General features: G+C 65.8%; 48 protein-coding genes (2 of these 48 only partly in view). 22 read left to right on the top strand and 26 right to left on the bottom strand.

Annotated elements, in window-relative coordinates; genetic code table 11:
* Nucleotides 1–261, bottom strand: partial view of an ABC transporter ATP-binding protein gene (locus GMOLON4_RS09645; RefSeq protein WP_026936469.1) — the 5' portion only. 804 nt of this gene lie to the left of the window's left edge; only the first 261 of its 1,065 coding nucleotides appear in the window; the start codon lies at nt 259–261; its stop codon lies off the left edge, out of view.
* Nucleotides 262–398: 137 nt separating this feature from the next.
* Complete coding sequence (locus GMOLON4_RS09650) at nt 399–1,502, bottom strand: LLM class flavin-dependent oxidoreductase (protein ID WP_084147409.1); 1,104 nt, start codon at nt 1,500–1,502, stop codon at nt 399–401.
* Nucleotides 1,503–1,849: 347 nt separating this feature from the next.
* On the opposite strand from GMOLON4_RS09650, the gene GMOLON4_RS09655 reads away from it, so the two are divergent.
* From GMOLON4_RS09655 to GMOLON4_RS09675, 5 genes are all read left to right on the top strand, one after another.
* Nucleotides 1,850–3,313 (top strand): fumarylacetoacetate hydrolase family protein, encoded by a 1,464-nt coding sequence (locus tag GMOLON4_RS09655; RefSeq protein WP_026936471.1) that lies wholly within the window; start codon nt 1,850–1,852, stop codon nt 3,311–3,313.
* Complete coding sequence (locus GMOLON4_RS09660) at nt 3,310–4,029, top strand: GntR family transcriptional regulator (protein ID WP_026936472.1); 720 nt, start codon at nt 3,310–3,312, stop codon at nt 4,027–4,029. The genes GMOLON4_RS09655 and GMOLON4_RS09660 overlap by 4 nt, the downstream gene beginning before the upstream one ends.
* 10 nt (nt 4,030–4,039) lie before the next feature.
* Entirely contained in the window at nt 4,040–5,533 is a 1,494-nt protein-coding gene (gene hpaE, locus GMOLON4_RS09665) for a 5-carboxymethyl-2-hydroxymuconate semialdehyde dehydrogenase (RefSeq protein ID WP_026936473.1), read from the top strand.
* Between the two features lie 40 nt (nt 5,534–5,573).
* Complete coding sequence (hpaD, locus tag GMOLON4_RS09670; RefSeq protein ID WP_026936474.1) at nt 5,574–6,716, top strand: 3,4-dihydroxyphenylacetate 2,3-dioxygenase; 1,143 nt, start codon at nt 5,574–5,576, stop codon at nt 6,714–6,716.
* A gap of 311 nt (nt 6,717–7,027) precedes the next feature.
* Complete coding sequence (locus tag GMOLON4_RS09675; RefSeq protein WP_026936475.1) at nt 7,028–7,756, top strand: thioester domain-containing protein; 729 nt, start codon at nt 7,028–7,030, stop codon at nt 7,754–7,756.
* Nucleotides 7,757–7,765: 9 nt separating this feature from the next.
* On the opposite strand, the gene GMOLON4_RS16320 is transcribed toward GMOLON4_RS09675, so the two are convergent.
* The 7 genes from GMOLON4_RS16320 to GMOLON4_RS09710 all read right to left on the bottom strand — a co-directional run bounded on the left by GMOLON4_RS16320 (nt 7,766) and on the right by GMOLON4_RS09710 (nt 19,316).
* A complete protein-coding gene (locus GMOLON4_RS16320) occupies nt 7,766–10,573 on the bottom strand; it encodes a LuxR C-terminal-related transcriptional regulator (protein ID WP_026936476.1) in 2,808 nt (935 codons plus the stop codon).
* A gap of 64 nt (nt 10,574–10,637) precedes the next feature.
* A complete protein-coding gene (locus GMOLON4_RS09685; RefSeq protein WP_051266558.1) occupies nt 10,638–11,744 on the bottom strand; it encodes an enoyl-CoA hydratase/isomerase family protein in 1,107 nt (368 codons plus the stop codon).
* A 74-nt stretch (nt 11,745–11,818) separates the two neighbouring features.
* Entirely contained in the window at nt 11,819–13,570 is a 1,752-nt protein-coding gene (locus tag GMOLON4_RS09690) for an amino acid ABC transporter ATP-binding/permease protein (protein ID WP_026936477.1), read from the bottom strand.
* Nucleotides 13,567–15,390: an ABC transporter ATP-binding protein/permease gene (locus GMOLON4_RS09695; RefSeq protein WP_051266561.1), complete on the bottom strand. Its 1,824-nt coding sequence runs from the start codon at nt 15,388–15,390 to the stop codon at nt 13,567–13,569. Before GMOLON4_RS09695 ends, GMOLON4_RS09690 begins: the two co-directional genes overlap by 4 nt.
* A 48-nt stretch (nt 15,391–15,438) precedes the next feature.
* Nucleotides 15,439–17,466: a PTS fructose transporter subunit IIABC gene (locus GMOLON4_RS09700; RefSeq protein WP_026936478.1), complete on the bottom strand. Its 2,028-nt coding sequence runs from the start codon at nt 17,464–17,466 to the stop codon at nt 15,439–15,441.
* A gap of 84 nt (nt 17,467–17,550) precedes the next feature.
* Entirely contained in the window at nt 17,551–18,543 is a 993-nt protein-coding gene (locus GMOLON4_RS09705) for a 1-phosphofructokinase family hexose kinase (RefSeq protein ID WP_026936479.1), read from the bottom strand.
* Entirely contained in the window at nt 18,540–19,316 is a 777-nt protein-coding gene (locus GMOLON4_RS09710) for a DeoR/GlpR family DNA-binding transcription regulator (protein ID WP_026936480.1), read from the bottom strand. Before GMOLON4_RS09710 ends, GMOLON4_RS09705 begins: the two co-directional genes overlap by 4 nt.
* 178 nt (nt 19,317–19,494) lie before the next feature.
* On the opposite strand from GMOLON4_RS09710, the gene hpaH reads away from it, so the two are divergent.
* A complete protein-coding gene (hpaH, locus tag GMOLON4_RS09715) occupies nt 19,495–20,280 on the top strand; it encodes a 2-oxo-hept-4-ene-1,7-dioate hydratase (RefSeq protein ID WP_026936481.1) in 786 nt (261 codons plus the stop codon).
* Nucleotides 20,265–21,086, top strand: coding sequence for an HpcH/HpaI aldolase family protein (locus tag GMOLON4_RS09720; protein ID WP_026936482.1), 822 nt, complete (start codon nt 20,265–20,267; stop codon nt 21,084–21,086). Before hpaH ends, GMOLON4_RS09720 begins: the two co-directional genes overlap by 16 nt.
* 494 nt (nt 21,087–21,580) lie before the next feature.
* Here GMOLON4_RS09720 and GMOLON4_RS09725 read toward each other — a convergent pair whose 3' ends face one another.
* Nucleotides 21,581–22,204, bottom strand: coding sequence for a TetR/AcrR family transcriptional regulator (locus GMOLON4_RS09725; RefSeq protein ID WP_169516488.1), 624 nt, complete (start codon nt 22,202–22,204; stop codon nt 21,581–21,583).
* 89 nt (nt 22,205–22,293) lie between these two features.
* Here GMOLON4_RS09725 and GMOLON4_RS09730 point away from each other — a divergent pair, with 89 nt between their 5' ends.
* Nucleotides 22,294–22,851, top strand: a complete 558-nt coding sequence (locus GMOLON4_RS09730; protein WP_035732377.1) for a cupin domain-containing protein — start codon at nt 22,294–22,296, stop codon at nt 22,849–22,851.
* Nucleotides 22,852–22,998: 147 nt separating this feature from the next.
* On the top strand, nt 22,999–24,090 hold the full coding sequence (locus GMOLON4_RS09735) for a zinc-binding dehydrogenase (protein ID WP_026936485.1): 1,092 nt from the start codon (nt 22,999–23,001) through the stop codon (nt 24,088–24,090).
* A 208-nt stretch (nt 24,091–24,298) separates the two neighbouring features.
* Here the strand turns inward: GMOLON4_RS09735 and GMOLON4_RS09740 are convergent, their stop codons facing one another.
* The 3 genes from GMOLON4_RS09740 to GMOLON4_RS09750 form a co-directional block, all read right to left on the bottom strand.
* On the bottom strand, nt 24,299–25,231 hold the full coding sequence (locus GMOLON4_RS09740) for a LysR substrate-binding domain-containing protein (protein ID WP_051266563.1): 933 nt from the start codon (nt 25,229–25,231) through the stop codon (nt 24,299–24,301).
* A gap of 108 nt (nt 25,232–25,339) precedes the next feature.
* On the bottom strand, nt 25,340–26,758 hold the full coding sequence (locus GMOLON4_RS09745) for an MFS transporter (protein WP_245575394.1): 1,419 nt from the start codon (nt 26,756–26,758) through the stop codon (nt 25,340–25,342).
* Nucleotides 26,759–27,172: 414 nt separating this feature from the next.
* Nucleotides 27,173–28,627, bottom strand: coding sequence for an MFS transporter (locus GMOLON4_RS09750; protein WP_245575396.1), 1,455 nt, complete (start codon nt 28,625–28,627; stop codon nt 27,173–27,175).
* Nucleotides 28,628–28,852: 225 nt separating this feature from the next.
* Between GMOLON4_RS09750 and GMOLON4_RS09755 the strand changes: the two genes are divergently transcribed.
* Nucleotides 28,853–29,755 carry an HpcH/HpaI aldolase/citrate lyase family protein gene (locus tag GMOLON4_RS09755; RefSeq protein WP_051266567.1) on the top strand — a complete coding sequence of 301 codons (903 nt, stop codon included), beginning with the start codon at nt 28,853–28,855 and terminating at the stop codon, nt 29,753–29,755.
* Nucleotides 29,756–29,827: 72 nt separating this feature from the next.
* On the opposite strand, the gene GMOLON4_RS09760 is transcribed toward GMOLON4_RS09755, so the two are convergent.
* The 3 genes from GMOLON4_RS09760 to GMOLON4_RS09770 all read right to left on the bottom strand — a co-directional run bounded on the left by GMOLON4_RS09760 (nt 29,828) and on the right by GMOLON4_RS09770 (nt 33,560).
* Nucleotides 29,828–30,739, bottom strand: a complete 912-nt coding sequence (locus GMOLON4_RS09760) for a diacylglycerol/lipid kinase family protein (protein ID WP_051266569.1) — start codon at nt 30,737–30,739, stop codon at nt 29,828–29,830.
* Between the two features lie 134 nt (nt 30,740–30,873).
* Nucleotides 30,874–32,013 carry an MFS transporter gene (locus GMOLON4_RS09765; protein WP_245575398.1) on the bottom strand — a complete coding sequence of 380 codons (1,140 nt, stop codon included), beginning with the start codon at nt 32,011–32,013 and terminating at the stop codon, nt 30,874–30,876.
* A 158-nt stretch (nt 32,014–32,171) separates the two neighbouring features.
* Complete coding sequence (locus tag GMOLON4_RS09770) at nt 32,172–33,560, bottom strand: glutamyl-tRNA reductase (RefSeq protein WP_051266570.1); 1,389 nt, start codon at nt 33,558–33,560, stop codon at nt 32,172–32,174.
* 138 nt (nt 33,561–33,698) lie between these two features.
* On the opposite strand from GMOLON4_RS09770, the gene hemE reads away from it, so the two are divergent.
* From hemE to hemL, 7 genes are all read left to right on the top strand, one after another.
* A complete protein-coding gene (hemE, locus tag GMOLON4_RS09775; protein ID WP_026936489.1) occupies nt 33,699–34,811 on the top strand; it encodes a uroporphyrinogen decarboxylase in 1,113 nt (370 codons plus the stop codon).
* Nucleotides 34,808–36,241 carry a protoporphyrinogen/coproporphyrinogen oxidase gene (locus GMOLON4_RS09780; RefSeq protein ID WP_026936490.1) on the top strand — a complete coding sequence of 478 codons (1,434 nt, stop codon included), beginning with the start codon at nt 34,808–34,810 and terminating at the stop codon, nt 36,239–36,241. The genes hemE and GMOLON4_RS09780 overlap by 4 nt, the downstream gene beginning before the upstream one ends.
* 61 nt (nt 36,242–36,302) lie before the next feature.
* Complete coding sequence (locus GMOLON4_RS09785; protein ID WP_084147411.1) at nt 36,303–36,566, top strand: ribbon-helix-helix protein, CopG family; 264 nt, start codon at nt 36,303–36,305, stop codon at nt 36,564–36,566.
* 255 nt (nt 36,567–36,821) lie between these two features.
* Nucleotides 36,822–37,832: a hydroxymethylbilane synthase gene (hemC, locus tag GMOLON4_RS09790; RefSeq protein ID WP_051266572.1), complete on the top strand. Its 1,011-nt coding sequence runs from the start codon at nt 36,822–36,824 to the stop codon at nt 37,830–37,832.
* Nucleotides 37,833–37,944: 112 nt separating this feature from the next.
* Nucleotides 37,945–38,733 (top strand): uroporphyrinogen-III synthase, encoded by a 789-nt coding sequence (locus tag GMOLON4_RS09795; protein WP_026936492.1) that lies wholly within the window; start codon nt 37,945–37,947, stop codon nt 38,731–38,733.
* Between the two features lie 4 nt (nt 38,734–38,737).
* Complete coding sequence (gene hemB / locus GMOLON4_RS09800; protein WP_026936493.1) at nt 38,738–39,718, top strand: porphobilinogen synthase; 981 nt, start codon at nt 38,738–38,740, stop codon at nt 39,716–39,718.
* 233 nt (nt 39,719–39,951) lie between these two features.
* Entirely contained in the window at nt 39,952–41,325 is a 1,374-nt protein-coding gene (hemL, locus tag GMOLON4_RS09805; RefSeq protein WP_026936494.1) for a glutamate-1-semialdehyde 2,1-aminomutase, read from the top strand.
* 97 nt (nt 41,326–41,422) lie between these two features.
* Here the strand turns inward: hemL and GMOLON4_RS09810 are convergent, their stop codons facing one another.
* A complete protein-coding gene (locus GMOLON4_RS09810) occupies nt 41,423–42,190 on the bottom strand; it encodes an arsenate-mycothiol transferase ArsC (protein ID WP_084147412.1) in 768 nt (255 codons plus the stop codon).
* 281 nt (nt 42,191–42,471) lie between these two features.
* A complete protein-coding gene (locus GMOLON4_RS09815) occupies nt 42,472–43,929 on the bottom strand; it encodes an alanine/glycine:cation symporter family protein (protein WP_051266574.1) in 1,458 nt (485 codons plus the stop codon).
* Nucleotides 43,930–44,119: 190 nt separating this feature from the next.
* Here GMOLON4_RS09815 and GMOLON4_RS09820 point away from each other — a divergent pair, with 190 nt between their 5' ends.
* Entirely contained in the window at nt 44,120–45,805 is a 1,686-nt protein-coding gene (locus tag GMOLON4_RS09820) for a hypothetical protein (protein WP_106486612.1), read from the top strand.
* Nucleotides 45,806–46,015: 210 nt separating this feature from the next.
* On the opposite strand, the gene GMOLON4_RS09825 is transcribed toward GMOLON4_RS09820, so the two are convergent.
* The 3 genes from GMOLON4_RS09825 to GMOLON4_RS09835 are packed head-to-tail and all read right to left on the bottom strand — an operon-like array spanning nt 46,016 to nt 48,799.
* Nucleotides 46,016–46,870, bottom strand: a complete 855-nt coding sequence (locus GMOLON4_RS09825; RefSeq protein WP_026936495.1) for a fumarylacetoacetate hydrolase family protein — start codon at nt 46,868–46,870, stop codon at nt 46,016–46,018.
* A 35-nt stretch (nt 46,871–46,905) separates the two neighbouring features.
* A complete protein-coding gene (locus GMOLON4_RS09830) occupies nt 46,906–47,517 on the bottom strand; it encodes a YybH family protein (RefSeq protein WP_084147413.1) in 612 nt (203 codons plus the stop codon).
* Complete coding sequence (locus GMOLON4_RS09835; protein WP_026936496.1) at nt 47,504–48,799, bottom strand: FAD-dependent monooxygenase; 1,296 nt, start codon at nt 48,797–48,799, stop codon at nt 47,504–47,506. Before GMOLON4_RS09835 ends, GMOLON4_RS09830 begins: the two co-directional genes overlap by 14 nt.
* Before the next feature lie 161 nt (nt 48,800–48,960).
* Between GMOLON4_RS09835 and GMOLON4_RS09840 the strand changes: the two genes are divergently transcribed.
* The 4 genes from GMOLON4_RS09840 (at nt 48,961) to GMOLON4_RS09855 (ending at nt 53,154) form a co-directional block, all read left to right on the top strand.
* Nucleotides 48,961–50,010, top strand: a complete 1,050-nt coding sequence (locus GMOLON4_RS09840) for an amidohydrolase family protein (protein ID WP_026936497.1) — start codon at nt 48,961–48,963, stop codon at nt 50,008–50,010.
* 23 nt (nt 50,011–50,033) lie between these two features.
* The gene (locus tag GMOLON4_RS09845; protein ID WP_245575399.1) at nt 50,034–51,449 is read left to right on the top strand and encodes a DUF3500 domain-containing protein; all 1,416 of its coding nucleotides are present in this window, start codon (nt 50,034–50,036) and stop codon (nt 51,447–51,449) included.
* 110 nt (nt 51,450–51,559) lie between these two features.
* Nucleotides 51,560–51,817: a helix-turn-helix domain-containing protein gene (locus GMOLON4_RS09850; RefSeq protein WP_035732380.1), complete on the top strand. Its 258-nt coding sequence runs from the start codon at nt 51,560–51,562 to the stop codon at nt 51,815–51,817.
* A 104-nt stretch (nt 51,818–51,921) separates the two neighbouring features.
* Nucleotides 51,922–53,154: a type II toxin-antitoxin system HipA family toxin gene (locus GMOLON4_RS09855; protein ID WP_169516489.1), complete on the top strand. Its 1,233-nt coding sequence runs from the start codon at nt 51,922–51,924 to the stop codon at nt 53,152–53,154.
* A gap of 75 nt (nt 53,155–53,229) precedes the next feature.
* Here GMOLON4_RS09855 and GMOLON4_RS09860 read toward each other — a convergent pair whose 3' ends face one another.
* The 5 genes from GMOLON4_RS09860 to GMOLON4_RS09880 all read right to left on the bottom strand — a co-directional run.
* Complete coding sequence (locus GMOLON4_RS09860; RefSeq protein ID WP_026936500.1) at nt 53,230–53,931, bottom strand: GntR family transcriptional regulator; 702 nt, start codon at nt 53,929–53,931, stop codon at nt 53,230–53,232.
* A gap of 119 nt (nt 53,932–54,050) precedes the next feature.
* Nucleotides 54,051–54,806: a MarR family winged helix-turn-helix transcriptional regulator gene (locus tag GMOLON4_RS09865; RefSeq protein WP_051266579.1), complete on the bottom strand. Its 756-nt coding sequence runs from the start codon at nt 54,804–54,806 to the stop codon at nt 54,051–54,053.
* A gap of 173 nt (nt 54,807–54,979) precedes the next feature.
* Nucleotides 54,980–55,948: a sugar ABC transporter substrate-binding protein gene (locus GMOLON4_RS09870; protein WP_051266581.1), complete on the bottom strand. Its 969-nt coding sequence runs from the start codon at nt 55,946–55,948 to the stop codon at nt 54,980–54,982.
* Between the two features lie 128 nt (nt 55,949–56,076).
* Complete coding sequence (locus GMOLON4_RS09875) at nt 56,077–57,072, bottom strand: ABC transporter permease (protein ID WP_051266594.1); 996 nt, start codon at nt 57,070–57,072, stop codon at nt 56,077–56,079.
* Nucleotides 57,065–57,671: the 3' portion of a sugar ABC transporter ATP-binding protein gene (locus GMOLON4_RS09880; protein WP_035732381.1), read on the bottom strand. The gene runs 929 nt beyond the window's last position; only the last 607 of its 1,536 coding nucleotides appear in the window; its start codon lies off the right edge, out of view; its stop codon occupies nt 57,065–57,067. The genes GMOLON4_RS09875 and GMOLON4_RS09880 overlap by 8 nt, the downstream gene beginning before the upstream one ends.

Genomic DNA, 57,671 nt, shown 5'->3' on the forward strand with positions numbered 1-57,671 from the left:
CGCGTAGTTCTGGAAGACCATCGCGATGTCGCGGTCTTTCGGGTCGGCCTCCGTGACGTCTTCGGCATCGAGATAGATCGTTCCGCTTGACACCTGCTCGAGTCCCGCGAGCATCCGGAGTGTGGTGGACTTTCCGCAGCCCGATGGACCCACGAGCACCAGGAATTCACCGTCGGGGATCTCAAGGTCGAAGCCATCGACCGACGGCCGGTCCGCACCCGGGTATACCAGGCTCACGCGATCAAACGTCACCACCGCCACGACCTACCCCCTGCCTCGGCATCCTTGCCGCACAGACGTTTGCGTTCGTGGCTACCCTACTCCGATTTTCGGTTTTCGGTGCCATTTTGGCTGATCGGCACACAGAATCGCAGCTGCGTGCCGATCTCGCCGCAGCCCTACTCGGCCATCATTTCGCGCACGAGCGGGATGACCTTCGTGCCGTACAGCTCGAGCGAGTGCATCAGGAGTTCGTGCGGCATGGGGCCGTTCGAGTACTTGAGGTCGAATCGCTCTGCGCCGAGGGCCTTCATACCGGTGACGATCTTGCGCGCGACGGTCTCGGGCGAGCCGACCAGCAGCGCGCCGTGATTCGCCTCCTGCTCGTACTCGCCGCGGCCCATTGCGGGCCAACCGCGGTCGCGGCCGACGCGGTCTCGACCGATCTTGAAGTAGGGGTACAGCTGCTCGCGCGCTTCCTCATCGGTATCGGCGACGTGGCCCGGCGAGTGATAGCCGACGTGCGCCTCGGTGTGCCCGTAGTGCGCCTGCGCCTCGCGATACACCCGCGCGAACGGCGCGAAACGCTCGGCGGAACCGCCGATGATCGCCAGCATGAGCGGGAAGTCGTACTTCGCGGTACGGACGACGGACTGCGGGGACCCGCCGACCGCGACCCAGGTCGGGAAGGTCCGCTTCCCCTCTCCCTCCGGCGTCTCGAGCGGCGGATAGATCGGCTGATCGGTGAGTGCGGCGCGAGTCGTCCCTCGCCACGTGACGGGCTCGTCCTTCGCGACGTGCGACCACAGGTCGAGCTTTTCCTCGAACAGCACCTCGTAGTCCGCGAGCGAAAGGCCGAACAGCGGGAAGGACTCGGTGAACGAGCCGCGACCCACGATGATCTCCGCGCGGCCGTTTGAGAGCGCATCCACCGTCGAGAAGCGCTCAAACACGCGAACAGGGTCGTCGGAACTCAAGACCGTCACCGCGGTGCCGAGCTTGATGCGCTCGGTCGTCGCGGCGATCGCGGCAAGCACCGTCTCCGGCGAGGACACCGCGTAGTCGTCGCGGTGGTGCTCGCCGATCCCGATCACGTCGATGCCCACGCGGTCCGCGAGCTGCGCCTGCTCGAGCACGTTCCGTATCGTCTGGGCATGCGTGATCGGCTTGCCGTCCGAACCCACGGCCAGGTCACCGAACGTATCGATGCCGAGGATGAGGTCCTCCGGCGCGGTCGACGGGAAATTCGTGGTGGTCTGATCCGACTCGCCCTGCGCGCTCATGCCAGGCTCCTTTTCGCTTGAACTCGATGCACTCTTCGATGCATTTTCATATACATAGGTGAACCACCGCCAGAACACCGCTATTCCCCGCATCCCGCAGGACCGACCGGGCGGCAGTGACGGGAGGCAACGACACTCTGATTTCCCTAAGGGAAGCGCGTAAGACTGAGAACCCACCCCGACCAGAGCCCGAAAATCCACTGATCCCAGCCCACAACGACGCGGGCTCGCAGCCGACTCTCAGGTTCAGAGAATTCACCTCTTGCGTGGCGCGCGGGATCGTATATCATTTCGTATATCTAACCGGTACCGCCGGTAAATACATTGCAACGACGCGAAGGGAAGCCATGTCGATCGACTTCACCGCACGTGAGAACCGACCAGGCAAGATCATTGCCCTCCACCTCAACTACCCATCTCGCATCGCGCAGCGTGGCCGCTCGCCGAAGTTCCCCGGCTACTTCATCAAGGCCGGCACCTCGATCGCGAACACCGGCGACACCATCGAGCGCCCCAAGGGCACCGAGCTCCTCGCCTACGAGGGTGAGATCGCGCTGATCATCGGCGAGACCACCCGCCGTGTCAGCCCCGAAGAGGGCTGGTCGAGGGTTTCGGGTATCACCGCCGCGAACGACTGGGGCCTCTACGACCTCCGTCACGCCGACAAGGGCTCGAATGTCAAGAACAAGTCCGGCGACGGCTACACCCCGCTCGGCCCCGAGGTCATCCCGGCCGAGGGTCTCGACCCCAAGGCCCTGCGCGTACGCACCTGGGTCAACGGCAACCTCGTGCAAGACGACGACACCTCGGGCCTCGTCTTCCCCTTCGGCCAGCTCGTGGCCGACCTCAGCCAGCTGATGACCCTCGAAGCCGGCGACATCATCCTCACCGGCACCCCCGCGGGTTCGTCGGTGGCGCAACCCGGCGACGTCGTCGAGGTCGAGGTGGATGCACCCACCGCTCCTGGCGCACCGTCGACCGGCCGCCTCGTCACCAACGTCGTCGAGTCGGAATTCGACATGGCCGCATTCGGCGCCCAGCCGCAGGTTGACGACAACCAGCGCGCCGAGGCGTGGGGCTCCCGCGAGGCCGCCGGCCTTCCCGCCGAGCGCAGCACCATCACGGATGAGCTTCGCGCGAAGGTCGAGCAGGTCGCGGTCGCGACGCTCTCGGCACAGCTGCGCAAGCGCGGCCTGAACAACGTCTCGATCGACGGCCCGACGCTCAACCACCCCGGCCGCCGCATCCTCGGCTACGCCAAGACTCTGCGCTATGTCCCGAACCGCGAGGACCTCTTCAAGTCCCACGGCGGTGGCTACAACGCACAGAAGCGCGCGATGGATTCGGTCAAGCCCGGCGACGTCGTCGTCATGGAGGCTCGCGGCGAGAAGGGCACCGGCACGCTCGGTGACGTCCTCGCGATGCGCGCCAAGGTGCTCGGGGCGACCGGCATCATCACCGACGGCGGCGTGCGCGACTCGGCCGCGGTGGCCGAGGTCGACATCCCCGTGTACTCCAACGGCTCGCACCCCGCAGTGCTCGGCCGCCGCCACGTCCCGTGGGAGGTCGACGGCACGATCGCGTGCGGTGGTACCACGGTGCAGCCCGGCGACATCATCGTCGGTGACGACGACGGCGTCATCGTCATCCCGCCTGCCCTCTTCGAGGAGGTCGTCAACGACGGCTTCGAGCAGGAGCAGCAGGATGCGTGGGTCTATGAGCAGGTCAAGGCTGGCAACAAGGTCGACGGTCTGTTCCCGCCGAACGCCGAATGGAAAGCCAAGTACGAAGCCTGGAAGCAGAGCCGATGAGTTCCCCGCGAGCCGCTGCCGCCGAACCCTCGAAGTCGCAGCAGGCGTATAACTACCTGCGCGAGCGCATCACCTCGGGGGCGTTCGGCCCCGGATACCGCCTGGTATTGGGTCAGATCGCGCAGGAACTCGGGTTTTCGACGGTGCCGGTTCGCGAGGCCATCCGGATGCTCGAGGCCGAGGGTGCCGTCACCTTCGTCCACAACGTGGGCGCCCAGGTGACGATGCTCAACAGCGACGTCTATCACGAGACGATGGAGACCCTGAGTCTCGTGGAGGGCTTCGCGACCGCGAAGTCGGCACCGAACCTCACGACCGAGGATCTCGCACAGGCCCGCGAAATCAACGCCAAGATGCGCGCGCTCACCGAATCGGACACGCTCGACGCGACCGAGTTCACCCGACTGAACCAGGAGTTCCACACGGTGCTGTTCCAGCACTGCGAAAACTCCCACGTCTCGGACCTCGTGCGCCGCGGTTGGCACCGCCTCGAGACCATGCGCGAATCCTCGTTCGCCTTCGTCCCTGGCCGCTCACTCGAGTCCGTCGACGAGCACGAAGCGCTCGTCGAACTGATCGAGTCCGGAGCGAGCGAAACCGAGGTCGAGGAAAAGGCGCGAGAGCACCGGCTCAACACGATGAACGCGGTCCTCAGCTCCCTCGAAGCCAAATCTTCCCGTTCATCCCAAACTTCATCTCCACAACCAACCAAGTAAGGAAAATCGCATGACTACTCGTCCCGCTGATCTCCCCAGCCACATCCAGCTCTACATCAACGGTGAATACCTCGACGCCAAGTCGGGCAAGACCTTCGACGTCATCAACCCCGCCACCAACGAGACCTACATGACGGCCGCGTCGGGTGACAAGGAAGACGTCGACCTCGCGGTCGCCGCAGCGAAGCACGCCTTCGACCACGGCCCCTGGGCCAAGATGCTGAACCGCGACCGCTCGCGTGTGCTGCACAAGATCGCCGACATCATCGAGACGCGCGACGAGCGCCTCGCACTCATCGAGAGCTGGGACTCGGGTCTGCCGATCACGCAGGCCAAGGGCCAGGCACGCCGTGCCGCCGAGAACTTCCGCTTCTTCGCCGACCTCATCGTGGCGCAGCACGACAACGCTTTCCGCGTTCCGGGCCGCCAGGTCAACTACGTGAACCGCAAGCCGATCGGTGTTGCAGGCCTCATCACCCCGTGGAACGTTCCCTTCATGCAGGAGTCGTGGAAGCTCGCTCCCGCGATTGCGACCGGTAACAGCGTCGTGCTGAAGCCCGCGAGCTACACCCCGCTCTCGGCCGCCCTGTGGCCCGAGATCTTCGAAGAGGCCGGCCTCCCCAAGGGTGTCTTCAACCTCATCCTCGGCGGCGGTGGCACCGCAGGTGACGCACTCGTCAAGCACCCGGATGTTCCGCTCATCTCGTTCACCGGTGACAGCTCGACCGGCGCAACCCTCTCGACCAACGCCGCACCGATGCTCAAGGGCCTTTCGCTCGAGCTCGGCGGCAAGAGCCCTTCGGTTGTGTTCGCGGACGCCGACCTCGAAGAGGCGCTCGACGCCACCGTCTTCAGCGTGTTCAGCCTGAACGGCGAGCGTTGCACCGCGGGTTCGCGTGTGCTCGTCCAGCGCGACATCTACGACGACTTCATCGAGCGCTTCGCTGAGCGCGCGCGCAACATCGTTGTGGGCGAGCCTGGCGACCCCGCGACCGAGGTTGCGGCACTCGTGCACCCGAACCACTTCGACAAGGTCATGGAGTACATCGAGATCGGTAAGGGCGAAGGTCGCCTCCTCGCCGGCGGTGGCCGCCCCGAGAACTTCCCCGAGGGTACCTACGTCGCGCCGACCGTCTTCGTTGACGTCAAGCCGGATGCACGCATCTTCCAGGAAGAGATCTTCGGCCCGGTCGTTGCGATCACGCCGTTCGACACCGACGAGGAAGCCCTCGAGCTCGCGAACAACACGAAGTACGGCCTCGCCGCATACGTGTGGACCTCGAACCTGAAGCGGGCCCACAACTTCGCCCACGCGATCGACTCCGGCATGGTGTGGCTCAACTCGAACAACGTCCGTGACCTGCGCACCCCGTTCGGTGGCGTGAAGGCCTCGGGTCTCGGCCGCGAGGGTGGCTACCGCTCGGTCGACTTCTACACGACCCAGCAGAACATCCAGGTCACGCTCAACGAGGCACACAGCCCCCGTTTCGGCGCCGGCAAGTAACCCATACCCCAGCAATTCTGTAACTCAAGGAAGAAGAACAATGTCAGCATTCAAGGAAGAAGACCGCACCTCGTCTGGGTTCTTTGTCACCAAGGAAGCCCCGATCGAGCCCACCAACCCGGTCCCGACCCCCAAGGCCGAGGCTCCGGACATCCTCCGCTGCGCGTACATGGAACTCGTGGTCACCGACCTCGCCGCTTCGCGTCACTTCTACGTCGACGTACTCGGCCTCACCGTGACTGAAGAGGACGACGAGGTTATCTACCTCCGCTCGCTCGAGGAGTTCATCCACCACAACCTCGTCCTGCGTAAGGGCCCGGTTGCCGCCGTGGCCGTGTTCTCGTACCGCGTTCGCACGCCGGAAGACCTCGACAAGGCCGTGGCCTTCTACGAGGAACTCGGCTGCCGCGTTGAGCGCCGCGCAGAGGGCTTCAACAAGGGCATCGGCGACTCGGTGCGCGCCGTTGACCCGCTCGGCTTCCCGGTTGAGTACTTCTACGAGACCGAGCACGTCGAGCGACTCGCATGGCGCTACGACCTCTACACCCCGGGTGCGCTCGTTCGCCTTGACCACTTCAACCAGGTCACCCCGGACGTCCCCCGCGCGGTTCGTCACCTCCAGGACCTCGGCTTCCGCGTGACGGAAGACATCCAGGACAAGGAAGGCACCGTCTACGCAGCATGGGTGCGCCGCAAGGCAACCGTCCACGACACCGCAGCCACCGGTGGTGACGGCCCCCGCATGCACCACATCGCGTTCTCGACGCACGAGAAGCACAACATCCTCGCGATCTGTGACAAGCTCGGCGCGCTGCGCATGTCGGACGCCATCGAGCGCGGCCCTGGCCGCCACGGTGTCTCGAACGCGTTCTACCTCTACCTCCGCGACCCGGACGGCCACCGCGTCGAGATCTACACGCAGGACTATTACACCGGCGACCCCGACAACCCCGTTGTCACGTGGGACGTGCACGACAACCAGCGTCGTGACTGGTGGGGCAACCCGGTAGTTCCGTCGTGGTACACGGACGCGTCGCTCGTGCTCGACCTCGACGGCAATCCGCAGGAAGTCGTTTCGCGCACCGACGCTTCGGAGCTCGAAGCAACCATCGGCGCCGACGGCTTCTCGTACACCCGCGAGGGTGACGAGGAGAAGGGCTTCAAGCTGGGTAACCAGCTCTAAGCCAGCCCGCTAGCCTCGCGCTGTCACTAAAGTGCGGTGGATGCGAACCTTGCGTTCGCATCCACCGCACTTTTTTGTTGTTGCGCGGCCGGGACGCGTGGCCCGATCACATGCGGAACCGAGTACGACTTTTCCATTCATTGTCATTGAAGTTCACGCATAACAAAGTTGGAACGATTCAATACCGAAAACCCCTTAAGTTGGGGTTTCCCTCCCCCATAGTTTCGTTGTGTTGTCCTAGCCATCCGATTCGTAAGCTGGCCACACAGGGCACGACGTGCCGGAACTCTTCTTGAGAATGTGGATGTGCCATGAAGGATAGAGACAACGAGGGTCGTAGTTCGCAGCTTGGAACGACGGCGAACCTCTTGAGCTTCTCAGCAGGAGACTACGAGTTTGCTCACTGGCTCAGCAATATCGGTGAAGCGGCTGGCACGCTTTTCTCAGGCGCGTTCTCGGTGCAGCTCCCGGACGGTACCCGTCACCTCGCGTACTGCCTTGACGCCAGCTGTCCGTTCGATACCGAGCAGGACTGCTTTGGTGTGCCTGTTGCGCGAACCGACTTTGCGCGCGACAACAGCTGCACGCCGCTGAGCAACGACGACCAGAGCGCGACTCACGACCGCATCGTCTGGATTGCTCGCAACAGTTACCCCGCGGTCCCCCTCGAGGAACTCGCCGCGGCCGCTGGTGCCGACGGACTGACGCGTCAAGACGCGATCGCGGCGACCCAGGTCGCGTTGTGGATGCTAACCAACGGCGTGCTGTTCGCCGGTCTTCTCGAAGCCGATTTTTCGGTAACCGCCCGTGTACTGGCCGTGATCGACTACTTGACCGGTCCCGCAAACGTCGGTGCTCCCGAACAAGCAACCAGCACGCAAACGACTGAGCCGGGTACCGTCATCCACCTTCGATTGGACAACAACCGTAACCTGCTGACCGACACGCACTACCTTGTTTTGTCGGGCGCGGACGTCGACTACGAGGCACTCAGCTGCGACGAGCCCGAAGAGTCCTTCCCTCGTCGCCTCGCGGCGTAGCGACGCGGCTCATTCGAGGTCGCTCGGTAGCTCCGAACGTTTCGAGACGCCGAGTTTCTCGAGCGCATTCGACATGTGGAACGCGACGGTCGCGACGCCGATATTGAGTTCGCGCGCGATCTCCTTGTTCCGCCAGCCACGGGCGGCCAGCCGCGCGACCTGAATCTCGCGGCGGGTGAGCTCCGCCATACGCCGCTGGTTCTCGGAGGAAAAGCGCTTCACCTGTGCCTCCGCGTCCGCGATGTACGCGGTGGCGCCCACCTCGTGGAACCCTTCGCGTGCCGCCGCAAACTCCTCCCGCGCGAGATCGCGTTGCCCTCGGACGCGGGCGTAAAGGTTCGCGAGCGCGAGGTGGCATTTCGCTGCGGTGAAGCTCGAGCGCGCTTCCCTCGCGCCGCGCTCAAAGATCGCGACAGTGCCGTGAATGTCGCCGCGCGATGCTGGTTCAACCGCACCAAGCCACGAATACTCGGACGGGCCCTCGAACGCGAGGGCGGCCTCGATCTGTTCGATTTCCTGCCAGATTGGCAGTGCCTCATCGAAGCGCCCCATCGCCGCAAGGATCTCGATTCGCGCCCCGCGAATTCGGAGCGATCCGAGATAGCGCGGCTCCGGCGTCGCCGCTTCGAGCAGCTCGAGGGCCGCCTGCGGCCCCTTTCGCGCCATCGCGAGCTGCGATTCCGTGACGGGGAGCATCTCGATGCCATATCCCGGGTAACGGTACTGGTCCGCCTCCTTTGCGACGGTGAGGTATCGCTCGGCCTCATCGAGGTGTCCCTCCGCCGCGAGCAGCCAGGCCTTTAGCGCAGGAATCGCGATCCGCGTCGGCATATCGAGGCCGTCAAAGGCACGCACGAACGCCTCGTCAATATTGGCGCGCGCCTCCTGCCAGTCGCCGCGCCTGATGGTCAGGTCGAGATCCACGACGTCGAGCTGTCCACGGACAAACATCGTGCGCGACACCTTCTTCAGTCGCCGCTTTGCCTCCAGGATGATCTCACTCGCCTCGTCGACAAAGCGGTCCCCGCGGCCTCCGAGAACGAGGGCGGCGAGCGTCAACACATCGACGGCCTCCGTCGAGTCGTCGGGAAGAGCGCGCGCCTGCTGCGCCAACTGCCGGGCCTCGTCAGACGAGCCAGCAACGTTGCCCGCGGACACCCCAAACACGAACACGAGCGCCTCGATAAACAGCAGTCTCGCTCCGGGATCGATCCATCGCAGCTCGGGGTTGTCGGGCGTCTTGCCCACGAGCGCAGCGTAACGCGGCACCGTGTCTTGCACCGCCGCGATGGTCGCCTCCGGGCCCGTTTGCAGCGCCGAGAGCAGTTCCATACGGGAGACTTCTGCCTGCATGAATTCGTGGTCGATGTTCTCGGGCGGCCCTTCCAGATACGCAAGCCGAGCATCCCGTGCGTCTAGCCGCCCGTGGGCCTTGACCGTCCGGAGCCACAGGTAGATGAACATGAACTCGGCATCGTCCGTGAACTTCGCGAAATCGCTGATGCGGCCCTGATACTGCAGGGGCGAAGACTGCCGCAGGAAGACGTGCCCGAACTTCCGCAGCAGCGCCCGGTATTCCCCATTGCCAAAGCCCGACTCCTGGGCACGCTCAATCGCGACGTCGAGCAAGTCCAGGGTCTCTTGCCCATATCCACCATCTTCGAGATCCGCCGCGGTCTCAAGCGTCTTGGCCACCGCAACGGCGTCGATCTCGGGCCACGAAAGCAGCTCGTGAATCCTCGATTCATTGCCGAACGTGAGATCGGCAAGCCCGCTGTGAATAATGCGAACGCGCTCGGGGTCGGCTCGCTCGAGAATATCGGGGGCAGAGAGTGGATCGTAGAGATGGAGCATCCCCGTGAGGGAGTTCATGATGACGACGCCGCCGTCGGCCACCGATTCCGAGGTGAAGGTAACCCCCACTCGATTGGACACGAGCTTGAGCTTCTGGACCGACACGCCGTCGGGCTGCAGCGCGCAGACTTCGGCGGCCAACCTCGTGATCTCGGAGAGTTCGCCGTCAGTCGGCCATGGGGCGGGCGGCATGCGTGCCGAGGTCACCGTCGGCAAGGTCCGGATCCTGCCGAGATCTTCGAGGTGGTCTTCGCTCACGTTGTTGAGGTAGAGACGAACCGCCTCGTAGCGACCACCGGTCAGTTGACGAATTCGCTCACCCTCGCCAACGGCGACACCGGAGCCAACCTGGTGCCCGACATAGGTGACGATGTCCTCAGCCGACCACTCGGGCAGGATCACGAGGTGCGCGTTTGGTTCCGTGTAAACCATCTGTCGCAGCTCGTCGCCGAGGTCGATCGGGTAGGCGAGCGAATCGCCAAGGACGAAGTTCGCGCCCCGCGCGGTCGCGCGCATCACGATGTAGCGGAACACCACGGAGCTCATCGGGTCGCAGCACTCGAGGTGGTCGAACACCATCAGCATCGTCCGGTCGTCGACATCGAAGTGGGCATCGAGCGCCTGGAGCACTCGCCGGCCGAGCTCGATCGGGTCACGATCCGGCACTAAGTCGGGCAGGAGATGCCGCAGCCCCACCATCTTGAGGCACACGCGCTCGAGCGCAGAATACGGCACGTCATGTTCCCACGGCACCAGCGTGACGAAGAAGTCGAGCCACTCGTGCTCGCGCGCGTACTCGAGCGCCGTCTGCAGCACGCGGTCCACGCCAGCGCCAGGCATGCCGCGAAACGTGATCAGGGTGCCCTGGTCGGGGCTGGTCTGTGAGAAGGCATCCGCGAGCAATCGTTCGGCGGACTCCACCGGAGTCAAAAGCGGCACTGCCGGAACGTAAAACTCACGCATGCCTGATCACGCATCCTTCTCTTCGTTACCTCAGTAGTATCAGCTGCCACCGACATGCCATCGGCTAGATGGCGAAGGCGCCAATCCCCCAGTTAACCGTCTTGGCCTCAACGGGCGACAAGAACGCATCCACATCCGCGCGATCGACCTCGTCGAGCGTCGCCGGCTGCCACTGCGGATTGCGATCCTTGTCGAGGACCTGGGCCCGCACGCCTTCAAGGAAATCGTGGGCGACGCAGAGGCGCATGCCGGCTCGGTACTCGAGATCGATCGCCGAACGCAGGTCCGCAGCTGTGCGGTTGCTCCGAATTACTTCGAGCGTCACGGCGATCGCGGTGGGCGAGGATGCGCGGATCGCCTTAGCTGCGGCGGCCGCGGCCGGTCGGCTGACCGCCCGTGCGTCGAGCCGCGACAGAATTTCCGCCGGAGTTTCTGCTGCATAGACCTCATCGATCCACTCGCGCTCCCGCAGCAGCGGGGATTCGGGCGCGGGCTGCGAGAGCTCGGCGAGGAGCGCATCCGCAGCCTCCGACTCGAGGCGCGCGACGAGCTCGGCAAGCCGTTCGGAAGACACGAAGTGGTCCGCGAAACCGGTCGCGATCGCGTCCCCTGCGTCGAGCCGCGCGCCGGTGAGCCCGGCATGGATGCCCGTTTCGCCCGGCATGTTCGCGAGGAGATAGGTGCCACCGACGTCGGGGACGAAGCCAATCGCGGTTTCGGGCATCGCGATCTGACTGCGCTCGGTAACGACGCGCCGCCCCTTGCTGTGGGCGGAAAGCCCGACGCCACCGCCGAAGGTGTAGCCGTCCATGATCGCGACGTACGGCTTCGCGAGGTCGCCGGTGGCCGCATCCAACCGATACTCGTTGGCGAAGAACTCCGCGGCATCCTCGCCGCCGGTGCCGAGCACATCCGCCCGAATTTCGAGGATGTCGCCGCCGGCACAGAGGCCGCGCTCCCCCGCCCCGATGAGCAAATATTGCTTCACTTCGGGGGTCTTTTCCCAGGCCGCAAGTTGACTGGTGATTTCGCGAATCATCGCGTGGCTGAGGGAGTTGAGCTGCCTCGGCCGATTCAGCGTGATGACGCCGAGCTGCCCCGCCGGGCCGCGGCGCTCGAAGAGCACCTGCCCGCTCAGCGTCGTGTTGTATGCATCCGCCTGTCCAGTCATGGCATGAGAATACGCGAATCGATGCTAGGTAATGGAACACATTGATTCACCCCGGGTGACGCAGTCGCGGAAGACTACCCCTCACCGTCCGACTGCAGGAGCCGACGAAACGCGCCGTCTCGCGCCACAAGCTCGTGCCAGGCCCCCGACTCCACGATCCGCCCACGCTCCATGACGTGGATGCGATCGGCGTCGCGCAGCGTCTCGAGGCGGTGCGCAATCACGACAGTCGTTGCGCCAAGCGTGCGCAGTGTCCCGACAAGCCGTGCCTGTGTGATCGGATCCTGGTGGCTCGTGGATTCATCGAGCACGAGCACCGCGCCCGCGAGCGCTCCCGGTGCGCGCCGTGCCCGCAGCAGCGTCCGCGCGAGCGCGAGGCGCTGCCGCTGACCGCCGCTCAGTCGGTCGCCCCGTCGCCCGATGGGTGTGTCGAGGTCGAGATCGAGCATGAAGAGGTCGAGCACGAGTTGCAGCTCCTCCGCGTCCGCATCGGGCGCCCCGAGACGGAGGTTCTCGGCGACCGTCGCATCCAAGAGGAACGGCTCCTGGTCGGCGACGACGACGCGCCGGGCGACCTCCGCCGAACCGAGCACGGGCAACGCACTCCCCGCGACGCGGATCTCCCCCTCGGCCACGTCGAAGTGCCGCTGCAGCAGGCGCGCGAGCGTCGATTTCCCCGAGCCGCTCGCCCCCGCGATGCCGATCATCTCGCCGCGGCCTACGCGAATGCTCACGCCGTCGATCACCGGTTCCGCTCGCCCCGGATATGTAAACCCGGCCTTGTCGACCTCAATCGCGGGCGTGGATGCGCGCGCCGCGAACAGTGGATCGGGTTCGGTTGGATGCTCTGGCTCGCTGACGACGGGTTCGCCTGCGGCGAGCTCACGAATGCGCCGGGTCGCTTCCAACCCGACCGGCAAGGATCCCGCGAGCCGCTCGACCGTGTCGAGCGCCGCCGCGGTACCCGCAACGAGCGAGGCCGCGAGCAGAGCCCCGGGCAAGGAAACACCATCGAACATGAGATTCGGGATGCTGGCCAGGAGCACGAGCAGTGTGCCGCCCCACAGCCTCGCAGTGTTGAGCGCGCTGCGCGTCCCCGCCCGGGTTCCCTGCCTGCGGAGCGTGGCCGCGAGGTTTTCGTCGGCCTCGCGCGCTGTTGCGAGGCGGTGCGGAACTCCCTCGGCCGCCATGATTTCCTCGCGCAGCCGCACCGAGTCGGCGACGTACTGCGTCGTGTTGACGCGCAGCTCGGCGACGGTGCGAGCTGCGGCCCGCGACGATCGGGCGCCCAGGACGGGCACGATGACGCCGACGAGCATGACGCCGGCCAGTACCACGGCGGGCAGCCACCCCGCGGCGAGCCAGGCGGTCAGCACCGCGCCGAGCGGAATCACCACCGCGCTGATCGCAGGTGCGATCGTGTGGGCAAAAAACACCTCAACGCGATCGACATCGCGCACCGCCGTCGACTGGATGCGCGCCGCACCCGCGCCATCGGTGACGGCCGGGGCCTGCGGGATGAGCCGGTCGATCATCCATACGCGCATCTCGCCCATGAGGCTGAACGCCGCGAGGTGGCCAAACAGCTGCTCGACGTACCGCAGCCCCGCCTTGATGGCGGTCGCGAGCACAAAAAGCACCGCTACGAGCATGACAAACCCCGCGCCGGAAGCGGCGCCCGTCGCGAGCATCCCGACCGCCCAGGCCGGCAGCGCGAGTTGCACCGCACCGAGCGACTGCCCGACGAGCCGCGCGATCACCGAGGCGCGCAGGCGCTTTGTAGCTGGGCGAGCGAAGCGCAGCAGCCAGCGGACGTTTCCGGTCATCGCCTGTCCTCCCCCGTGTTGCTAGCGCGGAAAGCGTCGTTGCGGAACGCCTCGGCGTAGTAGCCGCGGGATGCGCGGAGCTCCTCGGGCGTTCCGGTCGCGGCGATCCGCCCCGCGCTTACGACGACGATGAGATCGGCGTCTGCCGTCGTGTCGAGGCGGTGAGCAATCTGCACGACGGTCCGCCCCTCGGTGACTTCCTCGAGGCTCTCGCGCACGAGGGCCTCGGTGCGGCGGTCGAGATCCGCAGTCGGCTCGTCGAGCAGCACGATCGGCCGTTCGCGAAGGAAGGCGCGCGCGATGGCCAATCTGCGGCGCTGCCCGCCCGAAAGGAAGGCACCGCGATCGCCGACGGGCTCGTCGAGCTGGTTCGGCATCGCGTCGACCTCGTCGAGGAGGTGCGCGCGGTCGAGGGCCCCGCGCAGTTGTTCGTCGGATGCATCCGGGGCGACGAGCCGCAGATTGTCGGCGATCGTGGTCGACAGGATGCCGGGGTGTTGCGCCACGATGCTGACGAGGTTCCGCAGCGCCGCGGGCGTGGTGGGTTCACCATCGGCAAGAATCTCGCCCGTGGTGTTCGCGCCAGGCGTGGTTTCGGTGAGGCCGGCAATTGCACGCAGCAGCGTGGTCTTCCCCGCGCCGCTCGGGCCGACAAGCGCGACTCGTGAGCCAGAGGGGATGCGCAGGCTCACGCGATCGAGAATGGTCCCGCCGCGGATCGACACCGAGAGGTCTCGCAGCTCGAGTGCGGGTGGCGATGCTGGCCTGTCGCGTCCGAACGATGGTTGTGTTTCCGGCGCATCCTGCTCCGCCCCGATGAGTTCCTCGAGCTGATCGCGACGCGCGCGGCCCGCGAGACCGACGTAGAAGGTTCGCCCGAGCCGGTCGATCGGCTCGTTGAGGAGCACAGTTAAAAGGACTCCCGCGAACGCTGCACCTGCCGAGAGCTGTCCGCCCGCGAGTGCGGTGAGGACGAGCACGATCGCGGCACCGGTCATGAGCAGCCCGAAGACGCCGTCGTTCACGATGATCATGAGCTGATTTCGGCCGAGCAGCGTCCCAAGCTCGCGCATCGCGGCGCGGGCCGACTCGGCGAAGCGATCTCGCGCCGCGGGAGCCGCGCCAAGCACCTTCGTCGTGCCGAGCCCCTCCAGCATCTCGAGGTACTGGTTGGCCGCCGCAGTCTCCTTGCGGCGATACTCGTGGTTCGGCTTGCGCAGCCACTTGCCCACGAGCACGATCACGACGGGCACGAGCGCGACGAATCCCGCGAGCAGCAGGGCGCTTCGCACATCGATGAAAATCGCCCAGACGATGAGCACCACGAGCGGCGAGGTAAAGGATGCGAGGGTCGGGCCGAGGAATCCGGCCCGGTAGTTCGCGGTCTTCTCGACGCCGGTCGTGGCCGCGTCGACGAGCGCGCCCTCGCCGGTAGGGCCGCCTGGCCTGCCGGTGGGGTGCCCGACGCGAGTGCCTGCTGGCTTGCCGCCGGACCGCAGGCCAAGAATCGCGCGGCGCAGAACTCGCTGTCGCCAGTGACGCTCCTCGGCGCCCTGCACTCGTCCGGGAACGGCCTCGGCGAATCCGCCGCACACCGCGCCGAGCACGACCGCAAGCGCCGTGATGAGCGAAGGAGTGCCCCAGCCTGCGGTGCCCGGTAGCCCCGCCGAGCCTGCCCCGGCGGTAGCGCCGATGAGCGCATCCACCGTCGCTCCGATGCCAACGGCCGCCAGCGAAAGAAACGCCGTGCGGGCCCAGCTCAATGCGATTCCGAGCCAGGCGCCGCGCGGCGAATCTACGAGAGCCTCACCAATCCACATCCCACCAACTCTAGTCTCGGGAGTCGATCAGACGGCGTGAGCGCGAAGCTAGCCCACGAGCTGCGGCTCGCGCGTCTCGACGGCCGGTGCCTCTACTTGGCGTCGCGCAAACTGCTTGAGCAGAACCACGGCGATCGCGGCGACGAGGGTGCCGGCGACGAGCGCGATCAGGAATCCCCAGATCGGGTCGATCGCGAAGAAGACGAAAATGCCACCGTGCGGGGCTCGAAGCGTCGTCTCGAACGCCATCGACAGGCCGCCCGCGACCGCGCCGCCAGCCATCATCGACGGAATCACGCGCAGCGGGTCCGCAGCGGCGAACGGAATCGCGCCCTCGGAGATGAAGGCCGCGCCGAGCAGCCACGCCGCCTGGCCGTTCTTTCGCTCCTCGGGCGTGAAGAGCTTCGGGCGCACCGCGCTCGCGAGCGCAAGGGCGAGCGGCGGCACCATGCCACCGACCATGACGGCGCTCATCACCATCATCGCCGCATCCGTGCCCGCCGAGAGGCCCGCCGTGGCAAAGAGGTAGGCCGCCTTGTTCACCGGGCCGCCGAGGTCGAAGCACATCATCAGGCCGAGAATCGCGCCGAGCAGGATGCTCGAGCCGCCGCTCAGGCCGTTGAGCCACCCGGTGAGCGCCTCCATGAGCATCGCGAGCGGGCGGCCGAGCAGCAGGTACATGAGCAGGGCCGTCGCGGCGGTCGTGAGCAGCGGAATGATCACGACCGGCATGAGCCCGGCGAGCCAGCGCGGCGTCTTCCAGCTGCCGATCCACATCGCGACGAATCCGGCGAACAGACCCGTCACGAGGCCGCCGATGAAGCCCGCGCCGACCGCGAGCGCGATGGCACCGCCCACGAAACCGGGCGCGATACCGGGGCGTCCCGCGAGCGCGTACGCGATATAGGCGGACAGCGCCGGGACGAGGAACCCGAGCGCCATGCCGCCGACCGTCGCGAAGAGCGCGGCGAGGTACGTCATGAGGCCGCCCTCGGGCAGGTTGGCGAGGGAGTTGTTGGTGACGATATCGGCCGCGCTGTTCGTGATGTCGTAGCCGCCGAGGAGGAACGCGAGGGCCACGAGCAGACCGCCCGCCGCGACGAACGGAATCATGTACGAGACACCGGTCATGAGCGCCTTCTGGATGCGCTTGCCCCACCCGACCTTGCCCTCGCTGCTGGTGCCTTCCGCATCCCCGGAGCCGCCGGAACTCGCCTTGATGCGGTGCCCGCTCGGGGAATTCAGCGCCGCGAGCGCCTCGTCGATGAGTTGATCGGGCTGCGAGACGCCGCGCTTCACCGGGGCCTCCACGCCGGGCTTGCCGACGAGCCGCTCGCGGCCGCGGATGTCGATGTCCGCGGCGATGATGACCGCGTCGGCTGCCTTCACGTCGGCGTCGGCAAGCGGCTCGTAGCCCGCCGAACCCTGCGGCTCGACGCGCAGCTCGACGTCATCGCGCCGCTCCGCCGCCTGCGCGAGGCCGTCGGCGGCCATGAAGGTGTGCGCGATTCCCGTGGGGCACGCGGTGAACGCAACGATGCGCACTTTCTTTGCGCCCGCATCCTGTGCACCATCCGGCTCGACGGCCGCCGCGTGCTTCCCGTCATTCTGCTCGTTGTCGGCGACGACGCCGTCGATGATCGCGACGACCTCCTCCGCCGTTGTCGCTTCGCGAAGGGATGCGAGGAATTCCTCGTGCATGAGGCTGCCCGCGAGCCGCGCGAGGATCTGCAGGTGCTCGTCGTTCCCACCCTCGGGCGCGGCGATCATGAAGATGAGGTCGGCGGGGCCGTCAGGCGCACCGAAGTCGATGGGCTCCGCGAGCCGGGCGAACCCGAGCGTCGCCGTGTTGACCGCCTCCGAGCGGCAGTGCGGGATCGCGATGCGATTACCCATGCCGGTGACGCCCTGCTCTTCGCGGGCCCACGCGTCGCGCGCGAGTCCCTCGGACTCGGCGCGGCCCGTCGCCGCGACAATCCCCGCCATGGCGGTGATGACCTCGCGCTTCGCTGCGCCGAGGTTCGCGTCGAGGGCGACCAGTTCGGGGGTGATGAGGGCTGGTTGTTGATCTGACATCGAGGTTTCCTTTCGCGAGCGTCAGACGTGGTGTCGGTGTTGTCGCCTGTCAAACAGGCGGAGGGTCAGTGTTGCCTGAGGCGGCTACGCGTCGCGGGTGTGCAGCGCGCGCGAGTGCGTGTGCTCGAGGTCGAGCTGCACGGAGGTCGGCACCTCAGTGCCGGGCAGGGATGCGGCGGCCGCGCCGGATGCGACCGCGAGCTCGAGGCGCCTGGCCGGGTCTGCATCCGCGATCACGCCGCTGAGGTAGCCCGCGAGGCTCGAGTCCCCCGCACCGACCGTGCTGCGCACCGTGATCGGCGGGGGCGTCGCGACCCACGCTGTGTCCTCGGTAAAGAGGAGCGCACCGGCCGCACCGAGCGTGACGAGCACGGCTTCGCAACCGCGGCGATGAAGCGTCCGGGCCGCGGCGAGCACTGGCTCGAAGTCTCCGGCAGCGGCAGCGGCCTCGAGCTGCAGACCGGTGCCGGTCGCGTTGCCCGTGAGCGTCGCGAGCTCCGCACCGTTCGGCTTCATGAGGTTCGGCAGCACGTCCGACTCGGCGAACGCGCGAATCGGCGCATCCGAGGTATCGACCGCGACGCGTACGCCTCGCAGCCGGAGCTTCGCGGTCATCCGCAGGTACCAGTCGGGCGCGACGCCCTGCGGGAGTGACCCCGCGAGCACGACCCACGTGTGTTCCGCGGCGGCGAGCGAGGTCGCCGCCGACTCGTTCATGATCGCGCGCTCGAGTTCCTGGAGATCCTCGGCCGCAAGCTCGCCGCCCGGCTCGTTGAGCTTCGTCGTCGTGCCGTCCGCCTCGACGAGCGTGAGATTGGTGCGCACCTCGGGTCCCGACGTGCGCACGAGGTCGAGCCCCTCGGCCTCAATGCGCCGCACCAGGTCGCTGCCTTCGGGGGCGGGCACGAGCACGCGCGTCGCTATGCCTGCCCGGCCCAGCACCCGGGCGACGTTGATGCCCTTGCCGCCGGCCACATCCACCGGTCGCGAGAGCCGGTGGACGCCGCCGCGTTCGAGCGGGCGATCGAGCTTGACGGTCCGGTCGATGCTTGGGTTCGGGGTAGCCGTGATGATCATGACCGCAACACCTCCGTGCCCGCGTCGTGCAGCGCACGCGCGAGCCGTTCATCCGGGGCGGCATCGGTGATGATGCCGTCAACTTCGGCGAGCCCCGCAAACCGGTGCGTGAACTCCGCGCCGAACTTCGCTGCGTCGACGAGCACGTATCGCTGCCGCGCGCTCGCAATGAAGGCGCGCTTGATCGCCGCCTCGTCCGGGCCGGGAGTCGAAAACCCGTACCCAGCCGAGCATCCGTTCGTGCCGAGAAACGCGACATCGACGCGAATCTGGTCGAGCTGGGCCGACGCATCGAGCGGCACGACCGACTGCGTGATCGCGCGCACCGTGCCGCCGATGAGGTAGACCGAGAGGTCTGCCCGATCCGAGAACGCCGAGACCGCGGCAACCGAGTTGGTGACGATGCTGAACCGGGCCGTCGGCGCCCGCTGCGCGATGATTCGCGCAAGCTCGAGGGTCGTCGACCCGCTGTCGAGCAGGATCGCGCCGCCCTGCTCGGGAAGTAGTTCGTAGGCTCGCTCCGCGATCGCGCGTTTCGCATCCTGGCCCTGCTGGATGCGCTCCTCGAGGCTGACCTCGAAGGTTCGCGGCCCGAGGGCGCTCACCGCTCCCCCGTGCACCCGCACGAGCTCGCCCTCCTGCTCGAGGGCGACGAGATCGCGCCGCACCGTCTCGTCCGCAACATCCAGCTGCGTCGCGAGAGTCGCGACCCGCACACGGCCGGCTGTCGTGAGTTCTTCGAGGATGTGCCGCCGTCGGGTCTCGGCGCTCATTGGTTGTCCTTAGTCATCAAGACTCCTTTGTCCTACATCCATTGTGAAGTGGGATTTGTGGGATTTCAAGAGTTATTTCCCACAATCGCACAATTTCCCAACGGTGCGGCCGAGGAAACTGCGCGCAGAGTCAACGCATCCCGGTTCGGCCAAGTCTCGGTGGGGAATAATGAGACCCATGCTTGAACAAACAGAGATCGAGTCGATCGCCGAGGAGCTTGCGGAAGCCGAACGCACGCACACGCTCATTCCGCGCATCACCGCCCGCTACCCGAACGCACAGATTGAAGATTCCTACGCAATTCAGGGAATGTGGCGCGACCGCGAGATCGCCGCTGGCCGTCGCCTCGTCGGCCGCAAGATCGGCCTGACGTCGAAGGCCATGCAGCAGGCGACCGGCATCTCCGAGCCCGACTACGGCGTCATGTTCGACGACACCGTGTACGAGAACGGCTCGGTCATCCCCCACGACAAGTTCACGAACGTGCGCATCGAGGTCGAGCTCGCGTTCGTGCTCAAGGAGCCGCTCGAGGGCCCGAACTGCACCCTCTTCGACGTGCTGCGCGCGACCGAATACGTCACGCCCGCGCTCGAGATCCTGAACTCCCACATCGAGCTCGAAGGCCGCACGATCGTCGACACGATCTCGGACAACGCGGCCTACGGCGGCATGGTCCTCGGCGGCATCCCGATGCGCCCCGACGAGATCGATCTGCGCTGGGTCTCGGCACTCCTTTACAAGAACGAGACGATCGAGGAATCGGGCGTCGCCGCGGCCGTGCTCAACCACCCGGGTACCGGCGTCGCCTGGCTCGCCAACAAGTTCCACCACCACGGCGCGCGCCTCGAGGCCGGCGAGATCATTCTTGCGGGCTCCTTCACCCGCCCGATGTGGGTTGAAAAGGGCGACACCGTGCTGTGTGACTACGGAAAGATGGGAACCATTTCGTGCCGCTTCATCTAGAACCTCCCCAGACCTTCGCGCAGCACCTCGCGGGCGCCGATCGCGGCCTCGTCGGCATGTGGCTGTGCACCGGCTCGACCGTCAACGCCGAGATCGGCGCGGGCTCGGGCCTCGACTGGCTGCTGATTGACGGCGAGCACGCGCCGCTGTCGCTCGAGTCGATCCAGCAACAGCTGCAGGTCATCGCGGCCTACCCGATCACCCCGGTCGTGCGCGCACCGTTCAACGACACCGTGCTCATCAAGCAGTACCTCGACCTCGGCGTGCAGAACCTGCTCATCCCGATGGTGAACGACGCTTCGCAGGCCGAGGCTGCCGTCGCCGCGGCGCACTACCCGCCCCGCGGCGTGCGCGGCGTGGGCTCGGCGTTAGCTCGTGGCGCCCGCTGGAACCGCGTCGAGAACTACCTGCAGCGCGCATCCGACTTCGTGTCGGTGACAGTGCAGATCGAAACGGCCGAGGCTGTTGCGAACGTCGCCGAGATCGCGGCGGTCGATGGCGTGGATGGCCTGTTCGTCGGACCTTCCGACCTCGCGGCCTCGATGGGGCTGATTGGGCAGCAGGGTCACCCGGATGTTGTGGCCGGCGTGAAGCGCGCCCTCGAGGCTGGCCGCGCGGCCGGCAAGCCGGTTGGCGTCAACGCGTTCGACCCGACGCTCGCGGCGCAGTACCTCGACGACGGGATCGACTTCATCTTGGTCGGCGCCGACGTCGCGATGCTCGCGCGTGGTTCGGAGGCGCTCGCGTCGAAGTTCATCGACGAGCGCGTTGGCGCCGCTTCGGATTCGGAGCGCGCGAGCTACTAGCGGCGCCGACCGCTTCGATACGGGCTTCGCCCTACTCACCGACCGTTGCGGATCGAACGCTGAGTAGGCGAAGCCGTATCGAAGCGCGCCGACTCTTTATCGCGCAACCGGCACCCGGGCTCGCGCAAACCGCGCCCTGGTTCGCGCGATCGGAACCCTGGCTCACCGCGCATCCACCCTGGCTCACGTCGCATCCGCCCTGACTGCCAAGTGACTCAGTATCGGACATCCGGAGGCTCAACCGATTCAGTTGTTTTCTTCTCACACCCACCGAAGGACGGTTGGGACTCTTACAACGAGGTGAGAACGAATGACTATTACTGCCCCCAAACACGCGTACCGAAACTGACGTGCTCGATGTGCTTGTCATCGGTGGAGGCTTCTCTGACCTCTACGCCCTCGACCAGCTTCGCGACTGCGACTACACGGTCAAGATCTGGGACTCCACGGGCGACTTCGGGGGTCACGCTGGGATTCGGGGGCAATGCTGGGCACTAATCGCTCGGGAAGAGCTGGCCAACCAAGGTCGCGCTCACCCACTCCACCCACCGTTCACGGCTCCAGCCGGTTTGGATGACGAGTTGCGCGTACGACTCGGGGCCAGTGAGGAAGAAGAGTAGATCTGCCGCGAACCCCGGGGTAATTCCAGGCCGAAACGGCGTCTTCGCGGCCAACAATGCGGCCAACTCCGACATCCCCTTGCGCCGGAGCTCATTCGAGCCTCGATAGATCTCGCCACCCGAACCCTGGGCGAGCGCGTTAAAAATCGGGAGCATCGGCGCCATCCGCGCGTCCAACTCGGCCACCCCCGCGACGATCCTTGCGAGCGCATCCCGCGCATCCTGCTCGGCCACCGCCTCGATAAACCACGGCTGTTCGGCGGGAGCAAGGCGGTCGTCCCCAAGGACCGTCCACTCGTGAACAGCCTGCAGCAGCTTCGCCTTCGTCTTGAACTGGAAGTAGACCGTCTGCACGGAGACGTCCGCCGCTTCGGCGATGGACTCCATCGTGGTTTCGCGGAAGCCGCGAGAGCAGAAGAGGTCATACGCCGCGAGCACGACGACGCGCCGCGTGGCACGTGAGCGCATCTCCATCTTCGTCGCCCGTTGCGTTTCCATGGAGCGAAGCATACCATTAGAGGTAACCACTAATGGTTAAATTCGCCCGGCGCCTCGACGATGAGGGCTGGACAGACAGGAGCGTTCCGATGTCTGAAGAAACCTGGCGCACGGTCGTCGATCCGGTGAAGAAACAAACATTCACCTTCATCGAAACCGCCGAGGAGACCGGTGGTGCACGGCTGGTCACACTCATTGAGGTACTCCCCGGCGGCGGCCCGCCTGAACACTCGCATTCATTCGCGGAAACGTTCGAACTCGTGGATGGGGATGCCCGAGTCCTCCGTGATGATGTTTGGCTCCTCCTCGAGCACGGCAAGCCGATTACGGTCGAGGGAGGGAGATTCCACACCTTTACGAACGCCAGCGCACGGCCGGCGACCATCAAGGTCACGGTTCACGATCCCGGTCGCTTCGAACAGACAATGCGCGTGCTGGCCGGGCTTGCGCGCGATGGAGTCCTGGCGGAAGGCAAGCGCCCTCCCGCCGCACTGCTTGCTGCACTTGTGGGTATGGGCGGCGACTACTACGAACCGGTGATGCCCCGACCGCTCTGGAAACTCATGAACGCCGCCCTGGCCCCGTTTGGCCGGAAGGCGCTCCGGGATGCACTCGCTCGCTACGACCGACCGGTTCTCGCGACGTAACGACGGATGCGGGGAGACTGACAGTCTGGCGCTTCCGTGATTTTTCAACAACATTCGTCGTATAGTGATGGGGTCTCCGGCGGAGCCATCGTCAGTGGTGTCGATGCCAGCCGGGAACACCCATCCCAGAAGATGAAAGGAAGCGCCATGAAGGCTGCTGTTGTACGAGAATTTGGCCAAGGTTTCCACGTTGAAGACGTCACTCTCGCGGATCCAATCGGCAGCGAAGTTCTGTTAGACATCAAAGCTTCGGGGCTTTGCCACAGCGACGAACTCGCGGCAGAAACCAACTTGGGGTACGACGTTCCCGCCGTCTTCGGGCATGAAATCGCCGGCGTCGTCACCGCAGTGGGCCCGGATGTCGTCGGTTTCGAGATCGGCGACCACGTTGTCGGCTGCCTCGTACAGTACTGCGGTGCCTGCGTTAAGTGCCTGTCGGGCAAGGTCGGGCTCTGTGAGAACCCGAATGCAACGTTGCGCACCGACACGGAGACGCCGCGCATCCTTGATGCCGAGGGTAAGGCCCTCAACCAGGGCATGGGGCTCGGCGGCTTCGCAGAACGCGCCCTCGTGCACGAGAACCAGCTGGCCCGCGTACCGAAAGAAATTCCTTTCCCGCAGGCAGCACTCCTCGGCTGCGGCGTGGTCACCGGCGCCGGCGCCGTCATGAACACCGCGAATGTCCAGGCTGGTGACACAGTTGCGATCATGGGTGTCGGTGGTGTTGGCGTCAACGCCATCAGCGGCGCCGTCATTGCAGGTGCATCGAAGATCATCGCTATCGACATCGCGGACGACAAGCTCGAGAACGCGAAGAAGTTCGGCACGACCCACGTCGTGAACTCCACCAAGGTGGATCCCGTTGCGGAAGTTCAGCGCATCACCAATGGTGGCGCGGACCACGTCTTCGACTTCGTCGGCGGCGCTGGCGTGACTCGCCAGGGATTCGATATGGCCGCGAAGGGTGGCGGCCTCTATCTCATCGGGCTGCTGAACCCCGAAAACTCGATTGAGGTTTCTTCGGTCGAGGCGCTCATGACCCAGAAGCGCGTGCAGGGCGTGTACATGGGCTCCACCACGCCGAAGCGCGACATCCCGATGATCGCCGAGCTGTACCTGCAGGGCCGCTACGAGCTCGACGCGCTGGTCTCGAAGAAGATCACGCTGGATGAGGTCAACGAAGGCTATGCCTCGCTCAAGGATCCCAAGATCAACCGCGTCGTGATCACGGACCTCTAAGAAGCCGCACTCCGAGGCGGCATAAGACGCAGGACGTCTAACGACGCCTCGGACATTTCGTCGAGTGTCGAACCACCCCCGGTACCCCCCGAGGATGCGGTGTACCCCTTCGCCAGAAGTGGTACACCGCACATTAGGGGGTACTTGGCAATGGGCAGCATCGAGGGCCTTCGATACGTCGCTCCGCGACTACTCAGGCCGCGAAAAACTACCGCATCAGATCCCGACTGACCTCGCGCGCCACGTCGATGAGGTCGGCGACGCGCGGCGGATGTGCTTCGGGACGTGATGCGGCGACAATCCCGAGCGGCTGCGGGGCTGGCTCGATCGGAATCTCCACGAGCGTCTTGCCCGACCACGTCGACGGCGAGAAGCGCCGATCCATGAGGATCGTCCAGCCGATTCCCTCACCCACGAGTGACCGACAAAGATCGTAGTTCGCGCTCGCGTGCACGTGCGGCGGATGCACACCCGCGTCGTTGAGGATGTCGAGCGCATACTGCCGGCTCGGGGCAATGTCGTTCAGGACGAACGGTTCGTCGCCCAATTCCTGCAGCCGGATCGATTTTCGCGACGCGAACCGGTGCCCCTCCGGGAGCAGCACGACAGGGAGCGAGCGCACGAGCCGCACTCGCTCGAACTCGAGCGGGAAGTCGAGCTCGTAGACGATCGCGATATCGAGGTCACCGTTCTTCAGCTGCTGGGCCAGCACATCCTGCTCCCCCACGACATAGCTGATATCGGCTTCCGGGTGCCGGTTCATGAACTGGCGGATGATCGGCGGCACGAAGGTGGGCGCGATCGTGTGGAACGAGCCGATGCGCACCGGCGCGACCCGCCCCTCATCCCCTCGCGCCATCAGCTCGAGCTCGTGCGCCCCCGCAAGCACCTCGCGGGCGAGCGGAACGAGCGAGCGACCCGTCGAGGTGAGCGTGATGCCCTGCGAGCGACGGCGCACCATCAGCGGAACGCCAAGCACGCGTTCGAGCGCGGTGACCGCATCCGAAACCGCCGAACCGGAGGAGTGAATCCGCGCCGCGGCACCGGTAATGGTGCTGTCCTCGGCCACTGCAACGAAGCATTCAAGCTGGCGAAGGGTGACGTCGGGGCTCGGGATGCTCGAAAGCTGATCATCACTCATGGCCACATCCTATTTGGCAATTGCACCAGGTGATAAATCATAAAAAGGCGGGGTGCGGCCCAAAAAAACTTGGGCTGCACCCCGCCTCGAGCACGGGCTACTGCCTGGCTAGCGCTTGTCGGCCACCCAGTTGGCGTCGGTCACGGTCTCCCCGAGCGCCTCGTACTCTTCCTTCGTGGGGTCGCCGGGCTTCCACGTCTCGAACATGCCGGTCTCCTCGAACGCGTGCGTCAGCGGGATGCCGGTGCGGTCCTTGAGCTTCCACGCCGCGAAGAGACTGATGAGCGTCGCAATGAAGAGGTAGGTCGAGATCGCGTAGACGTTGTTGAACGACTGCATGAGCCACGCCGCGATGGTCGGGGCGAACGCGCCACCGAGAATCGCGCCGAGCGCGTACCCAATCGAGACGCCCGAGAAGCGCACGGATGCGGGGAAGGACTCGACGAACCAGGTCGCGATCGGGCCGTACTGGATACCGAGCGGGATGGCGTAGATCAGCAGACCGATGAGCACGAGCGCGGGCTGGGCCGTGTTCACCATCGCGAAGAGCACCCACACGGTGATGAGCTGCAGACCGTAGCCGATGAAGAACATCTTCTTGCGACCGATCTTGTCGGTGATGAAGCCCGAGATGTAGGTAACGAGCGCCCACATTGCCGCCGCGGCCAGCACCGCAAGCATCACAAACGTGACGTCCATCCCGAGACCCTTGGTCGCGTAGTTCTGGATATAGCCACCCGTAGTCATGTACCCCGCGGCATTGTTGCCGACGAAGAGCAGCGCGAGGAGGATGACGGTGCCGCCGTGCTTGCGGAACAGTGTCGCGATCGGCGCCGAAGCCTGCTGCTGGCGCTCCTCGATCTCCTTGTACACCGGTGACTCCTCGACCGAGTGGCGCACGATGAAGCCGATCACGACGAGCACGATCGAGAAGAGGAACGGAATACGCCAACCCCACACGAGGAAGTTGTCACCCGTGAGCGCGGTCACAAGCGCGACCATGCCCGAGGCGAGCAGCATGCCGAACGGTACGCCGAGCTGCGGGAACATACCCATGCGTCCGCGGATCTTCGTGGGCGCACCCTCTGTGGCCATGAGGACGGCGCCGCCCCACTCACCACCGGCCGAGATGCCCTGCAGGATGCGCAGGAACAGCAGCGCGATCGGCGCGGCAACGCCAATACCGCCGAACCAGTCACCCTCGACGCCGTTGTATGTCGGCAGCAAGCCGATCGCGAAGGTCGCGACACCCATGAGCAGGAGGGTGATGACAAGCATCGGCTTGCGACCGATCTTGTCACCGTAGTGACCCGCGAGGAACGCGCCGAGCGGGCGGAACAGGAACGAGATACCCACCGTCAGGAACGAGAAGATGGTGGCCAGGTTGTCGTTACCCTCGGTCGCGGGGCCGAAGAAGTGCTGACCGAATACGAGACCGGCCATGGTCGCGTACACGAAAAAGTCGTACCACTCGACGGTGGTGCCGACGACGACGGCGCCGATGATGCGGCGACGTTCCTTTGTCACTTGACGATCCGGTACGGATGCGCTGTTTGACACAAAGACTCCCTTGTCTGATCGGCCGTGAGGTTTGCCTCACGGCATAAGGGCAACGGTTGTTGTCCGCTTGCCGTCGATCAGCGTATTTGAAGATATACGATCCCGCATAACGGGTTTGCCCGTGGATTCATCCCGGAAATTCCGAATAACTGACCGAGTGGTCACAAAGTGATCTGCGCGCATCCACGCAACTTCGGCCCCGCTAAGCCGATCCTGCGCATCCAACCCCGCGGAACTGCACTCTCTGTGGTGCAATTCAAAACGCCGCCGCCTCCCCTCATTTCGAGGGGAGGCGGCGGCGTTATCGCGGTTCGGGTGGATGCGCGTGGTCGGGTTTTGGTGACCGGATGCGCATCCACCTCGCTCGCTTGAGTCGAGTTGCTAACCGCGCTGGGTCGCGACGAAGTTCGCGTCGGTGACCGTTGAGCCGAGTGCTTCGTACTCTTCCTTGGTCGGGTCGCCCGGCTTCCAGGTGTCGAACTTGCCGGTCTCCTCGAAGGCGTGCGTGAGCGGGATGCCCGTGCGGTCCTTGAGCAGCGCGGCGGCGATCAGGCTGATGATCGTGGCGATGAACAGGTAGGTCGAGATCGCGTAGACGTTGTTGAAGGTCTGCATGAGCCACGTCGCGATGGTCGGGGCGAACGCGCCACCGAGGATCGCGCCGAGGGCGTAACCGATCGAGACGCCCGAGAAGCGGACCGATGCGGGGAAGGACTCGACGAACCACACGGCGATCGGGCCGTAGGTGAGGCCGAGCGGGATAGCGAAGATCAGCAGGCCGATGAGGAGCATCGCAGGTTCGCCGGTGTTGGCCATCGCGAAGAGGACCCACACGGTGATGAGCTGCAGGCTGTAACCGAGGAAGAAGCTCTTCTTACGGCCGATCTTGTCGGTGATGAAGCCCGAGATGTACGTGAACAGGGCCCACATCGCGGCCGCTCCGAGTACTGCCAGCATGACGAACGTGACATCCATGCCGAGCGTCTTCGTGGCGTAGTTCTGCATGTAGCCGCCGGTGGTCATGTAGCCGGCCGCGTTGTTGCCGATGAACAGGGCTGCGAGCAGGATCACGCTGAGGCCGTGCTTGCGGAAGAGCGTGGCGATCGGCGCCGACGCCTGCTGCTGACGCGCCTCGATCTCTTTGTAGACCGGGGATTCCTCGACCGAATGGCGGACGATGAAACCGACGACCACGAGCACGACCGAGAAGAGGAACGGGATGCGCCAGCCCCAGACGGCGAACTGGTCGCCGGTGATTGCGGTCACCGCGGCGATCATGCCCGATGCGAGCAGCATGCCGAACGGCACGCCGAGCTGCGGGAACATACCCATGCGACCGCGGGTCTTCGTGGGCGAGTGCTCGGTGGCCATGAGGACGGCGCCGCCCCACTCACCACCGGCCGAGATGCCCTGCAGGATGCGCAGGAACAGCAGCGCGATCGGCGCGGCCAGGCCGATGCCACCGAACCAGTCACCTTCGGTGCCGTTGTAGGTCGGGAGGAGACCGATCGCGAAGGTCGCGACACCCATGAGGAGCAGCGTGATGACGAGCATCGGCTTGCGACCGATCTTGTCGCCGAAGTGGCCCGCAAGGAATGCGCCGAGCGGGCGGAAGAGGAATGAGATACCCACGGTGAGGAACGAGAGAATCGTGGCGAAGCCCTCGTTACCCTGGGTTGCCGGCTCGAAGAAGAGCGGCGCGAGCACGAGACCGGCCATGGTCGCGTACACGAAAAAGTCGTACCACTCGACGGTGGTTCCAACAACGACGGCGCCGATGATGCGGCGGCGCTCTCTTGCCAAGCGGCGATCTTCTGCGGTTGCAGTGTTCGTCACGATGACTCCCTTGTCTGACGAGATGCCGCAGGGTCTGCCCCGCGGTCGGCACTAAGCGTAGGCAGAGGCGATTCCGCTACTCAAACGGAATTGTGCGGGGTTAATCCACAGATTAACTGGGATTGGGGTCAGCTATTCCAGGTTTGACCAGTGGCTCGATCGCCGAGTAGCCGCGCAGCCGCGTATCGAGGCGCGGCGAGATCGAGAACGTGGAAAGCTGGCCTGATGAGCGATGCACGCAATGAAGCGAACACTACCGATGGCCCGAAGCCGGCCCGACTCGACCTCGCGCGAACCGCGCTGTTTGTCCCCGCGACGCGTCCTGAGCGCATCGCAAAGGCATTCGCCGCAGGTGCCGACGCTGTGATCGTCGACCTCGAGGATGCGGTGGCTGCGGATGCGAAGGGCTGGGCCCGCGATACGCTCACCCGCGTGTTTGACCAGCCGCAGGAGTTCGACTTGGACGGAGCAGCTCAGCCGATCGCGATCCGCTTCAGCACACCTTCGAGCGAGGACGGGAAGCAGGACATCGACTGGCTCGAATCGATCGTCACCGATGACGCGCGCGTCGCCCGGCTCGACTCCATCATGGTCGCGAAGATCGAGACGACTGCCGAACTGGACCTCGTCGCAAAGGTGCTCGACGCATCCTCCGCCGCTGCCGGAGTCTCGCTTGTGCCGCTGATCGAGTCGCCGGCCGGGATCGTCAACGCCGCCGAACTCGCCACGCATCCTCGCGTGTCTCGCCTGGGGCTTGGCGCGATCGACATGGCCGTCGAACTCGGCTGCGAGGTGCGCAGCACCACCATGGACTACGTTCGCGCGCAGCTCGTGATCGCGTGTGCCCTCGCCGGTAAGCAGGGGCCGCTCGACTCGCCTTCTGCCGAGTTCAAGGACGACGAGCTGGTCCGGAGCGACACCGAACAGGTGAAGCGGGCCGGGTGCACTGGCAAGCTATGCATCCACCCGCGGCAGATTCCGATCGTCGCTGAGGTATTCGCGCCGACCGACGAGGAGATCGATTGGGCCCGCCGCGTACTCGAGGTGCAGGACGGGCTCGGTCAAGTCGACGGGCAGATGGTGGACCGTCCCGTCATTCTGCGCGCCCGGCGGATCCTCGGCGTATAGCGATCACTGGGCGTGGGGATCGCGGTTCCTCGGCTCCACGCCTCAAACGCTCGTGATTAGCGTGCGTTGGGTTCAGTGCGCCCGCACGAGTCGGAGCGCGCGCGGGTCGATCGTTACTTCGACTGTCGACCCGGATGCGGTGCTCGAGGCGCGAAGGCACTCGCCATCGGCATAAATCGCGACGCCCGGCGGTGACTCGATGCGGATACTTCGGCCCCGGAGCGTCTGCACCTGCGGGAACAGCGTGTGGAGCCCGGCGAGGGCCGACGGGAAGAGCGCGAGGAGGCCGGGCCGGTTCAGGCCCCGCACGATCACCGTGTCGAGTTCACCGTCATCTGGCCTAGCATCTGGCCCGAGCGGGATGCCACCGCCGATGGTGCGGCCGTTCAGGACTGCGAGGACTTGCGCATCCATTTCCTGAACCGGTTCGCCGTCGAGCTGGTAGCGAAACCGTTCAGATTGAAAGCGGCGAACCGACTGCAGCAGTGCGACGAGGTAACGCGTCGTGCCTCGAAGGTGGCGCATTTCGTTCGCACGTTCGTTTACGAGCGCGTCGAAGCCGATGTTGATGGAGTTGACGGCGACGTGCGGGTCGCCGTCGAGCGTGAAGCGCAGGACGTCGACGGTGCGGAATCTTGCGGTGCCGTCTTTCAGACCGTGGATGAGCTTCGCCCGGACCCGCGCGGCTCGCCCGCGCGGAATGCCGGTCGAGCGCGCGAAGTCGTTGCCGGTGCCGGTCGGGACGACGCCGAGCGGCACCCCGTGTTTCGTGGCGAACTCGGCGCCCATGGATGCCATGCCGTCGCCACCCTGGACGATGAGCGCATCCGCGGGAGCCTCGAGTGCTTGAGCGGTTGCGGCGTGCAGCTCTTCGAAGGTCGCGCCGGTTGCGAGTTCGACGCCCTCCTCGTAGACGGTGTCGTCGTCCTTGAGGCCCTGTCCCGAGGCCGGGTTGAGGGCATACACGATCCGCTTGGCACGCATGCGTCAAGTATTGCGCACCCTGGCGAAGAGCTTCGTGCACCTTTCGATACGGCGCCTGCGGCGCCTACTCAAGGCACGCGTTCGGCGAGTAATCGCGAAGCGGCGTATCGAGGCGTTGGCGCCTACTCAAGGAGCTACGCGCGTCGCACCCCAAACGCCAGCGGCAGGGTGAGGAGTGACAGCGCCGCGCCGACATACATCGCGACGCTGAACGATGTGCCCGCCGCGATGGCGCCCACGAGGACGGACCCGACGCCCGTTCCCGCGTCGAACCCCACGTTCCAGACGGTGCTCGCCGAGTTGTAGTGCTGGGGTTTCACCGACTGCAGCGAGACGCTCAACGTGAAGGTCTGGAGGGCTCCATAGCTGACACCAACGATGACCGCGCCCACCAGCAGCGCGACGAGGTTCGTCGCCTCGGGCTCGCGAACGGCGAAGCCGACGAGAAGCATCCCGACCGTCGTGATCACGATCGACGGCCACAAGAATCGTCGCGCACCGTACGTGTCGGCGAGCGTTCCGGCGAGCCATCGCGTGAGTGCCGCCGTGAGCGTCAGCAGCAGCAGCGCCGCGAGGCTCTCGGTTGGCAGCGCGACCATCTGCGGCATGAACGTCAGTATCCCGCCGCCACAGACCGTCAGGCCAAACATGATCACCATTGGTCGGGCGAGATTTCGAAAGGGTGCTGGCTCGCCGGACGTCTTCGGGACGGCCTTCGCTTTCCCGGCCAGGCGCCAGGCAAGCCACGCGCCGAGCACCGGGAGCGTGCCGATGGCGAAGACCGTTTCGAACCCGACGGTTTTCGCGACCCACGGCCCCGCCGGAGTGAACAGCACCTGCGGCACCGCGATCGCCAACCCAAATGCGCCGATCGCCTTCCCCTGCCGCGCTGGCTCCACCAATTGCGCAATAAGGGAGGTCGCGCCCACGGTGATGATGCCGAACCCCACACCTCGGATCGCGGAGACCAGTAACACGAACCACAGATCCGAGTTCAGCGCCAGGGCTCCGGCAGGAAGGCCGAGCAGGAGTGCTGCGCTCACGAGCGTCCACCGCCAGCCGAAGTTCCGTAGCAAACGCGGCATTGACAGCTGGGTAAGGATCGTGACGAGGAGCAGGACGCCGTTCACCAAGCCCGCGCCAACCTCATCGGCACCGCCTTCGACCGCCCACATCGGCGCGACGGGCAAGAGCGCCGAATACCCCGTAAACGAGATGACGGTGAGGGCAAGCACCTCGGGCATCCCCGGCATCTGATATACCGACTTGCTCACGCTGCTGTTCCCTCCGCCCGACCGAAATTGCCCCTCTAGCTACCTTAGGACGCACGAGCGCGCTCGATGCGCACGAAACCGGTGACGCCTGCAGCCCACGTGCGTCCTAAGTGACGTGAAGTGAACACTCGCCCTCGTGCCGCTGCGGGCGCCTGCGGCTAGTGCGCGATCGGGCAGGAGTCCGCGCAGCGATGCTCGGTGCTCAGGTGCAGCTGCGCGGCGGCACACAGCTGCGGTTCGCCGGTTTCGGCCTGCGCCGCGAGCAGCGCCTGCGCGCCGTCACGAACCTCGTCCGCGGATGGGGTCGCGGGGGCCTGCACCGACACCTTCGCCGAGCCGTCCCCGTACAAGAGGTTGAGCGCCGCGATAACCTCGTCGCTGCGTCCTTCGCGGGTGAGTTCTTTGATGCGCATCGTGGTCGGATGCAGCAGCGCATTGCCGAGCTTGCGCATCGACTCGGCCACCACATCCTCGGCGCCGGTCTTCTCGATCTGCTCGGAGACGCGCGCCTGGACCACCGACCGATACTGCGCGAGCGCCTTCGCCGACTTCTGCTCGCGACGCTCCTGCTCGAATTCGGTCGCCGCGCGGGCGACGATGCAGCGGGCCAGCTCGGTCGCGCCAAGGTCTTCGAGCGGCGCGTGCTGGCGAACCGTCTCGATGTCGAGGAGGTCGACGGTGTCGAGCTTCGCGACGAGCGGGTCGACGTTGCGGGGCAGGCCCATGTCGACGATCAGCAGGCCGTCGCTCGAGCCCGGCGCGAGGCGCGCGTTGCGCACCTGGTCGTAGTCGAGCACGTACGTCTCGGTGTTCGTGCACGTGATCACGAGATCGGCGCTCGAAAGCTGCTCAGGCAGCCGGCCGTGCTCGATCTCGCGGATGTCGTACCGCTCGCCCAGCGTGTGCTGGCGGCCAGACGGCGAGTAGACGTCGACTGTGCCGACGCCGCGATCCTGCAGCGACTTCAAGGATGCGCCGGCATAGGTTCCGGTGCCGATCAGCACGACATTCGCGCGGGACCAATCAAGTACCTGTGACGCGGCAAGGTCGAGCGCGAGGCTCACGAGCGAGCGCCCCTGGGTTGCGAGGTTCGCGTGCGCCTTCACGCCCTTTGACGCCGTCGCGGCAGACTGGAAAAGCCGCTCGAGATCGCGCGTTGTAACCTGCGCATCCCGCGCCTGCTCAAGCGCGCGGCCGACCTGGCCGGCGATCTCTTCCTCGCCGAGGGCGACCGACTCGAGGCCGCTCGACACCGAGAAGAGGTGACTCGACACATCCGAATCACCGATCACGCGAACGTGGGCGCGCAAGTCGTCCTCGCGCATCCCGAAATCGGCCGCGAGCGCCGGCACAAATGCCGCGAACTGCTCGGGCCCCTCGAGGTCGAGGTACACCTCAAAGCGGTTGCAGGTCGACAGCACGACGCCGCCGACGACCTCGGCGGAGTCACGGATGAGCTCCTCGAGTGAGGTGACGGAGACCGAACTAAACCGCTCGAGGAGGGAGAACCCAGCCGAGCGGTGATTGGCGCTTACACAGACCAGCATGATGAAGGCGATTCTACGCCAACTGTCAGGTTTCCGCGCGGCCGTTCGCGAGCGCTTTGCGCACACGTCAATTTGGTCAGCTATGGGATGCGCCGGGGTTCGCTGCGGGGTGCCCGGAAATGGGCCACAATTGACCAAATGAGCACCATTCTGCCCGCGGATCACCCCCTCGTCGACGGCCGCACCGACAGCTCCCCGCTCGTGCGCGCATCCCGCGGACAGCGCTCCGAGACGCTACCAATCTGGTTCATGCGCCAGGCCGGGCGTTCGCTGCCCGAGTATCGCAAGCTGCGCGAGGGCATCGAGATGCTCGATTCGTGCCTCCGCCCCGAACTTGCGAGCGAGATCACGCTGCAGCCGGTCCGCCGCCACGGCGTCGACGGCGCCGTATTCTTCAGCGATATCGTCGTGCCACTCAAGCTTGCGGGCATCGACGTTGAGATCGTGCCGGGGCGCGGTCCGGTGTTCGCCAACCCGGTTCGGGATGCGGCAGGTGTTCGCGAGTTCGCCGCCCGCCTTCGCGGCGAGACGAGTCTCGAGATGTTCGCGCCGATCGCGGAGGCTGTGCGTCTCACCGTCACCGAACTCGGCTCGACCCCGCTAATTGGCTTCGCGGGTGCCCCTTTTACACTCGCCGCATACATCGTCGAGGGCGGTCCCTCGAAGGATCACCTCCGCGCCCGCGGCCTCATGCGCTCCGATCCGGATGCGTGGAATGAGCTCGCAACCGCGATCGGCGAGATCTCGGCCGCATTCCTCGAGACGCAGATTCTCGCGGGTGCCTCGGTCGTGCAGCTGTTCGACTCGTGGGCGGGCTCGCTCTCGCGTGAGTCGTACCGCACGTCGGTCGCCTCCTCAAGCGCCATCCCCCTGCGGCACGCCGCGACCTTTGAGACCCCGGCGGGCGAGCGCATCCGCTCGATTCACTTCGGCGTCGGCACGGGCGAGCTGCTCGCCGACATGCACGAGACCGGCGGCGACGTCCAGGGCGTCGACGACCGCATCCCCCTCGACGAGGCTGCCCGTCGCCTGCCGGGCGTGCCACTGCAAGGCAATATCGACCCGGCGACGCTGTTCGCGGGCGACGCGGTGCTGCACGAACACACGCTCGACGTCGTGCGCCGCGGCGCCGTAGCGCCGGCGCACATCGTGAACCTCGGCCACGGCGTTCCGCCCGAGGCCGACCCGACTGTGCTCACGAGGCTCGTCGAATACGTGCACACGCTGCCAGGCTCCGGCGTCATCGAATGACGCGCGTCGCGGTCGTCGGCGGCGGTGTCGCCGGGCTCGTTGCCGCGCGGCGGCTCGCGCTGGCGGGCGTCGACGTCACGGTCTTTGAGGCCTCGGATGCGCTCGGCGGGATGCTTCAGCAGGCTCAGCTCGGTGACGTGACGATCGACATCGGCGCGGAGGCCTTCGCGGTGCGCGGCGGGGTTGTCGAGGCGTATCTGCGCGAGCTCGGGCTTACGGATGACCTGGTCGAGCCGCGCGCACTCGGGTCGTGGACGTATGGGGCGCTTGGCGCCCAGCAGTCGCCGTCGGGCGGGATGCTCGGGATTCCGAGTGGCCCGGATGCTGATGGGCTCGAGGATGTTGTTGGCGCTTCCGGCGTTGCGGCCGTTGCTGCGGAGGCGTCGTTGGATGCGTCGGTCGGCGCCTCGGCGGCGTCGTTCGCCGAGCTGATTCGGGCGCGCTATGGGGAGGTCGTGCTCTCGCGATTGGTCGCACCCGTGACCCGTGGGGTGTACTCGCTCGATCCAGAAGTTGTCGACTACCGCGTGCTGATTCCGGGAATTGAAGTGCGATTGGCCGAGGCCGGATCGCTGTCGGCGGTGGTCGCGTCGCTGCGCCCGAAGGCGACGCCGGGCGCGCTCGTGCGCGGGCTCCGCGGCGGGATGCACCGATTCGTTGGGGCGCTCGTTGCCGAGTGCGAGCGGCTCGGGGTTTCGTTTGAGTTAAACACGCTGGCCGGTCCATTTGAGCCGATGGCCGAGTGCGAGCAAAGCGAGCGTATCGAGGCCCGCGAGACGGACGGACCTTTCGATACGGCGGCCACGCCACCGGCTCAAGGACCGTCGCTGACCGAGTTCGACGCAATCCTCATCACGACGGAGTCGGCGCTCACCGCGAACGCCCCCACCGTTTCGAGCGAGGTCGTCGCGCTCCTCGTCGACGCACCCGAGCTCGATGCGCATCCCCGCGGCACCGGAGTGCTCGTCTCGGACGCAACCGACGTCGAGGCGAAGGCACTCACGCACGTCACCGCGAAATGGGAGTGGCTCGACGAGCGCACCCAGCCCGGCCAGCACATCCTGCGTTTGTCATACGGACCGGTGGAGGCAGACGGCCCCGCGCGTAGTCTCGCGCTGAGCGACGAGGCACTGCAGCGACAGGCCCTCGCGGATGCATCACGCATCCTCGGCGTCGAGCTCGCGCCTGACCGGCGGCGCGACTTCGCGCGCCACGAGTGGCGGATGCCGATGCCCGCCGCGCGCCTGGGACGCACGGCCAAACTTGCGGCCTACCGCGAGCGCCTCGGCGCTGCTACCGAACCGAACGATAGGACGCACGTCATCGAACTGTGCGGCGCGTGGATCGACGGAACCGGCCTAGCGAGCGTCCTACCGTCAGCCGAGAACGCGGCGCAGCGCATCCTCGACAGATTTACCGATCACCAATAGACCGGCAGAACGATCAGCAGACCGCAACTCCCATGAACCAGTTTCGTATTACGATACTTTCATGGAACGGAAAATACAGGGCAAAGAGATTTCCGAATCCCAGGTCGACGAATGGGTCGCGGCAGCCGAAGCTGGCTACGAGGTTGAGGAGCTCCGTAAGCGAGCTGTTGGGCGACCGGCTCGAAGCAAAGAAGCTTCGCAGGTCGTCCCGGTTCGCCTCACAAAGGAAGAACTCGACGCTGTGATGGAGCGCGCCCATCGAGAGAATCTGAACCGGTCAGAGGCGATTCGCGAAGCACTACGTGCGTGGTCTAGCGCCGCGTGATTGCTCGCAAGTCGGTGCTCAAAGACAAACACGCCCCATTGGTGAGGTGCGTACGTCGTGGTCATTGCCCTTAGCGCCAGGCCCTGCCGAAGTACCAGCCATGACAAGCGATAGCGGCAATGGTTAGCTCCGCGCACTGCTGCGACCATTGCAGCTAGCGCTCGGCCCCGCCGAAGTACCGGCCCGGGGTAGCGCTAACGGCAATGCTTACCCGCAGCCGAGCCTTTCACCAGCCAAAGTCCTAGGATGGAACCTATGTCTGCAACGTCTTCCTCGGCCGCTCCCCTGCGCTTCGGCACCCCCGGCGATCAGCCGATCATCCGCATTGGCACGCGCGGTTCGAAGCTCGCGGTCGCGCAAACGAGCATCGTTGCGGAAGACCTCGCACGCCTCACCGGCCGTGAATTCGAGATCATCAAGGTGACGACCCATGGCGACGTGAACCGCGCGTCCCTCTCGACGCTCGGCGGGCAGGGCGTCTTCGCGACCGAGCTGCGCGAGGCGCTGCTCGACGGCGAGGTCGACATCGCGGTGCACTCGCTCAAGGATCTCCCGACCGCGCCCGCGCCCGGGCTGCAGCTCGCCGCGCATCCCGCCCGTGAGGATGCGCGCGACGCCGTGGTTGCGCGCGACGGCCTCGACTTTGCCGACCTTCCCCATGGCGCGAAGGTGGGCACCGGTTCGCCCCGTCGGCGGGCGCAGATCCGCCGCGTGCGCCCCGACCTCGAGCTGCGGGACATTCGCGGCAACGTCGACACGCGTATCGGCTTCGTCACCGACGGCGAGCTTGATGCGGTCTTCCTCGCGACCGCGGGGTTGAACCGGGTCGGCCGCACCGAGGTGATCACCGGCTTCCTCGAGCTCGAAGATTTCCCGACCGCGCCCGGCCAGGGCGCCCTCGCGATCGAGACCCGCGAGGGCTGGGATCTCGAGGGCCTGCGCGGCCTCGACGATGCCGCGACCCGCGCGGCCGCCGACGCCGAGCGCGCGATCCTGAACGGCCTCGACGCGGGCTGCCAGGCGCCTGTCGGCATCCACGCGGATGTGCGCGACGGCGTCCTTACGGTGCTCGCGCGGGTGTACGGCAAGGATGCGCTGGCCGAGGCCCGGGGCGAGGTCGCGATCGATCTGGAGCCGGTTTACGAGCAGTCGCTCGGGTACGCGCGCGGCGAGGTCGCGAAGCAGGACTACGTGCCGGCTCGGCTCGCGGCCGAGCTCGTCGACTCGCTGTTCGCGCAGGGCGCCGGCGACTTCATCGGCGAATGAGTGCTGTTCGCGCCCTAAGTAGCGGCGCAGCCGCGTATCGAAGGGGAGACCACCGTCGGTCATTTCGATACACGCTGCTTCGCAGCACACTCAATGACCGCAACGGTGCGACATGGTGACGGCCTCACTCGCAGGCACTACCGTGCTCGTGCCGCGCGGCGGGGACTGGGGCACGCAAGCGAGCCTCGAGATCGCGGAGCGCGGCGGTGAGCCGGTCATCGCCGAGCTCATCGGATTTGCACCGCCGGAAGACCCCGCGCCGCTCGAAGCAGCGCAAGCACGCCTCGCAAACGGCGACTACGACTGGCTCGTGCTCACGAGCCCCCGCGCCGTCACCGCGATCGCCATCCCGGAACGCAACTCAAACGCGATTGCGAAAACCGAGCTGCGCATCCACCGGAACACCCGCATCGCCGTGGTCGGCGACAGCACCGCCGCCGGACTCGAGAGCTTCGGCCGCTCGCCACACTTTGTGCCAGTCAACGAGCATTCCGCTCGCGGGCTCGTGAGCGAGTGGCCGCACGTCACCGCTCCCCAGCGCATCCTGTGGCCGCGCTCGTCCGAGGCCGCCCCGACGATCGCCACAGGCCTCACCGCCCTCGGCCACCGGGTCGACGCCACGATCGCGTACCGCACCGTCGGCGTACCATTGACTGCGGAAGCCCGTGCGCGCATCCTTACGGGAGAGCTGCGGTTCGCGCTCGTCACGAGCGGCAGCATCGCCCGCCAGCTGGTCGACCAGATTGGCGCGGATGCGCCGCTACGGATCGTGACGATCGGCCCCAACACCACGAGGTCCGCGCGAGAAGCCGGGCTCCGCGTAGATTTTGAAGCGGCGCAACGCACCGTTTCGAGCATGCTCGATGCCATCGAACAGGGCCGCGAGCCCGAAGGAGAATAGGTCCATGCAGAAGCCAGTCATTCGTCCCCGACGCCTGCGCCAGTCGGTCGCGATGCGCAACCAGGTGCGCGAGCTGAACGTGCACCCGAACGAGCTCGTCCTGCCCGTCTTCGTGCGCGAGGGCATCAGCGAGGCACAGGAGATCTCGTCGCTGCCCGGCATCTATCAGCACACGCTCGACTCGATCCGCGGCGTCGTGAACGAGGCTGCCAAGGCCGGCGTCGGCGGCATCATGCTGTTCGGCGTACCCGCTGAGCGGGATGCGGTGGGCAGCGGCGCGACCGACCCCGACGGCATCCTGAACCGCGCCCTTCGCGTGGTGGCCGAGGAAGCTGGCGACGCGATCACCGTGCAGGCCGACCTGTGCCTCGACGAGTTCACCGACCACGGCCACTGCGGCGTGCTCGACTCGCGCGGCCGCGTCGACAACGACGCAACCCTTGAGCGCTACACCGAAATGGCAGTCGTGCAAGCCGAGTCGGGCGCACAGATTATCGGCATGTCCGGGATGATGGATGGCCAGATCGCCGCGGCGCGTGACGCGCTTGACGACGCTGGCCACGACGACGCAGTCTTGCTCGCCTACTCGGCGAAGTACGCATCCGCGTTCTACGGCCCGTTCCGCGAGGCCGTCGACTCGCAGCTGCAGGGCGATCGCCGCACCTACCAGATGGATCCGGCGAACCGTCGCGAGGGCATCCTCGAGGCGCGCCTCGACATCGAAGAGGGCGCCGACATCGTCATGGTGAAGCCCGCAATGAGCTACCTCGATGTGCTCGCGGATGTCTCCGCGGAGTCGCAGGTGCCGGTGTGGGCGTACCAGGTCTCGGGCGAGTACGCGATGATTCAGGCCGCCGCACTCAACGGCTGGATCGACCGCGAGCGCGCGATCGCCGAGTCGATCGTCTCGATTCGCCGTGCCGGCGCGGATGCGGTGCTCACCTACTTCGCGACGGAATACGCCCAGGCCCTGCGCGCTTTCTAGCCGGGCCCGGCCCTCACCCGTCCGCCTCGCCGGTCCGCCGAGTACCCTCGAGCATCCCGAGTACTCCCGAAAGTGGCAAATACCCCCGCGCCACCGTCCCGAGTACCCCCGAAATGGTGGTCTACCCCTCTCAGGGAAGCGGTAAATCGCAATCTCGGGGGTACACACGATATGAGAGTAACCGCGGACCACCATTAGTACGAACGTCCACCCGAATCGAAGGAGCCCGCAACATGACCACCTCAGCCGAATGGTTCGACCGCGCCCGCCAGGTGACGCCCGGCGGCGTCAACTCCCCCGTCCGCGCTTTCGGCTCGGTCGGCGGCACTCCCCCGTTCTCGGTCAAGGGCGAGGGCGCCTGGCTGACCGACGCCGACGGCAACCGTCGCGTCGACTTCATCTGCGGCTGGGGTCCGCTGCTGCTCGGCCACTCGCATCCCGAGGTCGTGGATGCGGTGCAGCAGACGGCTGCCGATCTCATGTGCCCGGGTGGCTCGACCCCCGGCGAGGTCGAGCTCGCCGAGGCGGTCGTCGCGCGGCTCAAGCAGGTTGACGAGAACGCGATCGACGAGGTGCGTCTTGTGTCGACCGGTACCGAGGCGACGATGACCGCGATCCGCCTTGCCCGGGGCGTCACCGGCCGCGACCTCATCATCAAGTTCTCGGGTTGCTACCACGGCCACTCGGATGGGCTGCTCGCGGCGGCCGGTTCGGGCCTCGCCACCCTGGCGCTGCCGGGTTCCGCTGGTGTGCCCGAGCCGATCACCTCGCAGACCATCGTGCTGCCGTACAACGACCTCGACGCCGTGCGCGCCGCCTTCACCGAGCACGAGGGCCGCATCGCCGCGATCATCGTCGAGGCATCCGCAGCCAACATGGGCGTCGTGCCGCCGCTCCCCGGCTTCAACCGCGGCCTCGCGGAGATCTGCCACACCGACGGCGCGCTGCTCATCTGCGACGAGGTGCTCACCGGGTTCCGCACCGGCCCCGCTGGCTGGTGGGGCCGCGAGCAGGAAGACCCGGAGCGCGGTGGCTGGACCCCCGACATCTTCACGTTCGGCAAGGTCATCGGCGGCGGGATGCCCGTGGCCGGGCTCGGCGCACGTCGCGAGATCATGGAGACGCTCGCCCCGAACGGCCCCGTCTACCAGGGTGGCACGCTGAGCGGCAACCCGGTCGCGGTCGCCGCTGGCATCGCGACGCTACGGCTCGCGGATGACGCGGTTTACGCACACATTGATGCTTCGGCCGACCGCGTGATCGGCGCGGTCAAGCGCGAGTTCGATCTCGTCGGCGTGCCGGTTGCCGTGCAGCGCGTGCGCAACCTGTTCTCGTTCGCGATGGGTGACGGCGCGGACCTCGGCTGGTCGGGCGTCGACGAGTTCGGTTCGCCCGCGCCGATCAACGAGGCCGAGGTCAAGCGGCAGGAAGGCTGGCGTTACCCCGCGTTCTTCCACGCGATGCTCGACGCGGGCGTCAACCTCCCGCCGAGCGTGTTCGAGGCGTGGTTCCTGTCGGTCGCACACGACGATGAGGCGCTCGCGCACTTCGAGGCGGCACTCCCAGCCGCGGCCGAGGCAGCCGCCGCGGCGACGCCCGACGCGTAGCCCCCGCGAACAATAGGACGCACGCGAGCGGGATGCGCACCCGAATTGGGTTGCGCATCCCGCTGACGTGCGTCCTAAGCGTGAGGCACGCTCGGCCTTAGATCGACTCGGCATCCTTCAACGGCTTCGGCTCATCGGCCTGCCACTTCGCGCGGATGTCTTCCCACAGCCCCTCGACGCGCAGCTTGACGTCGTTGAACACGCGCTCGACGTTCGCCCGCGTCACGTCGCTCGGAATCTGCATGTCCCACTCGAAGAACGTCTGCCCCGGATACGGCGGCAGGTCCTCGTGGCTGTTCATCGATACGACGTAGTCGGCGCCGCGCACGACGTCGTCGGTGAGTGGTTTCGGGAAGAGCAGCTCCGGGTCAGCGCCGCGTTCTTGCAGCAGCTTGACGACTTCCGGGTAGAGGTCTTCGCGAGGCCGCGACCCTGCCGAGCGAACCTCGACCTCATCCCCCGCAATCTCGTTGAGCGCCGCCGCCGCGAGCTGCGAACGACCGGCGTTCTCGACGCATACAAACAGTACCTGCGGCTTCGGACGCTGCAGCTTTCCCGTCGCGTAGGCGAGGGAGCGAAGTCGACTCTCCGCGAAATTCGCCGACAATGAGGCAACGAACTTCTTGATCCGCGCATTGCGGTGCAGCGTCATGTAGGACTCGTATACGTACCGCTCGACGAGGTCCTGCGAGAAGACCCCGTCGTAGCGGTCGGCGAGGTGCTTAGCGGTTCGTTGCAGCACTCGGTCGTCAGTCTCATCGATGTCATCGGTGCTCTCGAGCACCTCGTCTTCGCGGGGCTCGAATGCGACGGTCTCGTTAGCAGTCTCGTTGGCGTTCTCAGCTGGTCCGGCGTGGCGGTTCATCGGTGAAGTCCTCTCTCGCGCGACTGAAATGTAACTACTGTCCCGAGCATATTCCCCGACTTCTCCGAAAGAACCCGCAATGCCAGCCGACTGAAATGCATCCGCACTGAAACGAAGAAACCGGCCGGCGCATCCAAACCCCCGTGTTGGGTAAGGATGCGCCGGCCGAGTCAGTGGGGTGGCCCACTCGGAAAAAAGTGCACGCCTGAGCAGAACCGTCGGCGTGTCGCCGCGTGTCGTGCTAAGGCGTGCACTTTTTTCTAGGTGTTTTCGGGAGTGGCCTACGTGGCGCGCACCGCCCCTTGACCAACCACATCCGCGTCGTGTCGCTCGTGCCCCTCCATGAACGCGTCGATCTCGGATGCGCTGGCCCGCAGCTTCGGGTCATGGTCGAGATAGTGCTTGGTCTCGCGGGCGATGAGTCCCGACAGCACGAGCAGGCCGATGAGGTTCGGCAGCGCCATGAGCCCGTTCATGATGTCCGCGAAGGTCCACACGAGCGCGAGCGGCACCGTGCATCCGATAAACACGACCAGGGTGAAGACAATGCGGTAGACCGGCACGCCCTTCACACCGAACAGCCGCTCCATGCAGCGCTCGCCGTAGTAGGCCCAGCCGAGGATGGTCGAGAACGCGAAGAACGCAATCGACAGCGCAACGATGATGTTGCCGAAGTCGCCGAGCGTCGTGGCGAACGCGTGCGAGGTCATGAGGCCGGCCTCGCCGTTCGCGTTGCCGGTCTCCCAGACACCCGTCGCGACAATCGTGAGGCCGGTGAAGGTCACGACGATGATCGTGTCGATGAACGTCTGCGTCATCGAGACGAGGCCCTGGCGAACGGGATGCGTCGTCTTCGCCGCGGCCGCCGCGATCGCCGCCGAGCCCATGCCCGATTCGTTCGAGAAGATGCCGCGCGCGACACCCATCTGCAGCACGAGCATGATGGCCGAGCCGGTAAACCCGCCCGCCACCGCATCCGTGCCGGAGAACGCCATCGTAAAGACCTGCGCGAGCGCACCCGGCAGCGCCGGACCGTTCGCGATCAGCACGACCATGCCGAACACGATGTAGAGGACGATCATGGCGGGCACGAACGCGGCCGTGACCTTACCGATCGACTTGATGCCGCCGAGCAGCACGAGCCCGATCAGGATGGTGAGCACGATCCCGGTGACCCACGGCGAGATGTTGAACGCGCCCTCGAGCTGGGTCGCGACCGCGTTGCCCTGCGTCATGTTGCCGATCCCGAAGCTCGCGAACACGGCGAACACCGCGAACCAGATCGCGAGGAACCTACCGAACTTCCCCTTAATACCCCGCTCGAGGTAGTACTGCGGTCCGCCCGACTTGTCGCCGTTCGCATCTGTCTTGCGGAAGCGCACTCCGAGGAACGCCTCGGCATACTTCGAGGCCATACCGAACAAGCCGGTGACCCACATCCAGAACAGCGCGCCCGGCCCGCCAATCGCGATCGCGGTGGCGACACCGACGATATTGCCGACGCCGACCGTCGCGGCAAGCGCGGTCGTCAGCGCCTGGTACTGCGAGATGTCGCCGCCCTCGGTGTCGTCGTTGCGGCGGATGAGCCCGAGGTTGAGCGCCGGGCCCAGCTTCCGGAATTGGATGAAGCGCAGTCGGATGGTCAGGAAGATGCCCGTGCCGAGCAGCAGCGGGATGAGCAACCACGGCCCCCATACAAAGCCACTGATCGCATCAAGAATCTTTTGAAGCTGGTCCATGGCAAGAACTTAGTGCGCGGTTGCGCTGTCACACAAATTCCCTGCGCGCACCTCACAAGTCACGACGGGCCCGATTCGGGCAGGCCACAGGCGGTCGTTACGATGAGTGCGGCCCGTCGCACCCATACTCGTGACTTTCGAATTGCATCCTTCCCGCGCGTCGGCCCGAACTAGAGGAGCCCAACCGCTCATGGCTGTGCCGCGCCGCGACCCGACCGAGAACACGAAACGCACGCGAGGCATCCTTGGCCTCACTGCGGCCATCGCGGCTGTCGGCATTATTCTCGTCGCAATCGCGTTCCCCGACGACGAGCAGACCGCCACGCTCCCGACGACCTCCACGCCCGTGCCCTCGCATCCTCAGGATGTTGAGGAATCGTGGCAGGCGGACCCTGCCGATTCGGTGCTCGCGCCCGGCTTCGATCCGTATCCGCCGACCTTTAAACTCCCCGACGCGACGACGCTGACCGGGGATGCGATCAGCGCGTCCCTGAAGCTCGAGCAGGATGCGACACCATTCGGCGGCACGGTCGGGTTCAGTTTCGAGGGCGCGGACCTCGCGTCGCCGATGTGGGATCCCGACAATTCCAATCTCAACGAGATGCTCGCCGCGGTCGAAAACCCGGTGATCCGCTTCGGCGGGCTCAAGGGTGACCGTAGGGTGTGGTGGACCTCGGCGAACGAGCCCGCGCCTTCGTGGGCTGAAGCGACCGTGACACCCACGGATCTCGAGAACGTCGCAGCCGTCGCCGACGAGGTGGATGCATCGGTCACCCTGGTCGTGAGCCTCGCACGATACGACCCCGACCGCGCCGCCGACATGGCCGCCCACGCCCGCGCAATCTTCGGCGACCGGCTGCTCGCGATCACGATCGGCAATGAGCCGAACGGCTACTTCCTCGAGGGGGAGCCGGACCGCTCCGTGCGCGATAAGACATGGGACACCAACGCCTATCAGGATGGGCTCGAGGAGTATGCGGCCGCGATCGAGTCCGCCTCCCCCGGCACCCCGATTTCAGGGCCGGGCGCGTATGACGCGACGTGGTGGCGCGCGTTCGCGGATTCTTCGGTCGCGAACCAGACGGCCATGTCGATGCACTGGTATCCGCTGTGGGACTGCTCAGGGCCCGCATCCTCAACCGCGAACCCGACGCTCGAGGACCTCACCTCGCCCAAGCTGCGCGAGAGCGCGCGAAACATCGTCGGGATGGGCGCGGAGACCGCTGAGCAGTATGACCTGCCGCTGTGGATCGAGGAGACCGGGCCGACCTCGTGCTCGGGCGGCAACGAGACCTCGCGCACCCACGCGCAGTCGCTCTGGACCACCGACTACGTGCTGACCGCAGCCGAGCTTGGCGCCGAACGCATCGCGTTCCACTCGACGCTCGCGGCCTGCGAGGGCGGGGCTCCCATGAGCCCAATCTGCGCGACCGGGACGTACTCCGACCCAGGCACGATCGTCCAGGGCCGCACGAGCTACCTCGCGCTGATGCAGCTGAGCTGGATCCCGGATGGCAACATGCTCACACCGACCGTGAGTGGGGACGGCACGGTCATGGTCCACGGGGTATTCGGCGCGGATGGGTCGCTCACGCTGGTCGTGTCCGATCTGCGTGATCCTGCCTCGGGTGCCGAGGCCCTGCCGGTGACGGTTTCGGCGCCTTCGGGCCTCGGGGCGGATGCGCCGGGCAGCTGGTCTCCCGCGTCGGGTTCGCTGCTCACCGGGGAGTCGCTGGCCGCGCAGGAGAGCTCGCTGACTGCGCTCGTGCCGGTTGAGCCGAGGCTGGCGGCGCTGTCGCTGTCGGCAGCGGAGCCGCTCACGATCGCGACCCAGCCCGGCTCCACCACGATGCTGGTCCTGAAGCCAAACAGCTAGGCTGCGCATCCGCCTACCTACCTGCGCCTGTCTCTGCCCCTGCCCCTGCCCTGCCCCTGCCCCTGTCCCTGTCCCTGTCCCTGTCCCTGCGCCACGCCACGCCACGCCACGCCACGCCCACGAAAATTGTGCACGTATGAGCAGTGCCCACGGCGTGTCGGGGGCGTGTCGCACTCATGCGTGCACAATTTTCTTCGGGGGTGAGGGAGGTTAGGCCGAGTCCTCGGCGACGACGACGTTGCGCAGCGAGCCGAGGCCCTCGATCGAGGTCTCGACGACGTCGCCGGGCTGCAGGAACACGCCCTTCGGCGCTCCGATTCCGGACGGCGTGCCCGTCGCGATGATGTCGCCCGGGTAGAGCGTCATGACGGTCGTGAGCTCCGCGATCTGGTCGTAGATGTCGTAGATCATGTCGTCGGTGAGCCCGTTCTGCCGCTCCTCGCCATTCACGGTCAGGCGGATGCGCAGATTGTGCGGGTCTTCGACCTCGTCGGCGGTCGTGAGCCACGGCCCGATCGGCCCGTGCGTATCGAACGACTTCCCGAGGGTGAACGTCGGCGAGCGCTTCTGCAACCAGTCGCGCACCGAGAAGTCGTTCGTGACGAGATAGCCGCCGATCACCGACGCCGCGTCGTCGCGCGAAACGTGCTTGCACTCGCGCCCGATCACGACCCCAAGCTCCGCCTCGTAGTCGAGTTTGTCCGAAACCTCCGGCCGCACCACGTCCCCGCTCGGGGCGTTGATGCACGACACCTGCTTGTTGAACCAGAACTGGTTCTTCGGGGTCGGGATGCCGTCGGCCGCGGCCTCCTTCGTGTGCTCGGCATAGTTCATGCCGATCGCCAGGTACTTCTGCGGGGCGTCGATCGGCGCGAGCAGCTCCACGTCCGACAGCGCGATCGCGTCACCCTCGAACGCGGCGATCTCGGCCGCGCGCTCCGGCAGCGAAGGCAGAACCGCGCGCACAGAGTCGCCGACGAGTTCCGTCACGTCCACGATCACGTCGCCGTCGACGCGACCGACGCGAGCCGGCCCCGCATCCTGCCGAAAACGAGCAAGCTTCATCGTTCCATTCCTCTCTCTTAGTGTCCCTTGTCGGCTCAGTTGTCGGATGCGCCGGGTCTGTCGGATGCGCCGGGTCTGTCGGATGCTCCGGGTCCGTCGGATGCGCCAGCCGCCGCGGCCTTCTCCGAGGGCAGATCCCCCCAGACCTTTTCGCCGAATGGCGTGAGCTGGAAGCTCACGAACTGCCACCGCGCATCCTCACCCCGGTGGAGCACCTGCGCGACCATGCCCTCGACGATGCGCTCGCTCCCATCCGGATTGCCGAGCCGATTGCGGATCGAGCCGGTGACGAGCACGACATCCGGGGCGAGCGAGGTGATCGTCAGCTCGCCGCGCTGAATCTCGCGATAGGCCTGCCGCGTGCGTGTGTGCTCGAGCAGCATCTCTTTCGTGTGGCGCACGCCGGGGGCGTGGATGTGCACGAGCGACTCGTCGTAGATTTCCGCGAGCGCCGCGATGTCGACGGCCATCAGGGCGCGGATGCGCGCGGCCTCGACCGCCTCGATCTCGCGCCGGAGCGCGGGGTCGGCAGGCGCGACCTGGCTCGCGGCCTCGACTGACCCTGCCGGGTTCACGGCCTCGGCTGGCCCGGCCTGGCTCGCGGTCTCGACCGGCCCGGCGTGCTGCTCAGAGTTAGCGGACTGCATGCTGATTCTCCCAGGAGTCCTCGGCCTCCCACGTGCGGAAGCCCGTGGTCTCGCCGTCTTCGTAGCCGGGGCGCGGCTGGCCCGCGAGCCCGTGGTAGTGGCTGAAGATCTTGTCGGCCTCCGCCATCGGCAGCACCTCTTCGATGTCGTCGAAGGGCTGCGCGTCGGTGCGATCCTGCACGAGCCGGCGAATCACCTCGTAGGCCTCGCCGCGGTTCGCCATGACGAGGCGGTTCACTCCCTCGAGTCGCGCATCCTCGAACTCCTGCAGCCCGACCTCGGGCGCATTCTGGCTCGCCGCGAGCCGCTCTGCGAGCACGCGACCGTCCACGATCGACTGGCACGCGCCGTTGCCTCCGCGCGGGTACATCGCGTGGGCGGCGTCGCCGATAAGGACAACCCGGCCGTCGACCCAACGGTCGAGCGGGTCGTGGTCCACGAGCGGATACACGTATACCTCCTTGGCGTCGCGCAGCATCTGCTGCACGTCGAGGAACGGCAGCTTCGTGTCCTCGAATCGCGGGATGAGATCGTCGACATCGCCGGGGGTGTTCCAGTCTTCGTACATCTCCTCGCCCTCGGTCTCGACGACCCAGTTGATGAGCGCCTTACCCGTGCCCTCGTAGTCGAGGTGCAGCGGGTACACGATCATCGAGGCGATGCGCGGGGCACCGATGTGCAGGATGGTGTGGCTGTCGCGGTACGGGTCCATGACCGTCACGCCGCGATACATGCGAATGCCCGAGAACTTCGGGTCCGACTCGGTCGGATGCATCTGGGCACGAACCACAGACTTGATGCCATCTGCGCCGATCAGCACGTCGACATCTTCCTCGAAGGTCTCGCCGTCGCGTCGCGCGAGGTGCAGCTTCACGCCACTGCCGGTGTTCTCGTAGCGCTCCAGTCCAACGCCGAGCTGGATCGCATCCTCGCCGAGCCGCTCGAGCACCGTGCGGTAGAGCAGCATCTGCAGGTAGCCGCGGTGCACGAAGCGCTGCTCGTGCAGGTAGCCCATGTGCGTGCCGCACTTCTCGGCGTAGATCTCCTGGCCGTGGTTGTTGTAGAAGATCGAGTCGACGGCCTCGTTCGAGATCTCCTCGAACTGCTCGAGCAGTCCGAGCTCGTCGAGCTCGCGCACGCCGTAGACCTTGATGTCGAGGCCAACGCCGAGTGGCTTGATCTCGCGCACCTTCTCATAGATGACCGGGGAGAATCCCTGCTGGTGGAGGCGGAGGGCGGCCGCGAGTCCCGCGGGCCCGGCGCCAATAATCGCAATCTTCATGTTCGACTCCTTCGTCGGATGTGGATCAGTTCAATTCAGCGTTGGGCTGATCCTAAATGATTTCCCAAAAAGTGTCATCACTTGATTTCGTTTAGGATTTCTTGCAGGATGATCGTACCGCGAGCGCGACGGCGCGCTCCGCACCAGAGACTTGGAGTGTCATGACTGTCGTCGACATCAACATCCACCACCTCCCGGAAGACCTCTTCACGAACAAGAAGATCCTGAACGGCTTCCTCAACAGTGCCCCGCGCGGCTTCGGCGAAATCGCCAGCGTCATTGAAATGGAAAACGGCAAGCAGCAGCTCGTGCTCGAGAAACCGAAGGGCTATCCGAACCTCAACTACGTCGAGGGCGACTACTCGGTCGAGGCAAAGCTCGCCGCGATGGACGAGGCCGGCGTCGACTACGGCATCATGCGCGTGCCCGTCTGGCAGGAGTGGCTCGACCTCGAGACCTGCAAGGCCGTCAACGACAACGCCGCATCCATCGTCGAGCGCTCCGGCGGGCGCCTGTTCGCCACCGCGTGCGTGCCGCCGTGGGATCGCCAGGAGAACGTGGATGAACTCAAGCGCTGCGTCGAGGAACTCGGCTTCGTCGGCGTCCAGCTCGCGTGCCACTACGGCCAGCTCTACCTCGACGACGAGGCGTTCCGCCCCTACCTGCGCGAGATCGAGAAGCTGAACGTCCCCGTCGTCGTGCACCACACTCCCCTGCCGGTCGAGTACAAGTCGATCCTCGAGTACACGAACCTGCGCCGCGAGTTCGGTCGCATCTCCGACCAGGCCACCGCGGTCGGCCGCGAGCTGTTCAGCGGGATGTTCGACGAGATGCCCGGCCTCAAGTTCATCCACACGATGTTCGGTGGGAACTGGTTCGCGAACGCGAACCTCCTGACCCCGAAGAAGCCGCAGAAGAAGGAGGCCATGCAGCGCCTCGACCCGACCGGCGGCGAGAAGATTCAGCAGTACATGCGCGAAAACATCTTCTTCGACATGACCCACCCGCACTCGTGGGGCAAGCACCAGGTCGAGGCCGCGATCAAGGTCTCGGGCGCCGACCACTACCTCTTCGGCTCCTCGTTCCCCGTGTTCTACAGCTGGATGAGCCAGGGCGTCGAGTTCGTCGAGAACGAGCTCGAGATCACCGACGAGGAGCGCGAGCTGCTCTTCGCCGGCAACGCGAAGCGCCTGTTCAACCTGCCCATCTAACGACCAGTCCAGAGGTGATTCTCTTGCCGAACAACACCAGGTTGAACAACGCCGAGCCGAACGGTGCCGAGCCGACTGGAGCCGACCCGACCGGTCCCGAGCCGACCAGCGCATCCCCCGCCAGCGCCCCGGCGAACGACATCGACGAGTTCTTCTCGACCGATCGCACCCGCGGCACGGGCGAGGCGATCGCGCTCCCGGACTCCGACTATCGCGAGTTCGTGTACGACCTCGATGACCCGGTCGTGCGGCCCTACCGCGCGATGGACTACGAGGAGTTCACCGAGGATCGCCAGCAGGCGGAGTTCCTCCGCAACCTCCTCGAGTATTGGGATGGGCTCTATCGCGAGCCATTCGTCGGAATCACCTCGGATGGTCACCGTCGCGATGGCCTCTACCGCCTGCCGAGCCCGGCCGGGACCGACGCTGCCGAACCCAACGCATCCGCCCCGGTCGCTGCCGCGATCTCGCTGTTGGATGCGCTGCCACCAGTCGAGCGCGCGGCCGTCACCTACGCGCTCGACGCGCCGGAATGGCGCGGCTGGAGCAACCCGGAGTTCGTGTTCAAGCGAATCGGGCTTCGGCTCGAGGAGCTCGCCGACGAGCAGGCTGAGCTCGTCTACGGTCTGCTGCGCGAGTCCCTCAGCGCGGAAGGCTACGAGCGCGTGCGCGAGGCCATGGCACTGAACGGGTTCCTTGGCGAGATCACGAAACTGCCGCAGATCATGAACGATCGCAGCTACTGGTTCGCGATCTACGGCAAGCCGTCGACCACCGAGCCGTGGGGCTGGCAGCTTTTCGGCCGCCACGTCGCGCTGAATTTCGTGTTCGTCGGCGGCCGCGAGGTGTGCGCGCCGGTGTTTATCGGCGCCGAACCCGCGCTCTCGGAACCCGAGCATCCCCCGATCTTCGAGCGCCGCGAGCGCCTAGCCCTCGAGCTTGCCGCAACCTTCACACCCGAGCAGCGCGATCAAGCTGTGGTCTACACATCCGTGCTCGACGAGAAGATGCCGGATGACCGCATCCACCCCGCCGACGAACGGCACGTCGCGGGCGCCTTCCGCGACAATCGAATCGTGCCCTACGAGGGCATCCTTGCCACTGAGTTCGACCATGATCAGCGTGAGCTGCTGCGCGAGATCGTGCGGGACTTCTACGGGCTGCTTCGTCCCGAGCAGGTCGAGCTCACGCTCGCCGAGTACGACGAGCACATCGGTGAGACGTATCTCGCGTGGTACGGCGCGACGGATGGTTCGACACCGTCGTATCTGCGCATCCAGAGCCCGGTCATCATTGCCGAGCTCGACCACCACGCCGGGGTCTGGTTGAGTAACCGTACGCCCGCGCGCTTCCACGTGCACTCGACGCTGCGGCACCCGAACGGCAACGACTACGGCAAAGCACTCATCAGCGCTTGGCAAGAAGCCATCGCTGATTAACGGTCGCTCGACTACCAACATTCTGGCACTTTCACCCTGAAACAACTAGCCTGGTGGTAGACCTGAAAGGGACCGCGATGACCCCGCCAACTGCTCCAGTGGAGCGAGCCATGCGCACCATTGGCGAACATGTGACCGTGATGCGCAAGATTAGCCGCCTCAACGCAAAACAGACCGCCGCTCGTGCTGGCGTGAGCCTCACCACGCTCCGGAACTTCGAGCGTGGCGAAAACGTCGAGTTCGTCTCTGCGCTCGAAATTCTCCGCGCCGTTGGATTACTCGAACAGGTTGTGCAGGGCGCTGACCCACTGCAGTCAGACCAGGGGCGAGCTCGACTCAACGCGTACCTCGACGGGAAACAAAAATGACGAGTCCCCTCGATGTCGACGTAGAAGTTCAGCTTCCAGACGGCCGAATGGTTGCCTGCGGCGCCATTCGCCAGGCGGTCGTCCCGCCGAGGCGAAGCCCGGTGATGACCTTTCAATACGCTGACAGCTACCTCGCCGAGACACTCGCGTATGAGCTTTCGCCCGATTTGCCACTCGATCGGTCCATTCACGTCCCTGCAATCCACCTCAACACGTTCCACGCCTTTCGCGATGTTCAGCCAGACCGCTGGGGACAGAGACTCATCGAGTCTGCGGAACGCCGCGATGCCCGGGCCGCAGGCCGTGCACCACGGCGACTGACCGACCTCGATATTCTTCTGCGCATTCCGGATGAGACAAGACAGGGCGCGCTCCGATTCCTCAAGGAGGGGGAGCCCGCGCCTCCCTCGGCCGATATTGCACCAGTGGAGCGACTTCCTTGGGTTGCTGCGGTAACCGGACGCATTGAGACAGACGACGCGCTCGACGAGCAGGCACTCAGGCTCTTACCGACGGGCACCGGTGCAGGTGGCGCGCGCCCGAAGTTCACGGTTCGCCTGCCATCGGGCCGACTGGCGCTCGCAAAACTCCCCAGCCGTTCCGACCGCTGGGATGTGGCGCGCTGGGAAGTGGCGACTGCCCGAGCTGCTGTCGAGGCGGGAATTAGAGTTCCCGAGATCAACTATGTCCCCGGTCACGAAGGCAGCGATGGAATCACCGTCATCGATCGATTCGACAGGGGGATCGACGGTCGCCGCATTGGCTACAGGAGCGGAGCCGGGCTACTTGAGCTCACGGATGCGACTGACTATTCGTATGCGGATCTCGCGTCGGCGGCTCTGGCCGTTTCAACGCGACAAGACGAGCTTGGCGCGGAACTCTTCCGCCGTGTGGCATTCACGGTACTGGTCAACAATGTTGACGATCACGCCCGAAATCACGGCTTCCTGCGAACCGAATCTGATTGGGAGATCTCACCTGCGTTCGACGTCAATCCGCATCCTGCCCCTCTTGAAGCAACGCCGATCGATCGAGACGACGACCCCACGAACCGAGACTTAAGGCGGCTCATCGCCGACCGAGACCGCTATGGCGTAAGTCTCGACCTTGCGCGGGAGTCGATTGCACTGGCGATCGAGGCCGCTGCCAGTGTGCCCGGAAACGCCCGCGAGCTCGGCGCGACCGACAGGGAACTCGACTACTTTGCAGACATATTCGACGAAGTGCGATTCGAGGATGCGCGAGCGCTGATCGGACCGCCGGGGGCGGTCGACCCACGCGCAACCGGAAAAAGCAGAGCTCGCGACGCACTCGGACGGTTCACCCCATCCGAGTAATACTCGCGCTCAATCCCCAGTTCGGCGAGCAAACGTTGTTCGCCAATCCCGAATTCGGCGTGTGCCCGGGGCGCGCTACTTCGTCTGGGAGTCCGTGAACTTGGCGACTTGGTCCTCGAGGTCCTGCGTCTCGACCGCGACGAGGGTGTTGATCTCGTGCTGCCGGGCGAGGGTTTCGACCTCGTCGAATGCGCCGCCACCCTCAATGAGCGCAACGATTGCCTCATGCTCTTCCAGCGTCGCGAACGCGCGGCCCGGTGCCGCCCAGAACGCGGATCGACGAATCACCTGCATCCGCATCCACTCGGCGTCGAGCAGAGTGTTGAGGTGCTCGTCCTCGCTCTTCTCGTAGAGCACGCCGTGGAATTCTCGGTTCAGCTGACCGAACGTCGCAGTGTCGAAACTCTCGAGAGCCGTGCGCATCCGCGCGTTCAGCTCGCGCGCTTCCGCAAGATCATCCGCGGTGAGGTTCGGCGCCGACAGCGCGGTCGCGAGGCCTTCGAGTCTCGACAGCACGCGCAACGTTCCCTTCCACGCGTCGCCGTCGAATCGCTTGACGGTAGCCCCGACGTTCGGCGTGATCTCGACCCACCCCTCAGCCTCGAGGCGCCGAAGCGATTCGCGCCAGGGGCCCGAACTGATCCCATACTCTCGCGACACCTGATCGATCACGATTCGGAATCCGGGGACGAATGTGCCGTCGGCAATGCGGGCTTTGAGAATGTCGTATGCCTGCTCGGACTTGCTTTTCGTGCTGGCGGCTTCGTTGCTAACCATCCTTGAATCCTAATAGAAATCACAAGAGATTTCTTCAAGAATCCGACGAGATGTGTTCGCAGGCAGAAAAACGAGAGCAGCGCGTGCAGGCGCTGCTCTCGTTTTCGAGTGCTAGTTTGTTAGTGGATTCGGGGACCGTAGTCGTGGCCGCGACCGTGGTGGCGCCGCTCTTGGGGGCCGCCGTGACCTTCGTGGCCGCCGCCGCATCCACCGCGACCGCCGCCATGACCGCGCCCGCCACCGTGACCACCGTGCCCGCGACCACCGTGACGACGGGAGTACATCCCGGCATAACCGTCGGGCGCGTATTCGGACATCTGGGACATCCAGCGCTCGAAGCGCTCCTCCCCCATCCGCGCGCGGGCCTGCTCGCTCCAGCGGTCGAAGTCCTCGTCGAGAACTTCACCCTCCGCCTCGAGCTGCGACTCAAGCTGCTCGATGATGCGGTCGAGGAATCCCTCGAGCTGCACCTGCTCCTCCTCGGTGAGTGCCGAGAACGCATCCGGATGCTGCGGCTTGAGCTGCTCAGTGTTCCGCCCCTCTTCGGTCAGGCGGATGAGGATGACGCGCTTGTCTTCTTCGGACGGCTCGCGGGCAATGAGCCCGGCGCGTTCGAGCTTCCCGAGGAGTTCGTTGAGCGAGGCAACCCGCATGCCGAGGATGAACGCGAGGTCCTTCGTCGGGACGGCATCCTGGAGCTTGAGCGCCGCAAGGATGCGGCCCTGGCCGCGAGTCGGGTCGGATGCATGCCCCGGCCCGACGTGCTCGCCGAGGCCTCGGCCGGAGTCGGGACGGTGGGAGCCGCCGCGATAGCCGCGGGGCTTCATAAGACGTGAAACGTGTCGAAACTTCTGAAAAAGTGTTTCGGTATCCATGAGTTGGATCCTTTCGTAAAGTTGCTGGTACCTGTAGTTCTGGTACCTGTTGAATAATCTACAGGCCCCAGTTGGAAATAGCAACAGGTACCTGCGAAAACTTTTTCAGGCGGACACAACGATGCGCCCTTCCCCTGGTTTCCCAGGGGAAGGGCGCGCGGGCTGGCCGGGCACTACTCGCAGAACGCAGGTGCCTCGTCGACGTTGTCGGCGGTCACGAGCAGCACTGGCGACTGCGCGACCTTCTCGCCGTCGGGGTTCTCGAGCAGTCCCACGGCGTTGATCACCGAGTTCGCGCCGAGCTGCGCCGCCGAGTCCGACACCGTCGCGGCAAAGGTGCCGTCAGTAACCGCCTGGAGGCCGGGGTCGGTGCCGTTCGTCGTGACGATCTGCGCATCCGAACCGGCGGCGTCGAGCGCGGTCTGCACGCCGAAGGCCATGTCCTCGTTAAGCACGAACACGTAGTCAAGATCCGGGTTCGCCTGGATGATGTTCTCCGCAGCTTCCTGCGCCTTGCCGCGGTTGAACATGCCCGGCTGGTTCGCCACGACGGACACATTCGCGTCGAGCGCTTCTTCGAAACCGGCCGCAACGAAGTCGCTGGACGCGCCCGGCGCGCCCGCCACAACCGCCGCCGTGACATCCGCACCGGCGGCATCCTCGTCGACCCAGTCGGCCGCAAGCTCGCCCACGTGGGCCAGGTCGACGACCGTCGCGCCCAGCACCGAGTCGAGGTCTTCGGTCATGACCGCGGTCAGATAAATCGGTACACCCGCATCCGTCGCGGTGCGAATCGCACCCTCGAGCGAGTCGACGCTGACCGTGTTCAGCACGATCGCATCCACACCGCGCGAGATCATGTCTTCGACATTCGCAATCTCTTGGGTCGCATCCTGTCCGGAAGATGCCGTGAGAATCTCGACGCCGGCCTCAGCTGCACCGGATTCGGCACCGTTCAACAGGCAGGTGCCCCACTCATTGTCGGCGCTGCCAATGAACCCGACAGTGAGGCCGCCGCTCGCCTCCGCGCCGCCAGCATCCGCGGTCGCGCCCGTGTCGCCGCCGGACGAGCATCCTGCCAGAAGCAAGCCCGTGAGTGCGACACCCCCGCCAGCGAGGAGCCCATAACGTCGATTCTTCATGATGATTCCTTTCTCGAAGCACGCCGTCGTGCCTCACGATCCGGCCGGTGCGGCCGGATCGATGTGATGGATATAAAGGGGATGGAGCTAAAAGGGGATGTGGTGAGAGGTAAGCGGCCGGAGCGAGCTCAGACTTTTCGCCGGCGCCACTGCACGACGTTGAGGATCGCAGCGATGAGCAGCACCGCGCCGACCGACATGGCCTGGAAGTAGCTCGAGACGCCGAGCAGGTTGAGCGCATTAGCGACAATGCCAAGCAGCAGCACGCCGAGCACCGATCCGAGGATGCTGCCCTTACCGCCTACCAGCGACGTGCCACCGATGACCACGGCCGCGACGGCCTGCAGTTCGAGGCTGAGGCCGCCGATCCCCGGGCTTGCCGCGCCGAGCCGTGCGAGGAGCATGACCCCGGCGATGCCCGCGAGCATCCCACCCATCGAGTACAGCAGGATCTTGTTGCGCGCCACCGGGATGCCAGTGAGTCGGGCGACCTCTTCGTTGCCACCCATCGCGAAGGTGTTGCGGCCGAAGGAGGTGTAGCGCAGGACGAGAGCCACGACGACGCAGATCACGATGGCGGCGAGCAGGATGTACGGGATGCCGAGAATCGCACCGTTGCCAAACTCGTAGAGCTTGTTCTGGGCCGAGACGCTCAGTCCGTCGATGACGACGAGTGCGAGACCGTCGAGCAGGGTCGCAGTGGCGAGGGTTGCAACGAATGGAGTCACCTTCGTATAGGTAACGACGATGCCGTTGACGAAGCCGATCGCGGTCGCGCAGATCAGGCCGATCGTAATGGCGAGCAGCGTGGGCACTTCTAGGGTCAGCATTTGCGCGACGATGCCCATCGTGACCGCGAGGTTGCTGCCGAGCGAGAAGTCGATCCCGCCCGAGATCATGAGCATCGTGAGCCCCGCGGCGATGACCGCGAGCACGCTCACCTGCTTCAGCACGTTCAGGATGTTGTTCGTCGTCAGGAAGGCATCGGTGCCGATCGAGGTGATGATGACCGCGATGATGATGACGACAATGAGGCCGATGTGAGCCGTATTGAGCGTGCTCAGCTTCGGTGCAGCGGACTTGGTGATCGCGCTCACCGGCGCGGTAGTGGTGTTCTCAGGCACGAGCGGGTTCTCCGATAGTGAGTGCGACGAGTTCGTCACGGGTGACAGATTCGGCGTTGCGTTCCGCGACGATGCGGCCGCCGTTGACGACGATGATGCGGTCAGCGAGGCGAAGCACCTCGTGAACGTCGGACGAGGACAGGAGGACGGCGGAGCCGCCCTCCGCGAGCTGGTCGATCTCGCGGTGAATGTCTTCCTTCGCGGCGATGTCGACGCCGTTGGTCGGCTCCTCGAGGAAGATCGCGTCGGGCTTGTCGGCAAGCCACTTCGCGAGCAGCACCTTCTGCTGGTTTCCGCCGGAGAGCATCGCGACGGCGGGATCCGCGCCAATGGTCTTGACGCCCCAGGCCTGCCGCAGCTCGCGAGCTCGGCGATGCAGGTCCTGCCAGTTCACGAAGCTCCGGCGCTCCTTGCGGTCTCGCGCCATCAGGATGTTTTCATCCACACTGAGCCCACCGACCAGGCCATTCGCAATGCGGTTGCCGGTGATGCAGCGCAGCCCGCTTCGTAGCGATTTCTTGACGCTGCCGAAGGGCACGACCTGTCCGTCGATCTCAAGCTTCCCCGAGTCGGGAATCGATCGCCCGGCCAGAGCGCCG

It is taken from the genome of Gulosibacter molinativorax (assembly GCF_003010915.2).
In the GTDB taxonomy this organism is placed as follows: Bacteria; Actinomycetota; Actinomycetes; order Actinomycetales; family Microbacteriaceae; genus Gulosibacter; species Gulosibacter molinativorax.

Excerpts from the sequence above, each read along its gene's own strand:
- GMOLON4_RS09840 (WP_026936497.1), top strand. The coding sequence starts at position 48,961 with ATGACTGTCGTCGACATCAACATCCACCACCTCCCGGAAGACCTCTTC.
- GMOLON4_RS09820 (WP_106486612.1), top strand. The coding sequence starts at position 44,120 with ATGGCTGTGCCGCGCCGCGACCCGACCGAGAACACGAAACGCACGCGA.
- GMOLON4_RS09860 (WP_026936500.1), bottom strand. The coding sequence starts at position 53,931 with ATGGTTAGCAACGAAGCCGCCAGCACGAAAAGCAAGTCCGAGCAGGCA.
- GMOLON4_RS09740 (WP_051266563.1), bottom strand. The coding sequence starts at position 25,231 with ATGAGTGATGATCAGCTTTCGAGCATCCCGAGCCCCGACGTCACCCTT.
- GMOLON4_RS09795 (WP_026936492.1), top strand. The coding sequence starts at position 37,945 with ATGGTGACGGCCTCACTCGCAGGCACTACCGTGCTCGTGCCGCGCGGC.
- GMOLON4_RS09870 (WP_051266581.1), bottom strand. The coding sequence starts at position 55,948 with ATGAAGAATCGACGTTATGGGCTCCTCGCTGGCGGGGGTGTCGCACTC.
- GMOLON4_RS09675 (WP_026936475.1), top strand. The coding sequence starts at position 7,028 with ATGAAGGATAGAGACAACGAGGGTCGTAGTTCGCAGCTTGGAACGACG.
- GMOLON4_RS09695 (WP_051266561.1), bottom strand. The coding sequence starts at position 15,390 with ATGTGGATTGGTGAGGCTCTCGTAGATTCGCCGCGCGGCGCCTGGCTC.
- GMOLON4_RS09730 (WP_035732377.1), top strand. The coding sequence starts at position 22,294 with ATGTCTGAAGAAACCTGGCGCACGGTCGTCGATCCGGTGAAGAAACAA.
- GMOLON4_RS09685 (WP_051266558.1), bottom strand. The coding sequence starts at position 11,744 with ATGACTGGACAGGCGGATGCATACAACACGACGCTGAGCGGGCAGGTG.
- GMOLON4_RS09855 (WP_169516489.1), top strand. The coding sequence starts at position 51,922 with ATGACCTTTCAATACGCTGACAGCTACCTCGCCGAGACACTCGCGTAT.
- hemL (WP_026936494.1), top strand. The coding sequence starts at position 39,952 with ATGACCACCTCAGCCGAATGGTTCGACCGCGCCCGCCAGGTGACGCCC.
- GMOLON4_RS09850 (WP_035732380.1), top strand. The coding sequence starts at position 51,560 with ATGCGCACCATTGGCGAACATGTGACCGTGATGCGCAAGATTAGCCGC.
- GMOLON4_RS09710 (WP_026936480.1), bottom strand. The coding sequence starts at position 19,316 with ATGAGCGCCGAGACCCGACGGCGGCACATCCTCGAAGAACTCACGACA.
- hemE (WP_026936489.1), top strand. The coding sequence starts at position 33,699 with ATGAGCACCATTCTGCCCGCGGATCACCCCCTCGTCGACGGCCGCACC.
- GMOLON4_RS09705 (WP_026936479.1), bottom strand. The coding sequence starts at position 18,543 with ATGATCATCACGGCTACCCCGAACCCAAGCATCGACCGGACCGTCAAG.
- GMOLON4_RS09735 (WP_026936485.1), top strand. The coding sequence starts at position 22,999 with ATGAAGGCTGCTGTTGTACGAGAATTTGGCCAAGGTTTCCACGTTGAA.
- GMOLON4_RS09830 (WP_084147413.1), bottom strand. The coding sequence starts at position 47,517 with ATGCAGTCCGCTAACTCTGAGCAGCACGCCGGGCCGGTCGAGACCGCG.
- GMOLON4_RS09815 (WP_051266574.1), bottom strand. The coding sequence starts at position 43,929 with ATGGACCAGCTTCAAAAGATTCTTGATGCGATCAGTGGCTTTGTATGG.
- GMOLON4_RS09835 (WP_026936496.1), bottom strand. The coding sequence starts at position 48,799 with ATGAAGATTGCGATTATTGGCGCCGGGCCCGCGGGACTCGCGGCCGCC.
- GMOLON4_RS09755 (WP_051266567.1), top strand. The coding sequence starts at position 28,853 with ATGAGCGATGCACGCAATGAAGCGAACACTACCGATGGCCCGAAGCCG.
- hemC (WP_051266572.1), top strand. The coding sequence starts at position 36,822 with ATGTCTGCAACGTCTTCCTCGGCCGCTCCCCTGCGCTTCGGCACCCCC.
- GMOLON4_RS09690 (WP_026936477.1), bottom strand. The coding sequence starts at position 13,570 with ATGACCGGAAACGTCCGCTGGCTGCTGCGCTTCGCTCGCCCAGCTACA.
- GMOLON4_RS09865 (WP_051266579.1), bottom strand. The coding sequence starts at position 54,806 with ATGGATACCGAAACACTTTTTCAGAAGTTTCGACACGTTTCACGTCTT.
- GMOLON4_RS09725 (WP_169516488.1), bottom strand. The coding sequence starts at position 22,204 with ATGGAAACGCAACGGGCGACGAAGATGGAGATGCGCTCACGTGCCACG.
- hpaE (WP_026936473.1), top strand. The coding sequence starts at position 4,040 with ATGACTACTCGTCCCGCTGATCTCCCCAGCCACATCCAGCTCTACATC.
- GMOLON4_RS09655 (WP_026936471.1), top strand. The coding sequence starts at position 1,850 with ATGTCGATCGACTTCACCGCACGTGAGAACCGACCAGGCAAGATCATT.
- GMOLON4_RS09650 (WP_084147409.1), bottom strand. The coding sequence starts at position 1,502 with ATGAGCGCGCAGGGCGAGTCGGATCAGACCACCACGAATTTCCCGTCG.
- GMOLON4_RS09785 (WP_084147411.1), top strand. The coding sequence starts at position 36,303 with ATGGAACGGAAAATACAGGGCAAAGAGATTTCCGAATCCCAGGTCGAC.
- GMOLON4_RS16320 (WP_026936476.1), bottom strand. The coding sequence starts at position 10,573 with ATGCGTGAGTTTTACGTTCCGGCAGTGCCGCTTTTGACTCCGGTGGAG.
- hemB (WP_026936493.1), top strand. The coding sequence starts at position 38,738 with ATGCAGAAGCCAGTCATTCGTCCCCGACGCCTGCGCCAGTCGGTCGCG.
- GMOLON4_RS09825 (WP_026936495.1), bottom strand. The coding sequence starts at position 46,870 with ATGAAGCTTGCTCGTTTTCGGCAGGATGCGGGGCCGGCTCGCGTCGGT.
- GMOLON4_RS09780 (WP_026936490.1), top strand. The coding sequence starts at position 34,808 with ATGACGCGCGTCGCGGTCGTCGGCGGCGGTGTCGCCGGGCTCGTTGCC.
- GMOLON4_RS09760 (WP_051266569.1), bottom strand. The coding sequence starts at position 30,739 with ATGCGTGCCAAGCGGATCGTGTATGCCCTCAACCCGGCCTCGGGACAG.
- GMOLON4_RS09700 (WP_026936478.1), bottom strand. The coding sequence starts at position 17,466 with ATGTCAGATCAACAACCAGCCCTCATCACCCCCGAACTGGTCGCCCTC.
- hpaD (WP_026936474.1), top strand. The coding sequence starts at position 5,574 with ATGTCAGCATTCAAGGAAGAAGACCGCACCTCGTCTGGGTTCTTTGTC.
- GMOLON4_RS09660 (WP_026936472.1), top strand. The coding sequence starts at position 3,310 with ATGAGTTCCCCGCGAGCCGCTGCCGCCGAACCCTCGAAGTCGCAGCAG.
- hpaH (WP_026936481.1), top strand. The coding sequence starts at position 19,495 with ATGCTTGAACAAACAGAGATCGAGTCGATCGCCGAGGAGCTTGCGGAA.
- GMOLON4_RS09810 (WP_084147412.1), bottom strand. The coding sequence starts at position 42,190 with ATGAACCGCCACGCCGGACCAGCTGAGAACGCCAACGAGACTGCTAAC.
- GMOLON4_RS09770 (WP_051266570.1), bottom strand. The coding sequence starts at position 33,560 with ATGCTGGTCTGTGTAAGCGCCAATCACCGCTCGGCTGGGTTCTCCCTC.